The following is a 51,761-nucleotide window of genomic DNA, read 5'->3' as shown; positions in this document are numbered from 1 at the left end:
TGATGGTAGTGTGGCACTTGCCATGTGAGAGTAAGTCATCGCCAGCTTTTAAATTAGAAACACCCCTAACCTGACGGTTAGGGGTGTTTTTTTATTGGTGGGGAAATAAGTTAGTTCATTAAATTACATCTTTTCCGGCATATTTATCTCAGAACAACCTTTATCTCTTTTAATAAAAAATTTATTTGTTAAAAGTCCTAACATAATTCTCGATTCTTACAAATAGTTTGATTGGCTTCACTTTAATAATCTTTACTTGAAGATAAACTATATTTACACAAAATCTATATTATGGTTACATTAAGCATATTTTTATAATGAAAAATCTAATTCCATTTGGGAATTTGATTGGGGATAAAAAGGAATGATCATGAATAAAAAGCAACTTACTTTAAAGTTGTCAGCGATTGCTGTATCTGTTTTATTGGCGAGTTGTGGTGGGGGCGGTGGTGGCTATTATGGGTCCAATAATAGCTCTTCGGGTGGAAACAATAATAACTCTTCTGGGGGAAATGGTGAGACTCCCATTGCAGCAGTAAATATTACAAATATTCAGTTATATGATGCGAATAATACAGCTACAAATTCAATTACAGCAGCGGGTGTAACTGCTAAAGTGAAAGTGACTGATTCTTCAGGAAAAGGAATTAGTGGGGCAATTGTGACATTCCAAGGGGAAGGTGTTGCTTTTGGCACGACGAATGGTGCTGTGCTGACGAATGCGGAAGGCGAGGCAAGTATTTCGATAAAACCTCAGGACTTAAATGCAACTGGTGCTTATCAGTTGTCTGCGACGACTAGTTACAAAGGTACGACGGCAACAGCTCAACCTTATAATTTCGTACTTCAGGCTGCAAATATTGCTTTAGTTGGTATGACAGCAGCCACGACACAACTGGAATCAGGTGCATCTACCAATATTACTCTGAAGACACAAGATTCAAACACTAAGGTGAATCAGAATAATGTGACTGTTAGCTTTAATGCGACCTGTGGAACGTTTGAGCCAGCAAGCGTTGTATCTTCAAATCAAGGTGATGTAACAACGTCTTATAAAGCAATTGGAGCTGATGGAAAGCTATGCGAAGGACAGCAAACCATACGAGCATCTGGATCAAACATTCCTGAGTCAAAAGTTGAGGTAAATATTGCTGCGATTGAAGCCAATTTCTTAAAATATACAACATCAAGCCCAGTTACTTTAGGTATTAGAAGTAGTGGTACTGCTGCATCCGGTCAAATTGAATTTACTTTATATGCGAACGGTACTCCAGCTGCAAATAAAGATGTGAATATTGAACTAGTTCGCGCGCCAGAAGATCTAAGTTTTATTTCTTTAGGGAATCAAAATCCTAAAGCTGTAAAAACTGATCCAAATGGTAAAGTGATCGTAACATTATATCCAGGGGATAAACCGGGACCTGTCGAAATCAAAGCAACTCTAGTTTCTAATAGTGCTGTTTCAGCGTTATCTAAAAATGTTTCTGTATCAACAGGGCGCGCAACTCAAGATGGCTTTAGCTTATCTGTGAGCAAAAATGCCTTGCAGAACAAGGTTGATGGCGATAGTGCTACGATTAACGTCATGTTAAGAGACCGTACGGGTAATCCTGTGCCTAATGGAACGGTGGTGAGTTTTATTAGTGAAGGTGGCGTCGTTACTCCTAATTGTTCAACCAATGCTGGTCGTTGTGCAGTCACGTTATCGGTTCAGGATCCACGTCCTTTAGATAACCGAGTTACTGTTCTGGCTTATGTTGAAGGTGATAAGAGCTTTACTGATTTAGATGGTGATAATCTTTATACGAAAGGGGTAGATAAGCTGCTTAGTAATATTGGTAGCTTCTTCCGTGATGATAATGAAAATAACCAATACGATAATAACTATGGTATTGGGGAGTTTCTTTATAATCGGAAAATAGTAGGCAATAAAGCTGCATGTGCAGCCTCAACGATGAATCAGCCGAATATTGCTGATACATGTGACGATAATTTAGATGGTATTTTACGCCAGCAGCTTATCTTTGCATTTTCTGAAAATACGGCAACGTTTACCAATATTAATGCGAGTGAGGGATTATTATCTTTTAATCTGTATGGAAATAGTATGCAAGGGGTTCCTATGCCTACTGGCTCTACTGTAAGCGTTACAGCTGAAGATAATACCAAAGATAATAATTTGTCGTGTACTGCTGAATTGGTACAAGGCAGCACCCCTGTCGCAAATGTATTTAACCTTTTAACACCGACAACTTTTAAAAATAGCACACAAGCCTTTTATGGTTATCGTTTGAAAGAATGTGCTATAGGGGATATCTTTAAAATTTCTGTCGCAGCTCCTGATGGTAAGGTATCAACAGTTTTTGCTGCATATAAATAAAAGTAAATTTTTCCTATAAAAAAACAGCACTTCGGTGCTGTTTTTTTATAATGCTGTTCCTACACTCACTGAGGCAGTTGGACGAACTTGCATTGAGCTACAAGCGGAAACAGCGAAAAGGCATAACAGGATAACAGCAAGTTTTGACATGGTTCTTCATCTTATGAAAAAGAACCATATTCATATAAATCGAAAGATTTAACTATTTTGATCGGGTAATGAAATGTAATGAATTTAATCGTCCAGTAGATCCATCTGTTTTGCTAACTGATATAAATTATTCGAACGGTTCCCTGTGCGGCAGAACATCAAAATAGGTTTTGGTAGTTCATTATAATGATTTGCAAAAGTACGCACGTCCAGTTCCGTAATCTGCCCCGCCACAACAGGTTGATAGACATAATCCAGACCTGCACTGCGAGCAGCCTCTTCAATCTGTGCACTGGTCGGCTGATCAGGTCCACCTTCCATATCCGGACGGTTATTAATAATCGATTTGAAACCTTTTTCGACAACTTGAGCTACATGTTCTGGGCCGATTTGACCTGCAAAACCTATATTTTCTGACATCTTGTCACTCCAAAATCAAACAAAACATTTTATGCTCTATCATAGCATTAAGCTCGATCTTGGGTTTAAATGTCTATATTAAATAAACGATGATAACGAATAAGATACGCAATGGAGCGCGCATGCATACTTATACAGTTGAGCCGTTGTATGTTGCTAGTGGTGATGAAACCATCGCTGCCGACTTCTATCTTCCGAAAACCAATATTAAACCTGCTGTGATTGTGATGGCGCATGGATTTGCCGGATTGCGCCAATTTAAGTTGGTTCAGTATGCACAGCGTTTTGCCCATGCCGGCTATGCCGTGATTTTGTTCGACTATCGTTATTGGGGCGGCAGTACTGGTAAACCGCGTGAACTGGTATCGCTCAGTGCCCAGCTTGATGACTGGAAGAGCATGATTCAATATGCCTCTAACTGTAAGTCGATTGATAGCCGTCGGATTATTTTGTGGGGCACTTCACTCAGTGGTGGCTATGCTCTTAGTTTGGCGACGGATCTGAAAAATATTCAGGCAGTGATGGTACAAGTGCCTTATGTTGACGGGGCAGAGACAGCCAAGCTATATCCATTGCAACGTTATCCCGAAGCATTAAAACGTTCCAGTCAGGACTATATGGGCTCCAAGATGGGGTTAGCGCCAAAAACCTTACCCGTAGTCGATCAATATAAACTCTGTTTCTTACCGACCTCAGACAGTTATTATGGTTATCATTCGATTGTAAACCCTGATTATTACTGGAGTGGCGAAGTGCCTGCACGGGTGTTTTTTAATCTGATGCGTTACCGGCCGATCCAGTTTGTACGCAAGATTAATATTCCGGTGTTATTTATTGCGGCTAAATATGACAGCCTGATTCCGATTGCCTCAAGTCGTGAAGCCGCCACCAATATTGCGCCATTTGTGAGCTATCATGAATGGGAAATGAAGCATTTCGATATTTATCACGATTCTTGGTTTGAAAAAGCAGTCACAACCCAATTAGAATTTTTACATCAACATATCGGAGTGATGTAAATGATTATTGTCTGTGCATCATGTGGTGCAAAAAATCGTGTACCTGAAGAAAAACTGGCGGTTCATCCCAATTGCGGTCAATGTCATCAAGCATTGTTGCCTTTAGAACCGATTGAGTTGAATGAACAAAACTTTAGCAATTTCATTAGCAATAGTGATTTACCTGTGCTGATTGACCTATGGGCAGAATGGTGTGGTCCATGTAAAATGATGGCGCCACATTTTGCTCAGGTCGCCAAGCAAAATCCTTACGTTGTTTTTGCCAAAATCGATACGGAAGCAAACCCACGTTTGAGTGCAGCATTTAATGTCCGCAGTATCCCAACCTTGGTTCTCATGAACAAAACCACAGAAGTGGCGAGAATCAGTGGCGCATTACGTGCACCTGAACTGCAACAGTGGCTAGACCAGCAATTACAGCAAGGAAATTAACATGAGCGAACGCCCAAAGCATCCTGAAGGGATCTTATCTCTACAAAATATTGCCATGCCAGCGGATACCAACTGGAGTGGTGATGTTTTTGGAGGCTGGATTGTTTCCCAGATGGATCTGGCTGGAGCGATTCATGTTGAACGTTTTAGTAAAGGCCGTTGTGCGACGATTGCCATTAATCAGATGACTTTCCTCGTGCCTGTAAAAGTGGGTAATGTGATTAGCTGCTATACCAAGATTCTAAAAGTCGGTAACAGCTCGGTACAGGTTCAAATCGAAGTATGGAACAGTCACGATGATTCTCGTGAACCTGTACGGATTACCGAAGGCGTATTTACCTTTGTTGCGGTGGATGTAAATGGAAATAAACGTTTAATTACAGATGAAATTAAGCAGTCTTTTCTAGCTTCACAGTCAGCTTAAATGATCCGTTTTAATATCTGCACTTACTAGAACAGATGATTATGTTTTAACACTATTTTTTAATCGAGAATATACAGATGGCTGAAGAACTGGTTTTACAACAGGGCCACAAAGTTGAGCAATATCAAAGTATCCTGCCACAGATTCAGGCTATTGTTGAAGATGAAGCTGATGTGATCGCGAATCTGGCCAATATCTGTGCGGCACTCAGACAGCAATTTGGCTGGTTCTGGATTGGCTTTTATCTGGTGAAAGAAAATGAACTGGTATTAGGTCCATTTCAGGGGCCTATTGCCTGTACCCGTATTGCTAAAGGTCGTGGTGTGTGTGGTTCAGCATGGCAACAACAGCAAGTAATTGTGGTGCCTGATGTGGATCAGTTTCCCGGGCATATTGCCTGTAGCTCTGACTCTAAATCGGAAATTGTTTTACCTATCATGAAAAATGGTGAGTGTGTGGGGGTGCTGGATATTGACAGTGATGAACTGAATCAGTTCGATGAGGTTGATGCTGAACATCTCCAGCAATTGATGGCAATGATTGAAAAATTTATCTAAGCCCAAACTAAAAAAAGCCCACATAATGTTGGGCTTTTTGTATATGTACTCTGATTAGAACATGGTATTGGCATTTTTGCTGTTTTCTGGAATATTCTGTATCACATCCCAATGCTCTACAATTTTGCCATGTTCAACCCGGAATATATCTATAATGGCTCGGCCCCGGTCAGTGTCATTTTCAGTCGAATGCACATGTAGGACGACTAAATCTCCTTCAGCAATCACTTTCTTGATGACATTCTTTGCCTGAGGATGATGACTAAATTTTTGCGTAAAGAAGTTTACAAAAGGCGCCTTACCATCAGGTACATTCGGATTGTGCTGAATATACTGATTCCCAATATAACGATCCGCATATTGTTTGACCTGATGTTTCAGGAAAACACCTTCATAAAAATCAGTGACAATTTTCTTGTTTTGTTCGGCTACAGATTTTGTGTGCTTTGCGGGCACAGAAACATGAGAAGAGGCATCCGCAGCAAAGACTTGACCTGGGTAAAATGCTAGATTGAGCAGGACAAATACAGGGGGAAGAAGCAATGTTTTTTTCATTTTTAGCATCAGAACACAAACTGAGATGCTTGTATCCTGATGCCAAAGATGGTCATAGAATAGTCTAGACCCGTTATTATTTTTTACGTTTTGGTAACCAGGCCCAAAGCATCTGGCACTGGATCGGTTCGTTACCAGAATCATCAATCACGGTCACAGGAATCAATAACTCGCCTTTTTCATTCTCGGCAATAAACTTTTGCTGATCTGCCGATAAGCTCGCTGTTGCAGTTAAACCACCTTGTGCGACTTTTAAATAATCTACATGCAGTGATTTGATCAACAGAATACGATCATCAGGAACATGTAAACCTGTTAAAAAGCCAGTCGCAGTTTCTGCAAGTAATGCCATTGCTGCGGCATGAACCCCTTTAATATGGTTTTGCATATTGCGCTGGTTTTCAATACGAACAGTCACGTGGTCTTTATCCACTTCCAAATAGCGGATATTGGCAGTGCCGACCATGGGAACAACACGACCAAACGCTTTGCTCCAGAGCGTGCTACGAATGCCTTTTGGAAATTTAGAGGTGGTTTTAACCAGCTTATAAAGACGGTTATCTTTTGCCATGGTGAACCTATTACTTAATCTTTGAAGTTATTAAATTGCAGTGGCAGACCAAATTGTTGTTCACGTAAAAAGTTCATCACTTGTTGCAAAGTATCGCGCTTTTTATCTGTGACACGGATTTTGTCTCCTTGGATAGAAGATTGCGCCTTGATGCCACTTTCTTTAATGGCTTTATTAATTTTTTTTGCGGTATCTGAGTCAAGTCCATCTTTAAGCTTGATCACTTGCACCACATTTTTACCTGAAGCGGTCGCCTTTTGCGGGTCAAGTGCCTGTACGTCAACTTTACGTTTATAGAAATGGTTTTCCAGCATGGTATAAACTTGTTCACACTGGAAATCACTTTCAGTTGAAATTTTGATTTCTTTATTTTTTTCATTTAGCTCAATTGAAACATCCTGCCCACGGAAGTCAAAACGTGTAGCAATTTCTTTTTGCGTGTTTTGCACCGCATGATTGACTTCAAATAACTCTAATTCAGAAACAATATCAAAAGAAGGCATAGTTAGACCTTTACAAAGGGAAAGAATATTTGAGATGCTAAGGGGGTTTTCTTCATTTGCCAAGTGTTGTTTACATCAAAGGAGTGCACAATGATCCGTAAACAAGAAATTACAACATTTGAGTTCCCAGAAGGCGCAGTCATTTGGGATGTCCGAGATACCAAAGCGTATACAGAGGCTCATGTCAAAGGGGCGGTGAATCGTCCAATTGCTGAATTAACTGCGGATAGTTTGACTCAAGTGGCAGCGGATCAACCGATTTACATTCTGTGTGGTGGCGGTAGTAAAGCACCGCGTGCAGCAGAGCTTTTAGACGGTATTGATAGTTCTCGTGAGTATGTTGTATTGATGGGTGGCACACGCGCAGCGCGTGATGCAGGCTTAGCTTTGGAACAAGGCGCTTAAAACACTCAAAAAATTTGCCAAAATACTTGGGTATTTTGGCAAATTCAAAAAATAATAAAGATTCAAACCTCTAAACACTTAACCTGAATAATATGGTTTTTTAGCTTTCACTTTCTTCTGGAAGCGTTGCGGATCCAATTTATCCAGTAACGGTTGTGGAACCGGACACAGTTCACCCAAGATCAATGCCGCCAGAATCTCACTACATAGTGGCGCAAACAAGAATCCTTTCGACCCTAAACCTGCAAAGCTATAGTTTTGCTCATGATTGTGGACTTTGCCGACCAGAGGAAAGTAATCCAGACTTTGGGCACGGACAGCGGCCCGACCTTGCCAGTGCTCTATAGGAGGTAACTGTTGTGCATATTCAGGGAACACATTGTGGATAAGTTCGTGGTTATGCACATGGTCTTCAGCCAAGACTTCGGCATCATCCCGATTGGGATAAAAAGATGCACCGAGAATCAAGTGTGAGGCATCCAGTTGCATGCAATAGCCGCCATAACTATAGGCCTGATCCAATGCTAAAGGTTGCTGGCTATTCTCAACCCAGCTGACTTGTCCCCGAATAGGTTTTAAAACCGGGTAGTTTTCAAATAGTTCAGCACTTTGTTTGGCGCAACAGACGATAACATGATCTGCCGTGGCGATCTGTTGTTGCTCCTGCCAAAGTTCAGTATGTGTTTCGAGCGAATTTAGGCGGGAAATTCTGACCGTTTTTATGCTGATATTTGGATGCTGTAAGATTTCGTCGCGTAACTGGTGTGGAGAAACTGCACCTGCATGATGTAGTGTCAAACTCGGCAAGTCTGTATGCGGGAGTTGTTGCTGTTCTGATGGTGCTGATAAAACACCTTCAGGATACTGTTCTGCCAAAGCCAGTAATTCGTCCGCATTTTTCAATGCCAATTGTTGTACCTGAATTGGCCTAAAAGCCTTAAAACGCGCATAAAAGTTGAGCGCATGCTGCCAGCTTAAGGTCATCAGGTGTTCAGGTGCCTGATCAATCGGGCATAGCTTGGGATTAAGCAGCGCCAGTGGATTGCCAGAAGCGCCTGCAAGCGGCTCATTTTGCTCGTATACGGTGACTTGATGACCACGTTGAGCAAATGCCCAGGCTGAGCTTAAACCTGCGATTCCAGCGCCAATAATCGCGATCTGGCGTGGTCCGGTGTTTAATCGGCTTGTATTTGCTTCGGTTTCGGTGGCAGGGTTCTGTTCCGAATTTATTGAGCCTGTTTCAGATGCTACAGTATCCAGCCAGATCGCTTTGAGCATTTCCCGTTTATGACCAAAACCACGCGGACGGCTAATCTGGATGCCATGTTGTTTCAGCCCACGTTTCAGTATGCCCGCAACGCTAAAGGATGCGAAGGTGGTTCCAAACTCGGACAAACGCACGATGTGATTCAGCACATTTTCTTGCCACATATCCGGGTTGCAGGAGGGTGCGAAGCCATCCAGAAACCAGGCATTGACCGCTTGTGTTTTGGGGATGACGGGGAAGATATCCTGTGCATCACCCAGCCATAAATCAATGCTGAAACGTTGTTCTGGAAAACTGAGACGGTGACAGCCTGCAATCGGCAGGGGATATTGCTGAATCAGCTGTTCGGCCAGTGGCTTTAGCTCAGGCCAGACATTCAGTGCGCGAATCAGGTCTGCTTTGCTGAGAGGAAACTTTTCTACACTGATAGCATGCAGATGGCTATGGTTATCTGGACGCACCTGTTGCCAGAGCTGCCACAGGGTCAAAATATTCAAGCCTGTGCCAAAACCGGTTTCTCCCACACAGAAGTATTGATAATCACTCAGTTGGGAAAGACGTTCAGTTAAATCATTACCGTTTAAAAACACATGGCGTGTTTCAAGTAAACCGTTAGCTTTGGAAAAGTAGACATCGCCAAATTGCTTGGAAATGGGAATCTCGATACCATCGACCCATTCCCAGTCCAGATCAGCGGTTTGTAGTTTTGATGAGAGAGACATAAATAAAGATGCTGGTTTTACCACTGACGACGGCGTTTGGTATAAACATAACTGGCAATAAAGAAACCGAGGATCACACCGACCGCAATGGTCATGGCGCCGTATAAAAACATTTGTGCACTACGTTCGCTTTGCAACACCTGAACCTGAACCGTTAAATTGTCATTTTTTAACTGTAGTTCCTGATTCTGTGCCAGTGCTTCAAGATTGGCATGCTCAAGTTGCTTTAAACGGCTGGCCTGATCCTGAATCATGGCTTTGACTTTAGCATCTTGCTGCTGTTTGGCTTTAACAATCTGTTCAGCCGTTAGCGGTTTAGCTGCTGTGGCAGTTGGGTTGGGGGTTGTGGTAGTTTTTGCTGGTGTGGCAGGGGCAACTGCTGTTGGGGCAGCAGTTGGTGTTGCAGGTTCTACCGCCCATGCACTAGAACTGAGTAAACTGAAAGCGAACAAGCTTTTGACTGCAATGTGCATGATTTACCCTTTTGGAAAAGCTTTGTTGAACGGTCTAACCTCAATATCTGAGTAGATCCCTTCTTTTAAAAATGGCTCTTCCTGAATCCACGCATCCAGTGCTTCACGACTCTCAAATTCAACAATCATGGTACTGCCCAAAAAGCCTGCCTGTGGATCATTGGGATCTTTAGGGTGTGCACCCGCAGCAATTAAACGACCTTCATCATCTAACTTTTGTAGACGTTCAATATGTTGCGGACGGGTGGCTAAACGTTTTTCCAGAGTACCTTCGCGATCAGTACAGGTCAGCACAAAATATGGCATGGCAGTAGCTCGATGATTTAAAATCTATTCAGTGGTTTTGAAATGTTTTCGTAAGAAAAACAGTATAGCAGCAAGGTAACTCAGAGAAACGATAATATCGCCAAAAGCTGTGAATTCGCCCCAATATTTTCCTTGCATATAGACAAAACCGAAGAAGAAATGCAAAGCAGCAAGCAAAAAGAATTGACCGCACCAGGCCCAGTTCAATTTGATCCAGCCTCTAGGGCTCAGCTCTAACATTGAACCTAACAGTTTCTGGATAATTGGCATGCGTTCTTTATTAAATAAAGGTGTCACTAAAAAGCCCAGACCAATCCCGATATTGATAATAATCGCCTTCATTTTGATGTAGGTGACATCGCTAAAAATCAGCGTGATGCCACCAAAAATGACCGACATGAGCACAATAAACCACTGCATTTTTTCCAGCTTGAATTTCTGGAAAAAGAACAGGCAGCCATAGACCACAAGTGTCGAGATCAGCAGGGCACAGGTCGCCACCAGAATATGGTTCTGGTCGGTATTTCCTGCGCTGCCCACCAACTGCAACAAGGGATGATGACTATCTTTAGGATCGGTGGTTTTATAAAAATAAAAGAAGATAATAATCGGAAGATAGTCGAGCAACGCTTTCATGTTACAGTACGATGATGAAATAGGTCAGATAGCATAATACAAACCATGTTCGGTGTCGATTTACATACCCATACGCTCATTTCCGACGGTACCTTCTCTCCTGAGCAACTGGTACAGGCTGCTGTTGACTTAAAAATACAGATACTGGCCGTGACTGACCATGACACCATGGATGGGCTGGAACGGGCGCAAAATTATGCACAAGATCATGATATTCAAATTATTTCTGGCGTAGAAGTTTCCAGTCAGTGGTCGAGACCCAATACCAAAAAGAGCTACGGTGTGCATATCGTGGCTTTAAATATGCAAGATGAAGCACCGATCAGGGCCATGCTGGAAAATCAAAAAAAAATCCGTGCGGAACGGGCCAAAGTGATTTGTCAGCTCTTAGAAAAATGTATCGATTTTGATATTTATCCTGATGTGATTGCCCAAGTGGACGGGGAGGCAGATCGGGTGACTCGCACCCATATTGCCAAAGCCTTAGTCGAAAAGAATATTGTGAGTCGTCCGCAGCAGGCCTTTGACCGTTTCCTGAAAGAAGGCAAGAAAGCCTTTGTCAAATTCGAAGGGGTGGGGCTGAAAGAAACCATCGAGATTATTCATGCCAGTGGCGGGTTGGCTGTTCTGGCTCACCCAACCCGTTATGATTTGTCGGCAACCAATATCCGTTACCTGATTGAACTGTTCGCTGAATCTGGGGGTGACGCAGTTGAGTTACCGCCGAGTATCGAGCCCGCTTCAACCCGACAGATGGTCGACCGGATGATTCAGCAATTTAATCTGGCGGTTTCAATTGGCAGTGATTTTCATGGCGATAATATGCCGTGGATCAAACTGGGACAAACGCCGCGAGTCAATCAAGGGCAGAGCGGAATTTGGGAACGTTTTCGATAAGTGGAACAATGAAAAAATTACAACTCTGCTTCATCGTTGTTTTATGGAGCATTCAATGGTTGTTTCATGGTTTTGCAGGACTTTAAATCCACTTAGATTTTAATTTGCCAATCAGCGTGATGCTGGAAGTAATTGCTTAAATAATCTAAAAAGCATTGCACCTTTGGCGGTACCAAGTCCCGATGCGGAAACACGGCATAGATTGCTGTGGCTTGTACGGGAAAATCAGGCAGCACCTGGACCAGTGTGCCGGTATTTAAATCTTCCACAACATGCCAGAGTGAATGATTGGAAATGCCTAAGCCCTGTAAGGCAGCCTGTCGAATGGCTTCACCCGAATTACTACTAAAGTAACCTTCGACACGGATCTGTTCAGTTTCACCCGCTTTATTCAGAAAGTGCCACTGGTCGGTTAAGCCATTGGCATGCTGTTGCAAAATACAGCGATGAGCCTTGAGATCAGATAAGCTTTCTGGAATCCCATAGTGTTGCAGGTAAGCGGGTGACGCACATAGCAACCTTGGATTTGAGCTTAATTGTCTGGCGATCAGACTGGAGCTTTGTAACTGTCCGATCCGAATCGCCAGATCCATGCCCTGGTGAATTAAATCAATGTTTTGATCATTCAGGTCCAGATGAATGTTTAGTTCAGGATGTAACAGCGCGAATTTGGCAATTACAGGCATTAAGATCTTGGTCCCGAAGATTGCGGAAGCGGTCATGCGCAATGTCCCGGAAAGGATATGATCTTTGACTTTTAATGACTCATGTAAATTGACAAAATTAGCCAGCCAGCTACGCCCATGCGTCAGTAGGGTGCGGCCCTCTTCTGTCAAGGTGAGCTTACGGGTGGTACGATGAAATAAACGCAATTGTAGCTGTTGTTCCAGGCGCTGCAATTTCTGGCTGGCGACTGATACGGAAATATTGGCATCTTGCGCGGCTTTGCTGATCGAGCCCAAGTCTGCAACCCGAATAAAAAACTGGAAATCTTCTGTATTCATTATCAATAAAACCAGAAAAGTATTTCCTGATTATTGTGGTTTTTTTAATAAACCCCTAGCGCTATTTTAGATCTTAAGCAAATACAAGTTTAAGAGAAGCATCATGAAATATCATTTTCTAGGAAACTCAGGTTTAAAAGTCTCGGAATTAGGATTTGGCGCGGGCACTTTAGGCGGGCAGGGACAAATTTTTTCTGCCTGGGGGCAGGCCAGCCAAACCGAGGCCAATCAAATGATTCAGGCGGCTCTGGATGCCGGGATCAATTACTTTGATACCGCAGATGTCTATTCGGATGGCGAGTCGGAGCGAATGCTTGGCAAGGCTTTGGCTTCAAAAAGACGGCAGGCAATTATTTCGACGAAGGTGGGTATTCGTAGCTCAGAGCATTTAAATGCTGCAGGATTTAGCCGGGACTATTTACTTTCCGCCGTAGAGCAATCGCTGACCCGACTCGGAACCGATTATATTGATGTATTGCAATTACATCAGTTTGATAGTTTTACCGCATTACCTCAATTGATGAAAACGTTGGATGAACTGGTACGCAGTGGTAAAGTCCGTTATATCGGCGTGTCTAATTTTGCTGGCTGGCAACTGATGAAAGCTCAGGCCATTGCAGAACAATATGGTTATGAGAAGTTTGTGGTCAATCAGGTCTATTATTCTTTAATTGGCCGTGATTATGAATGGGAGCTGATGCCTTTGAATGATGATCAACAGATCGGTGCAGTGGTGTGGAGCCCTTTGGGCTGGGGACGCTTAACCGGTAAATTTGATCGGGAAAATCCGGTTCCGGCCCAGAGCCGTTTGCATGATACGGCACAGTTTGCACCGCCTGTGAACGAGGCACATCTTTATCAGGTCATTGATGCACTCAAACAGATTGCAATCGAAACGGGTTATTCCATTCCCCAAATTGCCTTGAACTGGCTGTTACAACGTCCAACCGTTTCCAGTGTCTTGATTGGTGCCCGTAATCAGACGCAACTGCAAGAAAACCTCAAAGCAAAAGATCTTCAGTTATCGACTGAGCATCGGGTGCAGTTAGATCAGGCCAGTGCGATTTATCCACCCTATCCTTATTATCCGTACTGGAATGGACAGTTCACGGAGCGCTTCAAGTCTCTGGTACCCTCACAGTTTGTTTAAGCGATTGATTTATCATCCGAATAAAAATGCCCTCATTGGAGGGCATTGAAATTAAAGCAGGTTGTGATCTTGAGCCTGAATTGGCGGTGGCGTCGGGCGGCCCAACGTGCCGAGTAATTCGATCTCAATCGAGCGAACCATGGCATCAAGCGGTAGATCGTTACTTTGTGTGCCAAAAGGTTCTTCAATTTCAGTACTTAAGGCATCCAGACCAAGAAAGGTATAAGCTAGAATCCCCACCAGTAATGGGGTGGCCAAACCTAATAAGGAACCTAAGCTGAAAGGTAACATAAAGCAGAAGAAATACACGGTTCGATTCAGCAACACCGAATAGGCGAAGGGAATTGGTGTGTTTGCAATACGGTCACAACCGGTTTGCATTTCGCTTAAAGCCGCTACATGACGGTTCATCTGGGTATAGATAATATCCGAGATTTCACCCTCTTTCATGGCCTGTAACAGTTCCCACTGGATCAGGCTCAGCGTATATTGCGGAGCATTGTGCTGTTGGTAAAGCTGGGTCAGCGCCTGTTGGCTCAAGCCGCTGGTTTCCGTCAATTCGGTCGGATTTGCGGTTTGATGGCGCAAACGGTCTCGCAAAACATTGGCAAAGACAATTACATTTTGAATGATACGTTCCCGGCGGGCTTGGGTTAGAACACGACAGTCCCGGTCAAAATGACGGGCCGTGGCAATCAGAACACCCCAGAGTTTACGGGCTTCCCACCAACGGTCATAACAGGCGGTATTTTTGAAGCCCAAGAAAATCGACAGGACCACACCGATCAGGGTAAAGCCGACCAATGGAATTTCTGGAAAACGGTAAAGGCCGACATATTCAACACCACCAATAATGGCAGAGATCAGCATCACGAAGCCGAGTGAAGGTAAAATTTTGGGTAGAATCGTCCCACGCCATGAGAATAAAACTTTAAAAATATTCGGCTGGTCACGGACAATCATGTTATATGAATCATTAATTTTATGTGTTGATGTTCATGCCAGATTCATGCTTTGTCAAGACCAGATTGCCTGATTGGGGCAGGGTTGAGTAGTTGTTGTTCAGAAAAGGAAAAATGTCCTTCAGGCGAAATAATAAAGTGATCGATCAGGTGGATTTCCAGTAATTTACAGGCCTGTTTTAACTGCTGGGTCAGATAAATATCTTCGGGTGAAGGCTGGGCAATCCCATAGGGATGATTATGGGCCACCACAATCTGGCAAGCTTGCTGTTGTAATGCATAGCGTAAGGTCTGGTTGAGAGAAACAGTGCAGGAATGATGCGAGCCAAAAAACAGTTTTTTGAAATGCAATTTTCTCAGCTCTGCATCAAGGCAGAGTACCGCAAAGACTTCCTGCTTTTCTCCCAACAGTTCATAACGTAAATAGTCGAGCACCAGCGTAGAGGTATCCAGACAAAGTCGTTGCTGATGGAAATGATTATTCAGATAACGTCGCCCCAGTTCTTTGACTGCCATGAGCTGGGCATACTTGGTCGCAGCAATCCCATTAAATTGTGATAAGTCCTCAAGATTGGCATCAAATATCAAGTTAAGTCCGCCAAAGTGTTGAATCAAAATACGCGCCAACTCCACCGCAGAGTGCTGTTTCGAGCCCGAACGAAGAAAAATCGCCAACAGTTCGGCATCAGATAAGCTTTGTGCACCTTGAGATAAAAGTCGTTCTCTAGGACGTTCTTGCTCGGGCCAGGTTTTTATCGATTGATTCAATGCTTATTTTTCCCTTTGATTTTATTGTGATTATTATTTTTTTAGGCAAAAAGAAGTGCCAGGCGTTGCCTTTTGATTTTTGCCAGACCAATAATATTCTCTACCGCCAGTTCCACTGAAATGTTGAGGGAGCTACTTGGGTATCCACTTATTTAATGCTATTGTGAGCGCCACTGCAACAGTAAGGTATCCTGTTTGTGAGCTTCGATCTAAGTGTTATTCCCCATAAAAACATTATATTAGCGGTTACGGGTGGTATTGCTGCCTATAAAAGTGCCATCTTGGTCCGCCGTTTAAAAGATTTCGGTTTTGATGTCCGTGTGGTCATGACACATGGCGCGCAAGCATTTATTACCCCTCTTACTTTTCAGGCGCTGTCTGGAAATCCGGTGCATACCGAACTGCTTGATCCTGAAGCCGAAGCCGGTATGGGACATATTGAATTGGCACGTTGGGCCGATCTGGTTCTGGTTGCACCTGCCAGCTGTGACAGTATTGCAAAATTTGCCAATGGTTTGGCGGATGACTTGCTCAGTACGCTCTATCTGGCAACCAAAGCACCGGTCTGGGTGGCACCAGCCATGAACCAGCAGATGTGGGCGGCGAAAGCGACACAACGCAATCTGCAAACGCTGGTGGAAGATGGCGTGCATGTGATCATGCCAGATGCCGGTGAACAGGCCTGTGGTGATGTGGGGTTGGGCCGTATGCCTGAGCCTGAAGATTTGGCCCGTCAGGTCGCGGCCTATTTCCATAAGGCACAACGTGCGCTCGCTGAAAAATTTGGCCTGTTGGCTGGAAAGCGCGTCACAATTACTGCAGGACCGACCCGTGAAGCGATTGATCCGGTGCGTTATATTTCAAATCATAGTACCGGTAAAATGGGCTTTGCACTGGCAGCTGCTTGCTATGCCGCAGGGGCAAAAGTGACGTTAGTCGCTGGACCTGTCAGTTTGGATACGCCGAATGGTGTACAACGCATTAATGTCAGTTCAGCCATGCAGATGCTGGATGTCAGCATGAATCAGTTGAAAGAAGGGTGTGACATCTTCATTGCAACGGCAGCTGTAGCGGACTATCGTGTGGCACAGGTTGCAGAACATAAGATTAAAAAAGCAGGTGATGAACTTGCGGTCGCATTAGTGAAAAACCCGGATATTGTGGCAACGATTGCCCAGCAGGAGGAGCGCCCATTTATGGTCGGCTTTGCCGCTGAAACACAAAATGTAGAAGAATATGCTGCAGGTAAACTGGTAGCGAAAAAACTGGATATGATTGCCTGCAATGATGTATCACGTCCTGACATCGGTTTTGCTTCAGATCAAAATGCCATGACCGTGTTCTTTGCCCAGTCTTATCATATGAAAAAGCGTGAGCTGGAAAAAGCATCGAAACAGGAGATTTCACAGCAACTGGTTGAATCTATTGCTGATGCTTTACGCCGTCGTTTATAAACGAGGGAAGCAATCTTTTTTATTAAAATGCAACGATTTCGTTGCATTTTTTATGTATGCTAAATCTGCAATGTGCTTTGTACTCTGGATGTCAGCGACAAAGTTCTTGTAGATGACAAATAAAGCATAGCCACAGTTTTTGATAGGATATCCTGATGATTAAAAAAACTTTAGCCACCGTTGTGATGTTGTCCGCTTTTGCATTCAGCCATACGGCAATGGCTGCGGGTTTAGAAGATGACATGAAGGCGCTGGGCAAAAATTATAAAGCGTTTAACCAAGCTGCAACGCCACAGGCCGCAACAGCAGCTTTAGATAATATGCGTACTGCTGCGACTCATTCAAAACAGTATAAATTGGCGCCGAATACCACTGAAAAAGTGCCAGCCTCTACCGCTTTATTTGACCAAATTATTGTAGAAATTGATAAAGCCAAATTGTTGGTTCAAGCCGGTAAGCTGGATGATGCCAAAAAGCAAGGTAAGAAGATTGCTGAATTACGTGATCAGGGGCATAAGTATTACACCCACTGATCCATCAGTGACGGGTAATAACTGAGAGGGCTGTGCTTAAACAAGTGCAGCTTTTTTATTGGGACTTAGGTTGGCAGCATAAAGCTGAGACTGAGCATGATTCAGATTTTCACTGGGTGGCAAAGTTGCTACAGTGAAAACAAGAATGATGAGAGGTGATGATATGTCCTCACAACAACGTAATTATGAGCGTATTGCCCAAGCGATTCAGTACATCCAGCAGAACTTTCAGCAACAACCACAACTGGATGAAGTGGCTGCGCACATTCATTTAAGTCCTGCCCATTTTCAGCGTTTATTTACCGATTGGGTCGGCACCAGTCCTAAAAAGTTTTTACAGTATATTAGTCTTGAACATGCCAAACGGATTTTGAAACAGGAACAGGGCAGTATTTTTGATGCCACCTTTGCCACAGGCCTGTCCAGTACCAGTCGCTTGCATGATCTGTTTATCCAGATTGAAGGCATGACGCCGGCCGAATATAAACATGGTGGCCAGAGTCTGGCCATCCACTATCAATTTGCAGAGACCTTATTTGGTGAGGTCCTGATTGCATCTACACACAAAGGTATTTGTGCACTCAGTTTTGTCGATGATCGGGTAAAAGCGTTAGCCCAGTTAAAGATGCAATTTCCTCAGGCCGCTTTTATTGAACAGGTTGATGCCTTTCAGCAAAGTGCTTTGGCCTTGTTTCAAAAAGACCAGCAGCAATTGGCTGAAATTAAACTGCATTTGAAGGGCACCGAGTTTCAGCTCAAGGTGTGGCAAAGTCTGCTCAAGATTCCGATGGGACAGCTGGCCACTTATGGTGAGCTTGCCAGAGCCATTGAACATCCCAAAGCAGCACGGGCAGTAGGCACTGCAATAGGCAGTAATCCTGTGGCATTTCTGATTCCCTGTCATCGGGTGATTCAGTCGAGTGGCCTGTTTGGCGGCTATGAGTGGGGGAGCGTGCGGAAAACAGCGATGATTGGCTGGGAAGGTGTGCAAAGCCATGCCACAATCTGAACAACAGCAGATCCAGACGGTGATCGATAAGATTCAGGCTGCAGATTGGGAGTTGATCACAGAGCAAATCCACCATCAGGGATTTGCCTTGATTGAGCAGGTATTATCGACCGAACAGTGCAAGCTGCTGCAACAGTTGTATCCACAAGCGGAGCTGTATCGTAAAACGGTGGACATGCAGCGTTATCGTTTTGGTCGAGGTGAATATAAATATTTTACTTATCCGTTGCCCAATCTGATTGAACAGCTACGCCATGAGGTCTACTCCCATCTGGTGCCGATCGCCAATGCATGGTTTCGGGTTCTGAAGATAGCGCAAACATTCCCGGCTTCACATGCTGAGTTTTTACAGCGGTGTCATCAACAGGGGCAAACGCTGGCAACGCCACTGATTTTGAAATATGAGCAGGGTGGCTTTAATACACTTCATCAGGATTTATATGGTGAGGTGTATTTTCCTCTACAACTGGTGATTGTATTGAGTCAGCCGAATGTGGATTTTAGTGGCGGGGAACTGGTCTTTACCCAACAAAGCCCGAGAGCTCAATCCAAAGCCATGGTGATGCAGCCACAGCAAGGAGATCTGTTGATTTTCACCACGCAATTTAAGCCAGAAAAAGGCAGTCAGGGCTATTATCGGGTCAATATCAAGCACGGGGTCAGTCCGGTACTGCACGGTCATCGTTATAGCCTCGGGATTATTTTCCATGATGCGGTGAGTTAGTTTGATGTGGCGACATCTTGAATTAACACAGACCGAGTTACATCAGAAACTGAAACAGCAACAGATTGTATTTGCAGGCAATGCACAGCTTAAAATTTATGGCCAGTTGACCTGTGCCTCGGGGAAGCGCATGCTGAAAAACAATCGGGTATTTTTCTTGAATGAAGATGAAGCGATAGCACAAGGCTATCGTCCTTGTGGACATTGTATGCGGCAAGCCTATAAGAAGTGGAAAGATGCAACTATTTGATATTGAAGCTGATCCTGAACTGAATTATTTACCCTATGATGGCACGGTACAGTACTATGGCAAAGTGCTGCAGACCGCGGCGGCAGATTATTATTTTGATCAACTAATGCAGACCATTGCATGGGAAAATGATCAGGCACTGATCTTTGGAAAATTATTGACGACTAAACGCAAAGTGGCGTGGTATGGAGATCGGCGCTTTGAATATACCTATTCCAATATGAATAAATATGCCTTGCCGTGGACACAGGAATTAGTTGAACTAAAACAACTAGTCGAAGAGTTAACTGGTGAGACCTTTAATTCCTGTTTGCTGAATCTTTATCATTGTGGTGAAGAAGGAATGGCATGGCATAGTGATGCGGAAACGGATCTCAAAAAAGATGGGGCAATTGCGTCTTTGAGCTTTGGCGCAGAGCGGAAATTTGCTTTTAAACATAAACAGAGCAAAGAAAAAGTCGAGCTTTATTTGGAGCATGGCAGTTTATTGGTGATGAAAGATACCACCCAGAGTTATTGGTTGCACCGCTTACCACCGACCAAAAAAGTCAGTACCGCACGGATTAATCTGACCTTTAGAACCATTGTGGCTTAAGCATAAAAAAAGGACTGAAAAATCAGTCCTTTTTTATTACCGTAACAGTAATTATGCTTGACCTTGCGCGTCTGCATCCGCTTGGAGGCGTTGCATGTTTGCTTCAAATTCAGCATCAAAGTTGATTGGTGTAAGAAGCAATTGCGGGAAGCTACCCTTTGTCACCAAATCATTGACCGCTTCGCGTAAGAACGGGAACAGGATATTCGGGCAGTATGCACCCAAGATGTATGGAAGACGGTCTTCTTCAACACCATCGACCAGGAAGATACCTGATTGAGTTACATCAACGATGAACGCAGTTTCATTTTCGTTGTTCGCTTGAACCACAACTTTTAAAGACACTTCATAGTGTGTTGGATCAATTTTTTCTGCAGCAGAAGATAAATTGATGTTGAGTTCTGGTTGCCATTGCTTGGTAAATACTTGTGCACCAGGAACTTCAAAAGAAATGTCTTTGGTATAAATACGTTCTAACGCGAGTTGTGGTTGAACTTGTTCTTCGCTCATTGTTTTTCCTTAAATCTCGGATGTGTTGTTAAGCTAATAGATATGCTGTTAAGCCAATAATTGGTCGAGTTTACCTTCACGCTCTAAAGCATAAAGTTGATCAAAACCACCGATAAACTGATCTTTAATAAAAATTTGTGGCACTGTACGATGATTGGTACGTTGCATCAATTCAATACGAACTTCTGGTGCTTCATTGGAAAGATTAATTTCTTTAAAAGCAACACCTTTACGCTCAAGTAATTGTTTTGCACGGACACAGTACGGGCAAGAAAGGGTTGAATAGATGGTGACGTTTGGTGTTGTCATGTTATCTCTCCTTAAGCTTTGGTTTTGCTTTTAACTAAAGGTAAGCCTTGCGCTTTCCAGTTGCTAATCCCACCGTCTAGACGGTAGCTGTCAGCGTGACCTACTTTTTGTAGTGCTGAACCAGCAACTTGCCCTAAGTTACAAATGAAGACCAATGGACGATCACTTGCTTTTAATTCATCAACATGACTGGTGATCTGGCTATATGGAATGTTACGGCTACCGCTGATGTGACCATCGCGGAAATCTTTACCATCACGTAAGTCGATCAAGATGGCATTTTTTGCCTTGACCAAGATACCGAGTGATTGTGGTGAAATTTTACGACCATTGCGTTGTCCTTCCAAAATAAAGAACAACACGATTAACACGCCGAGCGTACCAAACAAGAAGGGGTGATTCCCCATAAACTCTAACCAGCGTTCCACAAGTCACCTAAAATTAAAATACAAAATTGATCCTGAGTATAACTTATCTCTATGGTGATCAAAAATGTTAGTTCAAGGGGAAAAGCCCAACAAAATTAACTTTTTTGCTGCGCTTCCTGAATTTCATCCATTAAACGCAGATAACTGTCCAGGCGTCTTGGTAAAATTTCACCTGCTTCAACCGCTTGTTTCAGTGCGCAATTTTTCTCATGAGTATGGGTGCAATTCCGGAACTGGCAAAGTCCCAGATGTGTTTCAATCTCGGGAAAACCGGTACGTACCTTTTCCAGACTGAGGTGCCATAGCCCAAATTCACGGATTCCGGGAGAATCAATGAGTGCGCCGTTTGTTCCAAATTTGATCAAACGAGTCGAAGTGGTGGTGTGTTGACCGAGAGCCGAGTTTTCTGAAATCACATTGGTTTTCTGTTCCGCATCAGGAACGATGGTATTGATCAATGAGCTTTTACCGACGCCAGACTGTCCAACGAACGCAACAGTTTCATTGTCCAAACGTGCAGATAATGCCGACAGGTCACCACGTGACTGACAAATCAGGGTTTCATAGCCTAGGGCTTCATATTCACTAAGCAAGGTGAGAATCGGATCATGTTCAGTCAGCAAGTCCGATTTATTCAGCACCAGCAGCGCTGGAATATTGGCATCGGCACAGGCCACCAGATAGCGGTCGATCAAGGTCGGTGCGGGCTCGGGTAAAGGCGCAAAGACAATCACGATCAGGCTGATATTGGCAGCAACCGGTTTGACCTTGTGATAACGGTCGGGGCGGGTCAGTAAAGATTGTCTTGGATAAATCGCAGTGATAATACCCAAACCTGTAATCGGATCAGCTTGCCATTTCACCCGGTCACCTGTGACCAACAGTTCTAGGTTGGTACGGGTGTGACAACGCCAGATGCTGTCCAGTTCAATCGGTTTCCAGAACGGTTCCGGCTCACCCTCGGCCACTTGTGGTTTTTCAGGATGCTGTTCAGGCACAGACAAGGCTTGTACTTCGAGTTGACGACCATAATGCTGAACAACCAGTCCATCTAAATCTTGTGACGTGTCAATGTCGTCCTGACGCGATTTATGCTGTTTCTCAATACGACGCTGCTGTTGTTCGGTTAAACGACGCTTACGAATTAAAGCCATTCATATCCCAAAAAATCCACACTTTGAAGATCGCAAAAATAGCATGAAGCCGCTATAGAATTACAGCCAAGATGTAATTAATTTGCTACTATTGATGTTTTTAAGCACTTTAGAATTGCCATCCATGAGCAGCACCCCTGATACACGATTAATTTGGATCGATCTGGAAATGACCGGTCTTGATACCGATAATGACAAGATCATTGAAATTGCAACAATTATTACAGATGATCATTTAAATATCTTGGCTGAAGGGCCTGTTTTAGCGGTACATCAATCTGATCTGATTCTAAATGCAATGGATGAGTGGAATACCAAGCAACATGGTCAGTCTGGCCTGATTGAACGTGTGCGCCGTAGTAAACTGACTGCGCAGGATGCGGAACAGCAAACCCTCGAATTTTTAAAAAAATGGGTCAATCCAAAATCTTCACCGATGTGCGGTAACTCCATTTGCCAAGACCGCCGTTTCCTGCATCGTTTGATGCCTGAACTGGAACAATTCTTCCATTATCGTAATCTGGACGTATCTTCGGTAAAAGAACTGGCGAAACGCTGGAGACCCGAGATTATGAGCGGTTTAAAGAAAAATGCGTCGCATTTGGCAATGGATGACATCCGTGATTCGATCGCAGAATTAAAATACTACCGCGAATACTTTTTTATCATGAATCACGAAAAGTAATCGATGATTGAGTGATACATACAAGGAGCTTAGGCTCCTTTTTTAATGCGCTAAAAATATTTGGGCTTGATCAAAAAATCGCTTAAACTCGGGTTTTAATAGCAAACTATAAAAAAGAGAGCGTACATGCAAAGTACTAACCCCATTTTAACGCGGGTAGAAACCTATCAAGATTTGGCTACGCCAATGACTATTCAGGGTGCGATTCAAAAATCTGTACTGTTAACAGCGATTGCTGCTGTTTTAGGGATGGGTTTATTTTTCTACTGTGCGATGACCGCGAATTTGTCGGTTGCCTACGCTGCAACGATTATTGGTGCAATTGGTGGTTTCATTCTGGCACTGGTGACCACATTTAAAAGCAATACCGCACCAGCTTTAGCGATTCCTTATGCCTTGTTTGAAGGGGCTTTTCTAGGTGGTGTATCGTTTATTTTCCAGTTGAAATATCCAGGTGTTCCGTTACAGGCTTTATTGGCAACCTTCGTCACCACTTTGGTGCTGTTTGCCTTATATAAATTTCAGATCATTCGTGCCACTGAAAAGTTTAAGGCGGTTGTGATTTCGGCATCGATTGCGATTGCCTTGGTATTTGTGGTGCAGATCATTTTGCGTTTGGCCTTTGGTTCGAGCATTCCTTATATCTTTGAAAGTAACTGGTTGGGAATCGGTTTTGCTGCTTTTGTTGCAGTAATTGCCTCATTAAACCTGATTCTGGACTTTGACCTGATTGAAACGGCGGCTGCACAACGTGCACCCAAAGCATTTGAATGGATCTGTGCCATTGCCTTATTGGCGACACTGGTGTGGATGTATTACTCATTCCTGCGTTTATTGAGTCTGCTTCGCGGTGATGATTAAGTTCTGATTTTAGTGAAAATACAAATCGTCTTCAAAATGAAGGCGATTTTTTTATGCAAGATTGTAAAAAAGATGGATTATGCAATTCCGCAAGCGCTGGAATCTTGGCATCATGTGGTGAAAATTTTTCGAGTGAGAATAAGATGTCACAAGGACTTTTAGCTGGTAAACGTTTTTTAATTGCCGGTATTGCAAGTAAATTATCGATTGCTTACGGTATTGCTGCAGCCTTACACCGTGAAGGTGCGGAGCTTGCGTTTACTTATCCAAATGAAAAGCTGAAAAAACGTGTCGATGACTTCGCTGCACAGTTTGGTTCAACTTTGGTTTTCCCTTGTGATGTTGCTGTTGACGCAGAAATTGACAATGCCTTTGTCGAGTTGGCAAAACACTGGGATGGTCTGGATGGTGTGGTGCATTCAATTGGTTTTGCGCCAGCGCATACGCTTGATGGTGACTTTACTGACGTAACCGACCGTGACGGTTTTAAAATTGCACATGACATTAGTGCCTATAGCTTTATCGCGATGGCGCGTGCGGCTAAACCATTATTGCAAGCGCGCCAAGGTTGTTTATTGACTTTGACTTATCAGGGTTCTGAGCGTGTGATGCCGAACTATAACGTGATGGGGATGGCGAAAGCATCACTTGAGGCAGGTGTTCGTTATTTAGCATCAAGCTTGGGTGTAGATGGTATTCGTGTGAATGCAATTTCTGCAGGCCCAATCCGTACTTTGGCCGCTTCAGGCATCAAGTCTTTCCGTAAAATGTTAGATGCCAATGAAAAAATTGCGCCACTCAAGCGTAATGTGACCATTGAAGAAGTGGGCAATGCAGCATTATTCCTTTGTTCGCCGTGGGCTTCGGGTATTACGGGTGAAATCATGTATGTTGATGGCGGCTTTAATACTGTTGGTATGAGCCAGTCAATGATGGATGATGAATAATTAGATTGCTCTAAATTATTTGATAAAGCCGCTTTTATAGCGGCTTTGTTTTTTAAGGATATAAGGCAATTCAAAATTATAACTCTTCGCTCACTGATTAATTCCGAACGCAGAGATTAATTTATCTGTGAGCAGCAACTTGTTAGAAACCGTTAACTTAGTTTTCTTCTCAATAAAAATAATTTAAAAACCAACACAAACATGTAACCGGCAAGTGCAATAGATAATATAGTTACGAAGCAGTACGCCGTTTGGACAGCATCGTATCTATAGAGAGCATTCTCACGCGAAGAATAAATTAAGAATGATTCTTTGATGATTTTAATAGCGTCCGGCAGAAAAATAAGCGCTACTGAAAGTGTCATTATCGCTACTGGTAAGGCTTTAGTTAAAATAGTGGTGGTCACTAATTGTTTGGCTGCCACGTTATCTTCGCTATGGCTCTTAGGTGATATTTCGATGGACTTCGAAATATCTCCATACCAAAGACTAAATAGAATTGCCGAAATTGCCATGAGCAAGCTTGATGCTGAAAGTAAATCGCTCATAGGAATCACGGATTTGGCGTCACGTTAAACTTAGTACAAAGATGATTATAGGAAGAAGGTGATATTTCATAAGTAGATACACTTCCTCTTTTCTTTCCAACAGGGGCAAGACTACCATCAATATCAGCAAGAGTCTTATTCAATTCATCGACTACGTTTTGGCTATTAATAACTACAGTATAATCTTGAGTATTATTCTCCCGAGTAGCCGCCAATAGTGATGAACTAAGAGTTCTTTCGATGTGCGGCTTTAATTGATACTGATACTTTGAAATCACTGATCGGATAAGCGATCTACTCTCTGTCAATGTTGTTTGAAATAAGCTACTGACTGTACGTTCATCGGGGATTGCACCATTGAATGCCGTTTCGATGAGCAGTAGCAACCGATATTCAAGCAAATCGCTCCCACGTTTAAATACCTTCTGCCCACGAAACATGGCTAAATATTCTTGGATAGAGGCAGCAAGGCACGAATTAAGACGAGTATTTAGATCGGCAACGTCGCAACCTAATATTGCAGATATTTCGTCTTTCTCTGTTGTTGTAAGAGTCAGAGTAGTGGTTATTTGCATATTTATCTCCCTGTGATTTCTAACTACAGTTACACGGTAAATTTGCCGCATAACCAAAATAAAAGCATTATAAGTAATTGGATTTTTTATCTTAATTTCGGTGTCTTTTTATGAGCATATAAAATATGCAATATCTACGTCAATACAAAAACGATGGAAAACATTATTTAATAATTTTTTGATTTTATGGTCAATTTAGGAATTAGCAATATATAAAAAATAGTAAATTATTTGTCATCCCATCCTTTATATGCTAATTAATGCGGGTTTTTGTTTAATCGAAAATTCTAAATAGAATGTCGATAAACATATTATTTTTTAGCTTTAGGGGTAGGTCAAAAAGCGTGAAGAAAATAGCTGTTGTTTTAGGATTAGTCACTCTTCTTTCACTTCAAGGTTGTGCTGCAGTGATGGCAAGTAACCAGCCACATAAAAAGAATATGGCGGTTTTGGAGGTAGGGAAACATCGAAATTATGTGATTTCTGAATTTGGTGCACCAGTTACATCAGAAACCGTAAATGGTGAACGTAAAGAGATTTATACCTTCCAGCAAGGCTACTCAAAAGCAGCCAGAATCAGCCGTACGCTCTGGCACACGACTGCAGATATTGCCACCATTGGTCTATGGGAAGTGATTGGCTCTCCAACCGAGATGTATTTCAATGGTCAGAAACTTTCTTATGAAGTTGTTTTTGATGATCAGGACAAGATTAAACGTATTCACCAGATCCAGAATAATCCAGAGCTGGTGAAAGAATAATAAAAGAACAAAACAATAGCGCTAGGACTATTGTTTTGGTAGTTCTTTTACAGGGCTGCCACCCAATGCTTGCATCAAGGTCACATAGGCATTGTATTGATTCTGCTTGGTTTCAACCAAGCTGAGCCGTGCATTGCGTGTGGTTTCCTGCGCATCCAGCAAGTTCTTTAGGGCAATTGCACCATTGCGATAACGCACTTCGGTCAAGCGCTCAGTTTTATCAGCCAGCTCGACATTGCGTTGTTGCAGTTGAACTTGCTGATTCAGTTGAGTCCGATTGGATAAGGCATTTTCCACATCGGCAAAGGCCTGATACAGCGTTTGGCGATATTGAGTGATGGCCTTTTCATACTCAAGATCACTGATCGCAATATCTTTCTTCATATCGTTATATTGCAGGAAAGGCAGACTTAAGCTCGCACCCAAAGTTAAAGCAGGGTTCTTTAATAATTGGGTCAATGAGGTACTGGTAGAGCCGAGACTTCCGGTCAGGTTAATCGACGGATAGTAGCTGGCTTTAGTGGCATCTTTGGTGGCTAAGGTTTTACGCAAACGTAATTCAGAGGCCTGCAAATCTGGACGGCGCGATAAAATATCGGCTGGTAAGCCTACCGCGATACTTGGCAAAGCATTGCGCGGTAATTGTGCAGGTTCCTTGATATTCAATTGTTGTACAGGCTCATGCAGTAAAACCGCAAGGGCAGTAAGGGTTTCAACACGTTGTTGTTCAATCTGGCTTAGGCTGGCTTTCTGGCTTTGTACCGATTGCTCTGCCTGAGTCAGATCCAGACCAGACACGGCACCCGCCTTATATTGCGACTGCACTAATGAATAGGTTTTTTGGGTTGAGGCCAAATTTTGCTGAATAGTTTGATAGCGCTCATTCAGATAGCCCAATTGCCAATATAGTTTGGCTGTTGTTCCAACCAAGCTTTGAGCAGTGGCTTGCAAGTCTTGTTCAGTGGCTAAAGCTTCCCAGCGGCTGGCTTCGGTTTGGCTGGCCAGCTTGCCAAATAAATCAAGTTCATAGCTGACCCCCGCACTGGTGGATAAACCACGATCAGAACCATCGCCTGAATTTAGGTTATAACTATGACCGGTGGAAACGGTAGAGCTGGTACGAAGGCCTTGTTTATTTGCAGTCAAATCTGCCTGTAAGCGAGCCTGTTTCAAGGTGATGCCTGCCACGCTTAAATCACTGTTTCTCGCCAGAACCTGATCGACCAGTTGATTTAACTGGGCGTCATTAAATAGGGTCCACCATTGATCGGTCAGATTCACCTGTTTATTTTTTTGTGCATCGTACTGGAACTGTTGTGGTACTTGGACCGTTGGTGCGTTATAGGGTGTTTTGACGACTGCAGAACAGCCTGCTAGGGAACCGGTAAGAACCAGTGCAAGTCCTAATTTTGTGAATTGAAAAGACATACTCAAATTCCTTACTCTCTCGCTAAAGCCGCAACCGGGTCGAGTTGTGCCGCATTTCGTGCTGGCAAGAAGCCAAATACAATACCAATCAGACTTGAGCAGACAAACGCTGCCACAATCGAGGTGGTTGAATAACTCATTTCAATCACGCCTTTGGCAAAGTGACCAATAATCTGTCCAATCCCTAAAGAGAGCAGTACACCCAGGATACCACCCAATAAACACACCAGAATTGCCTCGATCAGGAATTGCTGCAAAATATCGCTTTGTCGCGCACCGACCGCCATACGTACCCCGATTTCTTGAGTCCGTTCGGTCACAGAAACCAGCATAATATTCATCACGCCAATACCACCCACTACCAAAGAAATGACCGCAATCGCTGAAATCAGTAAGGTCATGGTGGCTGTGGTTTGCTGGATGGTTTCACGAATACTGTCCGAGTTCTGGGTAAATACATCCTGTGCGCCGTGACGCTGTTCCAGCAAGGTCAGGATTGCATTTTCGGCAGCACTACTTGGATATTCGTCTTTAATGCGCACAATGATGCTACGCACATTGGATTGACCCAGCATACGGCTCATCACCGTCGAGTAGGGCAGATACACGTTCAGGCTGTCTGAATTTCCCATAAAGCCTTGTTGTGCATCAATCACCCCAATAATACGGCTGGGTACACTGCCCAATAACAGCACCTGACCGACAGGGTTGGTGCCATCGGCAAAGAAGGTTTTTTCCGTGTTGGTATCAATCACCACATCTTGCGCACGTTGGGTTACGCTGGCCTTATCAAAAGGCTGGCCTGATTTAAAGGTCATACCGCGGACATAGAAGAAATCCGAGCTGACGCCATTTACAGTCGCCGCAGCTTCAGTATCTTTATAACGCAGTGTCAGACTGGTATTGGCTGATGGGCTGACCCCATCGACATAGGGCTGTTCAGCCAAGGCTTCGGCATCGGCAGGTACCAGCGTTTTGGCTTGTGAGGTCCGCGAGTTATCACCAAAACCACGTCCTTGATAGACGGTGATGGTATTGGTCCCGAGACTGCTGATATTTTCCAGAATTTGCTTTTGTGAGCCGTTACCCAGTGCCACGACCGAGACCACGGAGGCAATCCCGATAATGATCCCGAGCATGGTCAGGAAGGTTCGCATCCGGTGCGCATTCATGGCAAGTAAAGCCATACGGAATGCCTCACCGAGACGGTCAAAGAAAGAACGCCAGGCTGAAGTTTTCTTCTGTGGGGTCCGTTGCAGGGTCTGATGTTCTAAATCTTGATCGGCATGTTCCGGCACATTGGCACGGTCTGAAATAATATTACCGTCACTAATCTCGATGATACGGGTCGCATTTTTCGCCACATTCAGATCGTGTGTAACCAGAATAATGGTATGACCTTTGGCATTTAGCTCACGCAAAATGCGCATTACCTCAATACCACTGTTTTTATCCAGTGCGCCTGTCGGTTCATCGGCCAGAATCACATCACCGCCGTTCATTAAGGCACGGGCGATAGAGACACGTTGCTGTTGACCGCCTGAAAGCTGGCTTGGTCGATGGTGTAAACGCTCTTCCAGTCCCAGTTCTGATAATAACTGGGCAGAACGTTGCTGCCGCAGATGACTGTCGACGCCTGCATAAATGGCAGGAACTTCAACGTTACCTGAGGCACTTAAATCGCCCAGTAAATGATAGCGCTGGAAAATAAAACCAAAATATTCACGGCGTAATTGGGCCAGTTCATCTGGCTCTAGCTGGCGTGTTTCACGACCGTTGACCTGATAGCTGCCTGCGGTAGGTTTATCGAGACAGCCCAGAATATTCATGAGGGTCGACTTACCTGAACCGGACTGCCCGACAATTGCAACCAGTTCACCTGCATAAATCTTGAGGTTGATGCCTTTCAGGATCTGCACAGTACCTTCACCCGCAGGAAACTCACGGGTGAGGTTGCTGACCTCAAGCAATGGCTGTGATGAATGTGTTTGATGTTGAGTCATATTACATTCTCATTGCACGTTGGTTGCTACGTTTTGCGCCTTCATTGGAGTTATCAGAGGCATCGGCAATCACCACCTGATCGCCTTGTTTCAAGCCTTTCAGTACTTGTGCAGTGACACGGTTGTTTAAACCGATCAACACAGGTTGTGGTTGAGCTGTACCATCGGCCTGTAACACACGAACCATACCGGTAGAGGCTTTACCTTGTGCAACGAGTGCTTTTTCTTCTTCACTCAGCTCTAAGCGTTTTGGACGTTGCGTTTTGTCAGCATCGGTTTTTTTCGACTGTTCTGCTGATCGATTACCTTGACCCCCCTTGGCACTACGATTACCGCGTTGAGTCTGGATCGCTGCGGCTGGAATGGTTAAGGCATTTTTGGCATCAGCAAGCACGATGTAAACCTGAGCCGTCATATCAATACGAAGTTTGCCATCTTCATTCGGTACATCAAATAATGCGTTGTAGTACACCGCTGCATTCGAAGTCGATGAGCTGTTACTGCTGGTGGTTTCGGTATTGATCGAGTTTGGTGCTGGTTCAACCTGACGTAATTTTGCGTAATGTTTCTTGTCGCTGTTACCTAGAGTCGTGAAATAAACGGTTTGGCCTTTTTCAACCTTCATGACATCGGCCTCGGAAATCTGTGCCTTAATGGTCATGGTATCGAGCTTTGCCAGTTTCACAATGGTTGGTGCGGTTTGATTGGCGTTTACGGTCTGGCCTTCTTCAGTCACGATCGCCACAATGGTCCCGTCCATCGGCGCCACAATACGGGTATAGCCTAAATCTTCTTTGGCGGTTGCGAGGGTTAAGCGAGACTGTTCAATCTGTGCATTGATCGATGCAATTTGAGCTTGCGCCGTTTTAAAGTTTGCCAAAGCCGCTTCCAGTTCAGCACGAGAGGTTGCATCTTGACTGTACATAGCCTGTTGACGCTTATATTCGGCTTCGACTTTGGCCAGATTGGCCTGTTGTACGGCCAGTTGTGCCTGTTGGTTTTTGATGTTGGCTTCGGCAGTTTTCTTTTCATTTTCCTGGCGAATCGAATCAATTTGTGCAATCAGCTGACCTTGTTTAACCTGATCACCCAACTGGACATACATCTTTTTTACCTGACCTGATACCTGTGCACCCACGCTCACCATCTTGGTGGCTTCGAGTACACCCGTTGCCAATACCGAGTCTTCAATATCTCCGCGAGAAACTTCGGCACTGATATATTGTGGTGCTTGAGCTTTAGGCTTAAAGAACATCCATCCGAGTGCAGCGATGATCAGCACAGCGAGCGCAATCAGGATGAGTTTACGAGGCTGGATTTTTTTAGTGGTTGTTTTTGGCATGGCAACAGGTCAAAAGTAAGAAACTGCAGCTAGTATAAAAGTGAAATAAGGATAAAGCGTGAATATTTTTAATCTGGAATGAGAATTATTTTCTTTTTTTCTGCTGAGTTATTCTATAAAAATCTGATAAATACTGCGCGCGCCTTGTTCAGCACAGGTGGGAAGGGCAACACCACCTGTTGAAGGTAATGCAAATTCTCTGGGATTAATTCGAATCAGGTGAGGAGCAAAACACTCGCTAAAATAACGCACGGTTGGTATCGCCGTACCTGCGCCCAGTTCGATGACAACAGGTTGATGATGGTCTTCTAAAAAAGTCGTGAGACGATGCATCTGTTGTTTTTGACGCTGGCTGAGCCACGTATCATCATTAAACATCAGGATATTTGGACGTGCCAGATGGTCACAGTGCGGGCAGCGTGGCAGTTGTCCTTGCCATTGGCAATGCTGATGATCAATTTCTGGTGTTAATTCATCTGCCGACCAGATATCGGATTCACAGGCTGCAAGGCATTGCAGATGGTGAATAGAGCCATGACATTCATAAATGTATTGTGGATCAAAGCCTGCTTTTTGAAATTGTCCGTCTACATTGGACGTAAATACAAAATAGGGCAGTTGCAACTGTTCAGCCAAACTTCTGAGGAGATGAAAGCCTTGATGGGGGCGGGTGTGCCGATAAAGAGCCAGGCGATGTCCATAAAATCCCCAAGCCAGACGGGGCTGCCATTGAAACGCGGCTGGATTGGCAATTTCAGTAAAATCGAGACGCTGCTTACCGAGTTCAGGATAAGCTTGCCACATGCCCTGATTGCCGCGAAAGTCGGGTAGACCAGAATCGACACCCATGCCTGCACCTGCACTAATGATCAGGCTATCCGCCCGTTGAAACAGGTTTTTTATATGCTCAGCTTGCTCAGGATCGAGTTGAAAAGACATGTGAATGCCTGTTGTTATGACGATGAGATGGATTATCTGGTTTTAAGCGGGCTGGGCAAATAGCGTTGTTCCACACAGTTCACTCAAGGCCTGTAGCATCAGGTGTTCGGCATTTTCTTTTGACATGCCTTTAATCGATGCGTCAATCCGTAATAATAAATCAGGCCAGTTTAAAAAATGTCTCGGATTCAGGCGACGTAAAGCCTGTTGATATTGCGACACTTTGGTTTTCCAGATGCCGAGCTGAATCGCATTGTGTGGTTGCTCGAACAGCTGCATCAATAAGCGCATTTCCTTGCTTAGTGTCCACAAAATCAGGCTGTCAGGTTCGCCTGCAGCAATCAGGTACTGATAAATCTTCACAGATTGAGCCAGATTTCCTGCAAGTAGCGCATCACTTAAATCATAAGTGGTATAACGCGATTGATCCTGCAAGCAGGCATAGAGCTGTTCAATCTGGATCTGTTGAATGTCGGGGAACGTATCCGCAACCCGCATCAAGCTATTTTTGGCTGCCAGCAAGTTATGTTCATGATGCTGCATCAGCCATTGCCAGGCATCATTATTGAGTTGGATATTGAGCTTTTCTGCTTCAATGGCGAGGATACGCTGTCGATCTTGCGGATAGGTTGCCGTAAGCGGTACCACCACACCATTGGCTTCAACCACCTGAAAAAAGGCTGACTTTAAACTGCTACTGTCCTGTTTGGGTAGAACGATCAACAACAGGTTGTGTTCATTATGTTGAATATAGCTTTTAAGCTGTTTTAAGCCATTGGCATCCGGTTTGATATTGCCATGCACTTCAATCGCCAGTTGTTGAGAGAACAGGGACAGGCTATTCAGTGCATTAAAGACATTTTTCCAGTCATTGACACTACTGATGTCGTAGCGCTGGCGTTCAACTTCTTGTTGTTGCCAGCTTTTACGAAATGCATCCAGCAGGTTTTGTTCAAGCAGCGGTTCTTGTCCGTGCATGATCCATGCACCGCGAGCTTCATTGACACGTTTTAAGGCTTGAACATAATCCAGTTTCATAAGGCGTGATTATGGCTGGGCTTTAGGTAAACGGTTGGCCGCAATTTGACGTGTGATCTGCTGCGCCACATCATCAATCACAATACGGTTCAGATACGCTTCTTGCTGGTTATCGGTGTTTACCGTTGCCACATCGTACTGGTAAGTACGCGAAGCGGTAAGTGTACGCGGTTCGGTAATTTTACGACCTTGGCGATCTTCGATCTGGAAGGTTACGGTCAAACGCAGTAATACTTCGGTTAATTTACCGTTGAGGAGCTGACGGCGAGGAGTATAATCCAGAATGCGCAGCACATAGGCATCATTGGCATTGCTGAGTTGTACGCCTGTGGCACTGAGGTAAATACTGAGTCGGTTTTCAAGTTCACCGGTATTGGCAGGCAAGGCTAAAGACAGCTTGTTATAGACCAGCGGTGCTGCTGTTGGGTTACTTCCTTTTAAATGAAAGCCACAGCCGACTAAGCCTGCACTTAGGCCTAAAGTGAGAACGATAGCAGCTGCACGTTGCGCTAAGTGCATATTGATTCCTCTATTTATTCATCTTCCCTCAGCCCTCTTTTCAATTGAGGGAACCTCTCTTTTTACAAAGAGAGGTTAAAAGGGAGTTTAAACCACTAAATTAACGAGTTTATTTGGTACCACAATTTCTTTCTTGGTCGGACCGGTCAAGAATTGTTGCACTTCTGGTAAAGCTTTTGCCAGCGCCAATAAGTCATCTTTAGACATATCAACTGCGACGTCTAACTTACCACGAAGTTTACCATTCACTTGTACAACAATCGTTTGTGTATTACGGGTTAATGCCGACTCATCCACTTGCGGGAATTCAACCGTAGTCAGTTCCAGACCAAACTGAGTCAATAAGGTTTGACTTAAGTGTGGTGCAAACGGTGCAAGCAAGGTGAGGAGTGTGGTAATCGCTTCACGTGCGACAGCGGCATCATTATCATCTTTCGCTTCAAACTTGTTGCTGGCATTGAGTAATTCCATCAAGGCTGCAATTGCGGTATTGAAGGCATGACGACGTTCGATGTCATCACCCACTTTCTGGATGGTTTCATGGGTTTTACGACGTAAATCCTGCGCGTCTTTAGAAAGATTTGCAGTATCAATCGCAGTTGCCTGATTGCCTTTTTCAAGGAAACCCGCTGCTAAACGCCAGACACGTTTCAAGAAACGGTTTGCGCCTTCTACACCCGCATCTGACCATTCCAATGATTGATCTGGTGGTGCTGCGAACATCATGAACACACGTGCAGTATCTGCGCCGTATTGATCAATAATGGCTTGTGGATCAATACCATTGTTTTTCGACTTGGACATTTTTTCTTGTCCGCCGATGACAACTTCCTGACCGTCACCTGAATATTTTGCAGACAGGATACGACCTTTCTCATCGCGTTCTAATTCGATATCGGCAGGGTTAAACCAGGTTTTCTTGCCATTCTCCGCTTCACGGTAGAAGGTATCTGCCAGCACCATGCCTTGAGTAAGCAAGTTGGTAAATGGTTCGTTGCCTTGCACCACACCTTCATCACGCATCAATTTATGGAAGAAACGTGCATACAATAAGTGCAGGATGGCGTGCTCTACACCACCGATATATTGGTTCACAGGCAGCCAGTTTTGTGCAGCTTCAGGTTTCACCATACCGCCAGTAAAGTCTGGAGAGGCGTAGCGTGCATAGTACCAAGATGATTCTACGAAAGTATCCAATGTATCTGTTTCACGACGTGCATCGCCACCACAGCTTGGACATTTGGTTTCATAGAACTCAGGCATTTTATTCAATGGGTTACCAGAACCATCTGGAACGACATCAGTCGGTAATACCACTGGCAATTGATCTTCTGGAACCGGCACCTGACCACAACTGTTACAGTTGATCATCGGGATCGGACAACCCCAGTAACGTTGACGGGAAACACCCCAGTCACGTAGACGGAATTGAACCTTCGAATTTGCCAAAGCTTGTGGTTCTAATTTTGCAAGGAAGGCATCGTAAGCCGCCTGGAATGCTAAACCGTCAAACTCGCCAGAATTAACCAGTTTGCCTTCTTTCGAGCCATACCATTCTTGCCATTCAGTTGCAGAGTAATCTGCGTCGTCAGCACCTTTGGCATCAATCACTTGCTTGATTGGCAAGTTGAGTTTATTGGCAAATTCAAAGTCACGTTCGTCATGTGCAGGCACTGCCATGACTGCGCCAGAACCATAAGACATCAACACATAGTTGGCGATCCAGACTGGAAGCTGTTCACCTGTTACAGGGTGCTTTACGAACAAACCTGTTGCCATACCTTTCTTTTCAGCAGTGGCTAAATCCGCTTCTGCCACTGAACCCATGCGGCATTCTTCAATAAATGCAGCCAATTCAGGGTTGCCTGCTTCTGATTGGAGGGCAGCAGCTTTCAGCGCAAGCGGGTGTTCTGCTGCAACCGCAACATAGGTTACACCCATAAGCGTGTCAGCACGCGTGGTATAAACCGTTAAGCCATCTGCATAGATTTCAGTATTGGCAGACGGGAAGGTGATTTCCATCCCCGTCGAACGGCCAATCCAATTACGTTGCATGGTCAAGACCTGTTGCGGCCAGCCGTCTTGCAAGGTATCGAGATCGTCTAATAATTCTTGTGCATAGTCGGTAATGCGGAAGTAGTACATTGGAATATCGCGTTTTTCCACCAATGCACCTGAACGCCAGCCACGACCATTTTCAACTTGCTCATTGGCAAGAACAGTCTGGTCGACCGGATCCCAGTTCACAGTTGAAAGCTTACGATAGATCAGGCCTTTTTTATAAAGTTGTACGAATAACCATTGTTCCCAGTGATAATACTCTGGGGTACAGGTTGCAAATTCGCGATCCCAATCGACAGACAGGCCCAATTTTTTTAATTGGTCACGCATATAGGCGATGTTTTCAAAGGTCCATTTGGCCGGTGCAACCTGATGTGCAATCGCTGCATTTTCAGCAGGTAAACCGAACGCATCCCAACCCATCGGCTGAAGGACGGTCTCGCCTTTTAAACGATAAAAACGGCTGATCACGTCACCAATGGTGTAGTTACGCACATGCCCCATGTGCAGCTTGCCACTTGGGTAAGGGAACATCGACAGGATATAGCGATGCTTACCCTCTACAGTGTCTGCAACTTTAAAAACTTTGCGATTGTCCCAGTCTTGTTGAACTTGGGGCTCAATGGCACTTGCTTGATATTCGGAGTCAATGTGAGAAGTCGTCATAGGGATATGCGATACAACAAAAAAGTAAAGTTAAGATTGCTGCACAGCATAGCGCAAAATTGCAGGAAATGTCAGTTTTTAGATCGGGATTTTATCTGCAAGCTTACCGCTCTTAACGGAAGCTTGCAGATGAATACAGGGGTTAATGAGCAGATTGCGGTGTGTTTGCTGGTGGCGTTTGTGGTTTGGCGGTATTCGCTGGCACCTCGGGTTCAACTTGAGGGACCTGTGGTGCAGTGCCCGGGTTAGCCGCTGGACTTTCCTGTTGGGAAGGGTTCTGTTTCACCGCATGACTACTGCCATAAGTTGAAACTTTATCCAGTCTTTTGGCACCTTTCGGTGGGGGCGTAGTGGTGTAATGGGTCGAGCCATTGGCATCGATCCATTTATAATATTGTTGCGCCTGATTGTGGCTGGAGCACAGTAACAGGGCTGTGGTTGCTAGTGTGTATGAAATTGATTTTAAATAAGATGGTTTCATATTTGATCTCCCCAAGAGAATGCTGTTTATATTCGATCAAAATGCTGAATTGAGCTGTTTACAATGCCTATTTTTACTTAAAAAGAAAACAGTTTTTTGACAAAAGGCACTTTAAAAAGACCAAATTATTCCGTGAAATGTGTTTAAAAAAACAACAGCTAAAAAATATTCGTTAAAAACCTTTTCTTTGTTCTTGACTTTGCTTATGAAAGAAACAAGAATGCTTTCTTAAGTTTTATATGCGCTTATTTGATCACCCTTCGAATAAATGTCATGGCTTGTAATGGACATTCTTTCTAGCCGAGAGAATGATTTTTTGAAATGTGCTTATCCCAGCATATTTTGATTCGAGATGTCATCAAGTTTATACGGCTGATGAGTCTCAGAAAATTTTTCCTATTACAGCAAAAACGAGTAGAATACGCACACTTATAAGAAGTGCAAAAGTTAATGAATAACACACGATTTATGTCTCCCATAAATTGTGCTAACACTAGGGTGAATCACGTTGGAACTTTTATCTGGTGGTGAAATGCTCGTTCGTGCCCTCGCGGACGAAGGCGTAGAGCATGTTTTTGGGTATCCAGGCGGCGCTGTATTACATATTTACGATGCGCTATTTCAACAAGACAAAATTAACCATTACCTCGTTCGTCATGAGCAAGCTGCTGGTCATATGGCAGATGCCTACTCACGCGTCACGGGTAAAACTGGTGTAGTACTGGTCACTTCAGGACCAGGCGCGACCAATACCGTCACTCCAATTGCTACAGCCTACATGGACTCGATCCCGATGGTGATTCTGTCTGGTCAGGTTGCCAGCCATCTGATTGGAGAAGATGCGTTCCAGGAAACGGATATGGTCGGTATTTCTCGCCCAATCGTAAAACATAGTTTCCAGGTGCGTCACGCTAGCGAAATTCCTGCCATTATCAAGAAAGCATTCTATATTGCTGCCTCTGGCCGTCCGGGCCCGGTTGTGGTTGATATTCCAAAGGATGCCACCAATCCGGCAGAAAAATTTGCCTACGAATATCCTGAAAAAGTGAAGATGCGTTCATATCAACCGCCTTCACGTGGTCATTCAGGGCAAATCCGTAAAGCGATTGATGAACTGATTTCTGCAAAACGCCCGATCATTTATACCGGTGGTGGTGTGGTTCAGGGCAATGCGTCTGGCTTATTGACTGAGCTGGCACATTTGCTTGGCTATCCAGTGACCAATACCCTGATGGGCCTCGGTGCTTTCCCGGGCAATGATCCACAGTTCGTGGGCATGTTGGGGATGCATGGTACCTATGAAGCCAATATGGCGATGCACAATGCCGATGTGATTCTGGCCATTGGTGCGCGTTTTGATGACCGTGTGACCAATAACCCTGCAAAATTCTGTACCAATGCGAAAGTGATTCATATTGATGTAGACCCTGCAACCATTTCCAAGACCATTATGGCGCACATCCCGATTGTGGGTGCAGTAGAGCCGGTACTTCAGGAAATGCTCGCGCAGTTGAAACAGATGAATGTTTCAAAGCCAAACCCTGAAGCAATTGCAGCATGGTGGTCTCAGATTAATGAATGGCGCAAAGTTCATGGCTTGCGTTATGAAGCAGGCCAGAACGGTGTCATGAAGCCACAACAGGTGGTTGAAGCACTGGATCGTGTGACCAATGGTGAAGCGATTATTACTTCTGACGTTGGTCAGCATCAAATGTTCGGTGCCAACTACTACAAGTACAAACGTCCACGCCAATGGATCAACTCGGGTGGCTTGGGCACCATGGGTGTTGGCTTGCCGTATGCGATGGCTGCAAAGCTTGCATTCCCTGACCAGCAGGTGGTGTGTATTACTGGTGAAGCATCAATCCAGATGTGTATCCAGGAATTATCGACCTGTAAGCAATATGGCCTGAATGTAAAAATCCTGTGCTTGAATAACCAGGCACTGGGTATGGTGAAACAGTGGCAGGACATGAACTATGAAGGACGTCATTCAAGTTCTTATGTAGATTCATTACCTGACTTTGCCAAGTTGATGGAAGCTTATGGTCACGTTGGCATTCAGATTAACCACGCAGATGAGCTGGAATCTAAGTTAGCTGAAGCGATGGCGATTAATGATAAATGTGTATTCATTAATGTCATGGTTGACCGTACTGAACATGTCTACCCGATGCTGGTTGCTGGTCAGTCCATGAAGGATATGTGGTTAGGTAAAGGGGAGCGTACATAATGAGACATATTATTTCTGTACTCGTTGAAAACGAGGCGGGTGCGCTTTCTCGTCTGGTTGGTCTTTTCAGCCAACGTGGCTATAACATTGAAACCCTCAATGTTGCGCCAACGGAAGATGAAACTTTATCTCGCCTGACTTTAACGACTTATGGTGACGATCATAAAATCGAACAGATCACCAAACAGCTCAACAAACTGGTTGAAGTGGTTAAAGTGGTTGACCTGTCAGAAGGTTCACATATTGAACGTGAACTGATGCTGATTAAGGTCAAGGCATTAGGTGCTGCGCGTGCGGAAATCAAACGTACGGCTGACATCTTCCGTGCGCAAATCGTGGATGTTACACCAACGACCTATACCATTCAGATCGCCGGTACCACTGAAAAGATTGATGGTTTTATTGATGCACTGGCAGAAAACACCATCCTTGAAGTGGTTCGCTCTGGTGTCTCTGGTATCGCACGTGGCGAAAAAGTTTTAACAATTTAAAAATCTCCCCCAATCCCACCTTGAAAAGAAGGTGTAACACCTGAAAAGGTGATCTGGGGGAGCCAACAAAAGATCTGTCCTTGCAGAACAAGGGAAATGACAACAATTTTAGCGGAGTAAACAGATGCAAATTTTTTACGATAAAGACTGTGACTTATCTATCATCCAAGGCAAGAAAGTTGCAATCATTGGTTATGGTTCTCAAGGTCATGCACATGCACTTAACTTGAAAGACTCTGGCGTAGACGTAACTGTTGGTTTACGTGCCGGTTCAGCATCATGGAAAAAAGCTGAAAATTCTGGTCTTAAAGTATCTGAAGTTCCAGCTGCTGTAGCGCAAGCTGACTTGGTCATGATCCTGACTCCAGATGAGTTCCAATCTCAACTTTATCGTGACGTGATTGAACCAAACATCAAAGAAGGTGCAACCTTGGCATTTGCGCATGGTTTCTCTGTTCTTTATAACCAAGTTGTTCCACGTAAAGATCTAGACGTGATCATGGTTGCACCGAAAGCACCAGGTCATACTGTACGTTCAGAATTCCAACGTGGTTCAGGTGTTCCTGACTTGATCGCAATCCATCAAGATGCTTCTGGTAATGCACGTAACGTTGCGCTTTCGTATGCTTCAGGTGTAGGTGGTGGTCGTACGGGTATCATCGAAACGTCTTTCCGTGAAGAAACTGAAACTGACTTGTTCGGTGAGCAAGCTGTTCTTTGTGGTGGTGCGGTTGAACTGGTTAAAATGGGCTTCGAAACTTTGGTTGAAGCAGGTTATGCACCAGAAATGGCTTACTTCGAATGCTTGCATGAACTTAAGTTAATCGTTGACTTGATGTTTGAAGGCGGTATCGCAGACATGAACTATTCAGTATCGAACAATGCTGAATATGGCGAATACGTAACTGGCGTTGAAGTGATCAACGAACAGTCTCGTGAAGCAATGCGTAATGCATTGAAACGCATTCAGTCTGGTGAATATGCGAAAATGTTCATTCAGGAAGGTGCATTGAACTATCCATCAATGACTGCTCGTCGTCGTCAAAATGCAGCACATGGTATCGAAGTAACAGGTAACAAGTTACGTGCGATGATGCCTTGGATTCAAGCGAACAAGATTGTTGATAAAGAAAAGAACTAATTTCTCGAATCAATTGATTTGAACGCGAAGACCCACTCTATTTGAGTGGGTTTTTTATGTTTATCTTTACGTGCCTCAAAAAGATGAAAGCAGTGCTTTCATCTTTTTTCGTGCCGTGGATTCAAGCAAACAAAATCGTAGATAAAGAGAAAAACTAATTTTTAGTTTAATCTTTAAAAGTCCTTGTTTGTACAGGAGCTTTTTTGTTTGACTGGATACAGAGTTATAACACTTTAGGCAAAAAATCAGATTAATATTGTTTATGTTTTAGCCGTTTTGGTGGGGTGCGTACAGATTAAAAAACAACAAAAGTGATCAGGTTTTGAGGGATGCGTACGATTTAAAAATGAATAAAAAATCAAAAAAGTGATGATTAAAAAGTGCTGGTAAAAATAAATTAAATTTTCAATTAAAAAATAGAAATAAAAAATAAGGCTTTTCATCGGTTTGAAATGTTCACCTGCTTTTATTCTATTGATTTATAAAGTGAAAAGGACTTGACCTTATGCGAGATGATGCTATTGTTAAGGAAAGTTTATGAATATCAGGTTCATTGCTTTTTTGAGTGTAGAAGGTCGTTCGGATTTCGAGCATTTTTGCTCATCAAATAAAAAAAAGTACTGAATAATCATGGAAGTCCTTTATGGTTCACGTTGATTACGATAGCACATTGGTCATCGTTTCCATTTTGGTTGCTATAGCGACATGCTATGCGGCAGTTTCAATGGAAGAACTCGTTTTTAAAGTTGCTTATAAAAAATTTGAAAAAAGCATTTTAGTGGCGAGTGGCTTAATCCTGGGATTAGCGATATGGTCAATGCATTTTGTGGGAATGCTGGCTAGCCATTTGCCAGAAGGATATTATTTTGATGTGAGTTTAACTGTCCTGTCTTATCTGGTTGGGGCCGCGGCTTCTATCTTTGCAGTATGGCTCACCTCTAGGCCGACCTTACCTTTACCTCGTCTGGTGCTTGGCGCTGTTTTTATGGGCCTCGGGATATCGGGCATGCATTACACGGGCATGCTGGCATTGATGGTTGAGCATCATCGCATGCATTATGATCCGCTGCTGGTGATTTGCTCGGTGCTGATAGCGATTAGCGGTTCAGGGCTCAGTTTCTTCTTTATTTTTAAGTATAAAAATGCCATAAAATACCGAACCTTACTTAAAGCGACCGTTGCAGTCCTGATGGCATTCAGTATTGTCGGGATGCATTATACCGGTATGGCCGCCACCTACTTTGATGAAAGTCTGGCGCAAGTCCTGACCTCCGACCAGACCGAACAAAGTGTCTTACTCTTTACCATTATTTTTATTACCAGTCTGGTTTTTGTCGCGGGTTTTGCGGTGGCCGTACTTGAAGCCCGCCTGGAAGAGCGCAATGAACAGCTCACAAAGATGAATAAGGAGCTGGCCACCCAGTCCTTGCATGATGCACTGACAAAGTTACCGAATCGTTTATTTCTCACAGATTATGCCGAAGTGGTGTTTAGCCATCATCGTTTGCATGAACAGAAAGCGGCATTTTTATATATTGATTTAGATCGTTTCAAATCGGTGAATGATGCTTTTGGGCATCATATCGGGGATCAACTCCTGATCCAGATGGCCAACCGTTTACATAATCAATTAGACAATAGCCGCCATAAACTGTTCCGGATTGGGGGCGATGAGTTTGTTTTGATCGCGGAAAATACCGATATCAATGAAGCCATGCAGCTTGCAGAAAATATTCTGCATTACATTCAGGAAACATATTTAATCGCAGCCAAAGATATCAACATTTCAGCCAGTGTCGGAATTGCCATGTATCCCGAGCATGGTCACAATGTGCAGGACATCTTGATGAATGCCGATGTTGCGATGCTGGTTTCGAAGGAGCAGGGGCGCAATACCTATACCATGTTCCATTCGGTGTCGGATCAGCAAGATGTACGCAGTCAGTCCAAGCTGATTAATGATCTCTATAAAGCGGTCGATGAGCAGCAATTTGTTTTATTTTACCAGCCTAAATTTACCGCCAGTTATGAAGTATGTGGTGTTGAAGCCTTGATCCGCTGGAAGCATCCAACGCTGGGATTATTAACCCCGCAAATGTTTATCGATGGCGCAGAAAAAACAGGTTTGATTATTCCAATGGGCTATTGGGCGCTCGAACAAGCCTGTCAGCAGATCCAGAAATGGGAACGAAATAACAGTGCCTTTTACCCGATAGCCGTCAATCTGTCTGCACTCCAGTTTGAAAATAAAAAGTTATTTAGCGTACTGGAACAGTTGTTGGAGCAGTATCAGATCCAGCCCCATCATTTAATTCTTGAAATTACCGAATCAACCGCGATGCATCATATTGATTCCAGTATCCGTACGCTGGAACGCTTGCGCAAACTCGGAATTCGTATTGCCATTGATGATTTTGGGACGGGATATTCCAGTTTCTTGTATTTAAAAGATTTACCTGTAGATGAACTCAAGATTGATCGCGGTTTCCTGATTGATTTGCAACCCCATTCAAAAGAAGAGGCAATTCTGGAAAGTATTATCCATCTGGCTGCAAAACTGGGTTTGACCGTGACTGCGGAAGGCGTGGAAACGCAACAGCAAGCAGATATTCTGACCAGTTTGGGCTGTCATCAGTTACAAGGTTATTTGCTGGGAACACCGGTGAATGTTGAAAGTCTGGTGCTTCATCGCCAGCAGCATTTTGCCTGAATCATGGATATTGGCTGCTTGGTTGATTCAACCTTACAGCCTGACCTTGCTGAAAACAGCTTAGTCCGAACGTTGTGCTAACCATTGCGTCACTACAGGCCAAACCGAGTGTGGTGCCTGATTGCCTGACACAAGCCCCATATGCCCGCCAGGGACAATTTGAAACTGTTTATCGGTGCTGCTAATCAAGTCCATCAATGGGCGTACTGCCTCGGCAGTGACAATGATATCGGTACTGCCACCCACCGCCAGCACAGAACAATCAATCTCTTTTAGATTGGCCGTTTGTTCCCCGAATTTCACCGTTCCTGTGGAAAGTTCATTATCAATCCAGAAGCGTAAAATGATATCGCGCATGACGCCGCCAGGATAAGCCAGCATATTGTCCACAAAAGAACTGGATGTAGCATGGTTAATCACAAACTGGCGGTCATTGAGGTTTTTAAGCAATTCCCAGTAATTCTTAAAGTTACCAATCGGATCGGTAAGTTTAAATCCCAGTGTATTTTGCCAGCCGTGAATATGAAAAACGCGACTAGGCACCTGATAAATCCGGAATTTGGTGTTGCTGCGGATCCATTGGGCGGGTGCAGTCAGCTTCTGATAAAACTTGCCCATATAGCCTGATTTATGGGTATTGATCGGTGAAGCCAGAATCACCATATTCTGGATATTTTTATCTTTAAACAATGAGGTATAACACAGGGAAAGTGCACCACCCAGACTCCAGCCATACAGTGAAAGCTGTTGCTGGCCGCTATGCTGGCGGATCCTCTCAATAAAGTCTGGCATGAAGGTTTTGACATAGGTGCCTAGATTATATTTTGCCTGTCGCAGGCTGGGTGTGCCCCAGTCAATCAGATAAACATCAAAGCCTTGTGCCAGAAAATAACGGACTAAACTACGATTAGGGAATAAATCATAAATCAGCATATTGGCGGCAAGCGGAGGCACGATAACCAACGGAATACGGTGTTTTAGCTTTGTATGATCGGTGCTGTAATGACGCAAGCTGATAATTTCACGCTCATAGACAATCTCAAAAGGGGTCTTGCCTGACAGGGCGAGCTGTTGACCGCGGAAGACACGATCTACAGCATTTGCAAAGATATGCTGTGCCTGTTGGCGCGTGCGACGATTCAAAACTTTTTTCATCGCTTGAGTCGTGATGAGCGATCGTTTTGCTTTTGGCAGTTGAGTCATTGTGAACCTAAAACGTTAAGGTGTTGCAATATTCGGTAGCCGCATATTAGAAGAAAAATGTGGCTAGCTCAGTGACCCATTTGCTTAACCTGTATACCAAAATGATCAATTTTAATAGGAATCCAGCGGGGTCTGGCGATCACGTCGCCAGCTCCGGTATCAAAAATACAGATTAAAATGATGAGTGTAATAACTAAAGTTTTTAAATTAAAAAACCTCAGCTATGGTCTCGGAAAACACATAACTGAGGATAAAGCTGTTTTACTTTATTGTTCCTATAATGCTCTTTTAATAAATTGAGCAAGAAATAAAAAGCCTCAGTTACTACGGGGAGGTGCAACTGAGGAAAACCCACGTCGTTTTAATCAATATAGGAGGCTTTATTAACAATTGAAATACTTCTACTTAAAAATGCACCATATGTTTAGTATTTCTGATTAAAGTGTTTAATTGGTTGGTACTAAGCTTTAAATAACAACCAATTATATTTTACTTTGTTTGAGGTAATACTGTTTAATCGCCAGCCGTTGCTCCCGAATATAATCACTTGGATTTTTTCCGGTCCAACCGATAAATGCTCTTGAAAAGGCACTAATATGGCTATAGCCCAGTAAATCGGATATTTCCTGAATATTCCGATTGGAGTCGATCAGTTTACGGGTGACTTCAAACTTCTTAGATTGAAGTAAAGCGGAAAAGGTGGTGTTGGCACTGGCAAGATCTCTTTTTAGGGTCCGGTCAGAGATCTTTAGTTTTTTGGCAACCTCACTCAAGCTAGGAAAACCTAGACCTGGTACGAATTTAAGTTGCTGGTTAACCTTTAAAATAATTTTATTATCTTGGTCCTGATAAAATAAATATTCCTTATTCATTAGTTCTTTGGCGATATTGTAGGCCGCGGTTGAACTAAAAGTCAGCGGTAAATCCAGACACTTAATATCAAAGCTAATCTGGTTAAACTCCTTATTGAAGTTAAAAGCAGGCAACCGTCTTTCATAAAAATGATGATATTGGGGAACATCCCATGCGATATCAACTGTTAAGCCGGTCAGGTTGTAGTTGGTAATCAATTGCAGGTTGGTCACAATATCAATAATCGCACTTTCAATAAAAAATTTATTAACACTGTCCTTCTGGAATTCATTTAACTGATTAGGAAGTTGGTAGAGCGGATTAAAGCGGATAATAATCTTGTTGTTTTTATTGAAGATGGATAAGTCCATTTTATGGACCCGCATACTATAATAATTCTGTAAGTCATTGAGCACCTGACCAATGGTGCTGTTGGTTAGTAAAGCGAAACCTAAGGCCCCATGACTGGTAATTTTACAATTAAAACCAAATTGATAGCCCAAGCCACGATCAGGCAATAACTCTAGGATACGGCCAACAAACTCCGTCCATAACTCAAAGCTTAAACGTTCATTAGAGCTCATATCAGTAAGATAGGATAAGGGAATTTGACAGCTTCTAATGATTTCACTTTGTGGGATTCCAAATTTGGTCGCAGTCGCGACGAGTATTTTTAAATAATCGTTATGAACGTTAAATAGCTGTTTTTTCATGGCAAAAAGAAAATAATGATCTATATCCCTTATACCTGAGCTTGGCCAAGAGTGATTATTTTTTAGTTTAAAGTCCTATAGTGTTGAACAAAATGTTCTAAAGTGTTTTTTATTATGCTTTTGAGGAATGGTGCACATTTTTTACTAAAAATAAGTGTTAATTGTTAAAAAATATTTTCAATTGTTAAGTTGGTTTAGGGAGGTATGAGTTATTTATTGCGCGTTAAACCCTTTGTGTAGGCGCACATTCAATGAATAAAATCTATCGTTTAGTCTGGAACAAAAGTCTGAATTTATGGACTGTAGTTTCTGAAAATGCACGTGGTGTTACTAAAAAACGTAATGTATCAGCAAATACAGACGTGCAGGCTTCGACTTTAGTCCAAGCAGATTTAAAACAACAAAAGCAATATCAACCCATCAGCACGGTACTGGCACTGACCATCAGCTCGGTGCTATGGAGTGCCGGTGCGTTTGCTGCAACCAATACGGGGGGTGGCTCAGCCAATAACGGCACTAGTATGGCTCTATCTCCAACAGCTTCTCAGTGTGGTACAGGGTCTGGGGAAGCAAGTGTTAGTGGTCCTAACGGTGTTGCGATTGGTTGTGGCAGTACCATTACAGGTACAGATCCAACAATTCAACAAGGTCTTGTAAATAGACGGGGAACAGGCTCGAATAATTATCCAACAGGGATAGATCGTTTATCGGCAGCTTCTACCTCAATAGGTCGTAACAACAAAGTCAGCAATCCAGGTGGAGCCACTGTTGTCGGTAATTCAAACGTTTCAGATGGTAGTGGTACCTTTCAAAACGTCGCGATTGGTCAGGGTAACCGTACAGCAGGGCAAGGCTATAACACCGCTTTGGGGATTGGTAATGAGCTTACAGATGGTAACTCGAATGTCGCGATCGGGGTGAATAACCGTGCTGCAGGCAATACCTCAATTGCGATGGGACGTCTCAGTTGGGCGGATGCCAGTTACAGTTTTGCGGCAGGTAATACGGCTACCGTAGCAGCTGGGGCAGACGGCGGTCTTGCCATGGGCCATTCTGCTACCACCAAAGGCGTACGTGGTATTGCCATCGGGAGCAGTACCTCGACAGCAGTTAACTATGATCCTGCCACTGCAGCCAATGCCGATGGGACTGATTCGGTTGCAGTTGGTACAGGTGCCAAAGGCACGGGTAACCAGACCACAGCAGTCGGCCGTCAGGCTAAAGCAACCGGTGCAAATTCATCAGCTTATGGTAATGAAGCCAATGCCAATGGCACCTCTAGCGTCGCGGTAGGTGATAAAGCCAAAGCCCAAGGCAATAATGATATCGCTATGGGTCTCAATGCGGCGACCGCATCTGGTGGCAGCAATAATATTGCAGTGGGTAATGGCGTCACCACAGGAGCAACAGGACAAAACGTTGCCATGGGTTCGGGTACAACCACAGCTAACTCCGCTTCAAGCACAGGTGGAGCAGTTGCGATTGGTCGTGACCAGAAAGCCACAGGTGATGGTGCGGTGGCACTGGGTGATCCGAACACCGCTAATGGTAATGGTACTGTAGCCTTGGGCCGAAACAATACGGCGGCTGGCGATACGGCAGGTAACACTGCTGCGAATGGCGCAGTGGCGATTGGTAATGAAAACAAAGCGATTGGTCAAGGTTCAGTCGCACTGGGTAATGCTTCGACCGCTGCGGCAGCAGGCGCGGTTGCTTTAGGTGATACGGCCAATGCACAGGCAAGTAATGGCGTGGCGCTGGGCTCTAATGCGGTTGCAACCAATGCAAATGATGTCGCTTTAGGTTCAGGCAGTCAGACCTCAACGGCTACAGGTGCAGCTTACCGCACGGGTACGGCAGCACCAAGCTCAGTGGTTTCAGTTGGTACTGCGGGCAATGAACGTCGTATCCAGAATGTATCGGCGGGTGCCGCAGATACTGATGCGGTAAACGTTAGCCAGTTAAGAAGCGTACAGGATGGTGTAGACCAGCTTGGTCAAAGCACAGCTAATGCCTTGGGTGGAGGTTCAAGTTATGATCCAAGTACAGGCGCTGTTTCTAACCCGACCTATACCGTGAATGGTACCAATGTCAACAATGTTGGCGCTGCAATTACCGAGCTGGACAAAGGCTGGAACTTGCAATCTAACGGTGCTAACAGTGGCGCAGTGAAAGCAGGTGATACGGTTGATATCGGCACGGCAGATGGCGAAGAAAACTTACAGGTAGCGAAAGAAGGCAACAACATCAAGTACAGCCTGAACCGTGACCTGAAAGTGGACAGCGTGACTGCGGGCGATACCGTCATCAACAACGACGGCATGACCATTGCAGGTGGCCCAAGCGTAACCAAGTCTGGTATTGATGCGGCTGGAAATAAAATTAGCGGTGTTGCAGCTGGTACAGATGGCACTGATGCAGTCAATGTCGATCAACTCAACCAAGCGAGTCAGGACCTGACCGATAAAGGCTTTGGCCTGACTGCCCAAGACGGCACCACTGTTCAGAAGAAACTGGGCGAAGCAGTCGATGTGGTGGGTGCAGACAGCAATATCAGCACTAAAGTTCAAGACGGCAAAGTGGCGATTGAACTGGCAAAAGACCTGAATGTCGACAGCGTAACAGCAGGCGATACCGTGATGAACACCGATGGTGTGACCATTGCGGGTGGCCCAAGCATGACCAAGTCCGGTATTGATGCAGCAGGCAACAAGATCACCAACGTGGCAGATGGCGACATCAATCCAGATTCGAAAGATGCGATCAACGGTAGCCAGTTGGCGAACAATGCCCAAAGCGTATCTGATGCTTTAGGTGGTGGTTCAACCGTGAATCCGGACGGTACTGTTTCTGCACCGACTTATACGGTGAATGGTACCAATGTCAACAATGTTGGCGCTGCAATCACCGAGCTGGACAAAGGCTGGAACTTGCAATCTAACGGTGCTAACAGTGGCGCAGTGAAAGCAGGTGATACGGTTGATATCGGCACGGCAGACGGCGAAGAAAACTTACAGGTGGCGAAAGAAGGCAACAACATCAAGTACAGCCTGAACCGTGACCTGAAAGTGGATAGCGTGACTGCGGGCGATACCGTGATCAACAACGATGGTATGACCATTGCCGGCGGTCCAAGCGTAACCAAGTCAGGTATTGATGCGGCTGGAAATAAAATTAGCGGTGTTGCAGCTGGTACAGATGGCACTGATGCAGTCAATAAAGGCCAACTGGATCAGGCCAGTCAGGACCTGACCGATAAGGGTTTTGGTATTACTGCACAGGACGGCACAACGGTACAGAAAAAACTGGGTGAAGCGGTCGATGTAGTAGGTGCAGATCCAAACATCAGCACTAAAGTTCAAGATGGCAAAGTTGCAATTGAGCTTTCCCGTAATCTGGATGTCGACAGTGTCACCGCAGGTGATACGGTGATGAATACAGATGGTGTGACCATTGCGGGTGGCCCAAGCATGACCAAGTCCGGTATTGATGCAGCAGGCAACAAGATCACCAACGTGGCAGATGGCGACATCAATCCAGATTCGAAAGATGCGATCAACGGTAGCCAGTTGGCGAACAATGCCCAAAGCGTATCTGATGCTTTAGGTGGTGGTTCAACCGTGAATCCTGACGGTACTGTCTCTGCACCGACTTATACGGTGAATGGTACCAATGTCAACAACGTAGGCGCTGCAATTACCGAGCTGGACAAAGGCTGGAACTTGCAATCTAACGGTGCCAACAGTGGCGCAGTGAAAGCAGGCGACACCGTTGATATCGGTACTGCAGACGGCGAAGAAAACCTACAAGTTGCGAAAGAAGGCAACAACATCAAGTACAGCCTGAACCGTGACCTGAAAGTGGATAGCGTGACTGCGGGCGATACCGTCATCAACAACGACGGCATGACCATTGCAGGTGGCCCAAGCGTAACCAAGTCAGGTATTGATGCTGCTGGAAATAAAATTAGCGGTGTTGCAGCTGGTACAGATGGCACTGATGCAGTCAATGTCGATCAACTCAACCAAGCGAGTCAGGACCTGACCGATAAAGGCTTTGGCCTGACTGCCCAAGACGGCACCACTGTTCAGAAGAAACTGGGCGAAGCAGTCGATGTGGTGGGTGCAGACAGTAATATCAGCACTAAAGTTCAAGACGGCAAAGTGGCGATTGAACTGGCAAAAGACCTGAATGTCGACAGCGTCACTGCGGGTGATACCGTGATGAACACCGATGGTGTGACCATTGCGGGTGGCCCAAGCATGACCAAGTCCGGTATTGATGCAGCAGGCAACAAGATCACCAACGTGGCAGATGGCGACATCAATCCAGATTCGAAAGATGCGATCAACGGTAGCCAGTTGGCGAACAATGCCCAAAGCGTATCTGATGCTTTAGGTGGTGGTTCAACCGTGAATCCTGACGGTACTGTTTCTGCACCGACTTATACGGTGAATGGTACCAATGTCAACAATGTTGGCGCTGCAATTACCGAGCTGGACAAAGGCTGGAACTTGCAATCTAACGGTGCCAACAGTGGTGCAGTGAAAGCAGGCGACACCGTTGATATCGGTACTGCAGATGGCGAAGAAAACCTACAAGTAGCGAAAGAAGGCAACAACATCAAGTACAGCCTGAACCGTGACCTAAAAGTGGATAGCGTGACTGCGGGTGACACCGTCATCAACAACGACGGCATGACCATTGCAGGCGGCCCAAGCGTGACCAAGTCTGGTATTGATGCAGCGGGTAACAAGATCACCAACGTGGCAGATGGCGATATCAATCCAGATTCGAAAGATGCGATCAACGGTAGCCAGTTGGCGAACAATGCTCAAAGTGTTGCAGATGCCTTGGGTGGTGGTTCAACCGTGAATCCTGATGGTACTGTCTCAGCGCCGAATTACAGCGTAAATGGCACGAGCTTGAACAATGTTGGTGATGCAATTACCGAGCTGGACAAAGGCTGGAACTTGCAATCTAACGGTGCCAACAGT

49 protein-coding genes and 1 pseudogene are annotated in these 51,761 nt (G+C 44.4%); 23 read left to right on the top strand and 27 right to left on the bottom strand.

From position 1 onward, the window contains the following. Positions 1–364: 364 nt before the first annotated feature. A pseudogene (locus tag ACNQO6_RS18080) lies at positions 365–482 on the top strand (hypothetical protein); the annotation flags it as partial. 2,132 nt (positions 483–2,614) lie between these two features. Here the strand turns inward: ACNQO6_RS18080 and ACNQO6_RS18075 are convergent. Beyond that, positions 2,615–2,950 (bottom strand): TIGR01244 family sulfur transferase, encoded by a 336-nt coding sequence (locus tag ACNQO6_RS18075; protein ID WP_396514038.1) that lies wholly within the window; start codon positions 2,948–2,950, stop codon positions 2,615–2,617. Between the two features lie 122 nt (positions 2,951–3,072). Between ACNQO6_RS18075 and ACNQO6_RS18070 the strand changes: the two genes are divergently transcribed. From ACNQO6_RS18070 to ACNQO6_RS18055, 4 genes are all read left to right on the top strand, one after another. Next, the gene (locus ACNQO6_RS18070; protein WP_150956215.1) at positions 3,073–3,969 is read left to right on the top strand and encodes an alpha/beta fold hydrolase; all 897 of its coding nucleotides are present in this window, start codon (positions 3,073–3,075) and stop codon (positions 3,967–3,969) included. Then, the gene (gene trxC / locus ACNQO6_RS18065) at positions 3,970–4,401 is read left to right on the top strand and encodes a thioredoxin TrxC (protein ID WP_343579357.1); all 432 of its coding nucleotides are present in this window, start codon (positions 3,970–3,972) and stop codon (positions 4,399–4,401) included. A 1-nt stretch (position 4,402) separates the two neighbouring features. Beyond that, the gene (locus tag ACNQO6_RS18060; protein ID WP_440209855.1) at positions 4,403–4,825 is read left to right on the top strand and encodes an acyl-CoA thioesterase; all 423 of its coding nucleotides are present in this window, start codon (positions 4,403–4,405) and stop codon (positions 4,823–4,825) included. 77 nt (positions 4,826–4,902) lie between these two features. Then, the gene (locus tag ACNQO6_RS18055) at positions 4,903–5,382 is read left to right on the top strand and encodes a GAF domain-containing protein (RefSeq protein WP_440209854.1); all 480 of its coding nucleotides are present in this window, start codon (positions 4,903–4,905) and stop codon (positions 5,380–5,382) included. 54 nt (positions 5,383–5,436) lie between these two features. Here ACNQO6_RS18055 and ACNQO6_RS18050 read toward each other — a convergent pair whose 3' ends face one another. The 3 genes from ACNQO6_RS18050 to ACNQO6_RS18040 all read right to left on the bottom strand — a co-directional run bounded on the left by ACNQO6_RS18050 (position 5,437) and on the right by ACNQO6_RS18040 (position 7,011). Next, entirely contained in the window at positions 5,437–5,946 is a 510-nt protein-coding gene (locus tag ACNQO6_RS18050) for a nuclear transport factor 2 family protein (RefSeq protein WP_440209853.1), read from the bottom strand. Between the two features lie 67 nt (positions 5,947–6,013). Further along, on the bottom strand, positions 6,014–6,508 hold the full coding sequence (locus ACNQO6_RS18045) for a DUF4442 domain-containing protein (RefSeq protein ID WP_440209852.1): 495 nt from the start codon (positions 6,506–6,508) through the stop codon (positions 6,014–6,016). Between the two features lie 14 nt (positions 6,509–6,522). Beyond that, positions 6,523–7,011: a YajQ family cyclic di-GMP-binding protein gene (locus ACNQO6_RS18040; protein WP_004774427.1), complete on the bottom strand. Its 489-nt coding sequence runs from the start codon at positions 7,009–7,011 to the stop codon at positions 6,523–6,525. Between the two features lie 90 nt (positions 7,012–7,101). Between ACNQO6_RS18040 and ACNQO6_RS18035 the strand changes: the two genes are divergently transcribed. Continuing rightward, on the top strand, positions 7,102–7,416 hold the full coding sequence (locus ACNQO6_RS18035; protein WP_004774429.1) for a rhodanese-like domain-containing protein: 315 nt from the start codon (positions 7,102–7,104) through the stop codon (positions 7,414–7,416). Between the two features lie 78 nt (positions 7,417–7,494). On the opposite strand, the gene mnmC is transcribed toward ACNQO6_RS18035, so the two are convergent. Genes mnmC through ACNQO6_RS18015 form a run of 4 tightly spaced genes read right to left on the bottom strand, consistent with a single transcriptional unit; the run spans position 7,495 to position 10,820 of the window. Continuing rightward, on the bottom strand, positions 7,495–9,405 hold the full coding sequence (gene mnmC / locus ACNQO6_RS18030; protein WP_440209851.1) for an FAD-dependent 5-carboxymethylaminomethyl-2-thiouridine(34) oxidoreductase MnmC: 1,911 nt from the start codon (positions 9,403–9,405) through the stop codon (positions 7,495–7,497). A 17-nt stretch (positions 9,406–9,422) separates the two neighbouring features. Beyond that, positions 9,423–9,878, bottom strand: coding sequence for a hypothetical protein (locus ACNQO6_RS18025; RefSeq protein ID WP_440209850.1), 456 nt, complete (start codon positions 9,876–9,878; stop codon positions 9,423–9,425). 3 nt (positions 9,879–9,881) lie between these two features. Continuing rightward, a complete protein-coding gene (locus tag ACNQO6_RS18020) occupies positions 9,882–10,184 on the bottom strand; it encodes a YciI family protein (protein WP_202741462.1) in 303 nt (100 codons plus the stop codon). Between the two features lie 24 nt (positions 10,185–10,208). Continuing rightward, the gene (locus tag ACNQO6_RS18015; RefSeq protein WP_005228564.1) at positions 10,209–10,820 is read right to left on the bottom strand and encodes a septation protein IspZ; all 612 of its coding nucleotides are present in this window, start codon (positions 10,818–10,820) and stop codon (positions 10,209–10,211) included. 45 nt (positions 10,821–10,865) lie between these two features. Here ACNQO6_RS18015 and ACNQO6_RS18010 point away from each other — a divergent pair, with 45 nt between their 5' ends. Continuing rightward, positions 10,866–11,717, top strand: a complete 852-nt coding sequence (locus tag ACNQO6_RS18010; RefSeq protein WP_440209849.1) for a PHP domain-containing protein — start codon at positions 10,866–10,868, stop codon at positions 11,715–11,717. A gap of 92 nt (positions 11,718–11,809) precedes the next feature. Here the strand turns inward: ACNQO6_RS18010 and ACNQO6_RS18005 are convergent, their stop codons facing one another. Further along, positions 11,810–12,721 (bottom strand): LysR family transcriptional regulator, encoded by a 912-nt coding sequence (locus ACNQO6_RS18005; protein ID WP_440209848.1) that lies wholly within the window; start codon positions 12,719–12,721, stop codon positions 11,810–11,812. A gap of 103 nt (positions 12,722–12,824) precedes the next feature. Between ACNQO6_RS18005 and ACNQO6_RS18000 the strand changes: the two genes are divergently transcribed. Beyond that, positions 12,825–13,871 carry an aldo/keto reductase gene (locus tag ACNQO6_RS18000; RefSeq protein WP_440209847.1) on the top strand — a complete coding sequence of 349 codons (1,047 nt, stop codon included), beginning with the start codon at positions 12,825–12,827 and terminating at the stop codon, positions 13,869–13,871. Positions 13,872–13,922: 51 nt separating this feature from the next. Here ACNQO6_RS18000 and ACNQO6_RS17995 read toward each other — a convergent pair whose 3' ends face one another. Both ACNQO6_RS17995 and radC read right to left on the bottom strand, forming a co-directional pair. Further along, positions 13,923–14,834: a bestrophin family protein gene (locus ACNQO6_RS17995; RefSeq protein ID WP_343579370.1), complete on the bottom strand. Its 912-nt coding sequence runs from the start codon at positions 14,832–14,834 to the stop codon at positions 13,923–13,925. Positions 14,835–14,878: 44 nt separating this feature from the next. Beyond that, complete coding sequence (radC, locus tag ACNQO6_RS17990) at positions 14,879–15,601, bottom strand: RadC family protein (RefSeq protein WP_005283232.1); 723 nt, start codon at positions 15,599–15,601, stop codon at positions 14,879–14,881. 197 nt (positions 15,602–15,798) lie between these two features. Here radC and coaBC point away from each other — a divergent pair, with 197 nt between their 5' ends. The 6 genes from coaBC to ACNQO6_RS17960 all read left to right on the top strand — a co-directional run bounded on the left by coaBC (position 15,799) and on the right by ACNQO6_RS17960 (position 20,166). Further along, positions 15,799–17,055 carry a bifunctional phosphopantothenoylcysteine decarboxylase/phosphopantothenate--cysteine ligase CoaBC gene (coaBC, locus tag ACNQO6_RS17985; protein WP_009506095.1) on the top strand — a complete coding sequence of 419 codons (1,257 nt, stop codon included), beginning with the start codon at positions 15,799–15,801 and terminating at the stop codon, positions 17,053–17,055. 155 nt (positions 17,056–17,210) lie between these two features. Beyond that, the gene (locus ACNQO6_RS17980; RefSeq protein WP_199950500.1) at positions 17,211–17,588 is read left to right on the top strand and encodes a cytochrome b562; all 378 of its coding nucleotides are present in this window, start codon (positions 17,211–17,213) and stop codon (positions 17,586–17,588) included. 163 nt (positions 17,589–17,751) lie between these two features. After that, the gene (locus tag ACNQO6_RS17975) at positions 17,752–18,597 is read left to right on the top strand and encodes a methylated-DNA--[protein]-cysteine S-methyltransferase (RefSeq protein WP_440209846.1); all 846 of its coding nucleotides are present in this window, start codon (positions 17,752–17,754) and stop codon (positions 18,595–18,597) included. Beyond that, positions 18,584–19,321: a 2OG-Fe(II) oxygenase gene (locus ACNQO6_RS17970; RefSeq protein WP_440209845.1), complete on the top strand. Its 738-nt coding sequence runs from the start codon at positions 18,584–18,586 to the stop codon at positions 19,319–19,321. The genes ACNQO6_RS17975 and ACNQO6_RS17970 overlap by 14 nt, the downstream gene beginning before the upstream one ends. 4 nt (positions 19,322–19,325) lie before the next feature. Continuing rightward, positions 19,326–19,571, top strand: coding sequence for an Ada metal-binding domain-containing protein (locus ACNQO6_RS17965; RefSeq protein ID WP_309346311.1), 246 nt, complete (start codon positions 19,326–19,328; stop codon positions 19,569–19,571). Further along, entirely contained in the window at positions 19,558–20,166 is a 609-nt protein-coding gene (locus tag ACNQO6_RS17960) for an alpha-ketoglutarate-dependent dioxygenase AlkB family protein (protein WP_440209844.1), read from the top strand. Before ACNQO6_RS17965 ends, ACNQO6_RS17960 begins: the two co-directional genes overlap by 14 nt. 51 nt (positions 20,167–20,217) lie before the next feature. On the opposite strand, the gene secB is transcribed toward ACNQO6_RS17960, so the two are convergent. The 4 genes from secB to rsgA all read right to left on the bottom strand — a co-directional run bounded on the left by secB (position 20,218) and on the right by rsgA (position 22,567). Further along, entirely contained in the window at positions 20,218–20,676 is a 459-nt protein-coding gene (gene secB / locus ACNQO6_RS17955; protein ID WP_004655889.1) for a protein-export chaperone SecB, read from the bottom strand. 48 nt (positions 20,677–20,724) lie between these two features. After that, positions 20,725–20,985: a glutaredoxin 3 gene (grxC, locus tag ACNQO6_RS17950; RefSeq protein ID WP_004774456.1), complete on the bottom strand. Its 261-nt coding sequence runs from the start codon at positions 20,983–20,985 to the stop codon at positions 20,725–20,727. An 11-nt stretch (positions 20,986–20,996) separates the two neighbouring features. Then, entirely contained in the window at positions 20,997–21,413 is a 417-nt protein-coding gene (locus tag ACNQO6_RS17945; protein WP_004655885.1) for a rhodanese-like domain-containing protein, read from the bottom strand. Positions 21,414–21,508: 95 nt separating this feature from the next. Beyond that, positions 21,509–22,567 carry a ribosome small subunit-dependent GTPase A gene (rsgA, locus tag ACNQO6_RS17940; RefSeq protein ID WP_440209843.1) on the bottom strand — a complete coding sequence of 353 codons (1,059 nt, stop codon included), beginning with the start codon at positions 22,565–22,567 and terminating at the stop codon, positions 21,509–21,511. 124 nt (positions 22,568–22,691) lie between these two features. On the opposite strand from rsgA, the gene orn reads away from it, so the two are divergent. The 3 genes from orn (at position 22,692) to ACNQO6_RS17925 (ending at position 25,060) form a co-directional block, all read left to right on the top strand. Continuing rightward, positions 22,692–23,252, top strand: a complete 561-nt coding sequence (gene orn, locus ACNQO6_RS17935; RefSeq protein ID WP_440209842.1) for an oligoribonuclease — start codon at positions 22,692–22,694, stop codon at positions 23,250–23,252. A 126-nt stretch (positions 23,253–23,378) separates the two neighbouring features. Next, entirely contained in the window at positions 23,379–24,113 is a 735-nt protein-coding gene (locus tag ACNQO6_RS17930) for a Bax inhibitor-1/YccA family protein (RefSeq protein WP_262476632.1), read from the top strand. A 143-nt stretch (positions 24,114–24,256) separates the two neighbouring features. Continuing rightward, on the top strand, positions 24,257–25,060 hold the full coding sequence (locus ACNQO6_RS17925; protein ID WP_202741455.1) for an enoyl-ACP reductase FabI: 804 nt from the start codon (positions 24,257–24,259) through the stop codon (positions 25,058–25,060). Positions 25,061–25,212: 152 nt separating this feature from the next. Here ACNQO6_RS17925 and ACNQO6_RS17920 read toward each other — a convergent pair whose 3' ends face one another. After that, positions 25,213–25,608, bottom strand: coding sequence for a hypothetical protein (locus ACNQO6_RS17920; RefSeq protein ID WP_440209841.1), 396 nt, complete (start codon positions 25,606–25,608; stop codon positions 25,213–25,215). A 5-nt stretch (positions 25,609–25,613) separates the two neighbouring features. Continuing rightward, complete coding sequence (locus ACNQO6_RS17915; protein WP_440209840.1) at positions 25,614–26,183, bottom strand: hypothetical protein; 570 nt, start codon at positions 26,181–26,183, stop codon at positions 25,614–25,616. 344 nt (positions 26,184–26,527) lie between these two features. Between ACNQO6_RS17915 and ACNQO6_RS17910 the strand changes: the two genes are divergently transcribed. After that, a complete protein-coding gene (locus ACNQO6_RS17910) occupies positions 26,528–26,944 on the top strand; it encodes a hypothetical protein (RefSeq protein ID WP_440209839.1) in 417 nt (138 codons plus the stop codon). Between the two features lie 27 nt (positions 26,945–26,971). Here the strand turns inward: ACNQO6_RS17910 and ACNQO6_RS17905 are convergent, their stop codons facing one another. From ACNQO6_RS17905 to ACNQO6_RS17870, 8 genes are all read right to left on the bottom strand, one after another. Then, a complete protein-coding gene (locus tag ACNQO6_RS17905) occupies positions 26,972–28,372 on the bottom strand; it encodes an efflux transporter outer membrane subunit (protein ID WP_440209838.1) in 1,401 nt (466 codons plus the stop codon). Positions 28,373–28,383: 11 nt separating this feature from the next. Continuing rightward, entirely contained in the window at positions 28,384–30,375 is a 1,992-nt protein-coding gene (locus ACNQO6_RS17900) for a MacB family efflux pump subunit (protein WP_440209837.1), read from the bottom strand. Position 30,376: 1 nt separating this feature from the next. Continuing rightward, positions 30,377–31,717: a MacA family efflux pump subunit gene (locus ACNQO6_RS17895; RefSeq protein ID WP_440209836.1), complete on the bottom strand. Its 1,341-nt coding sequence runs from the start codon at positions 31,715–31,717 to the stop codon at positions 30,377–30,379. A gap of 108 nt (positions 31,718–31,825) precedes the next feature. After that, complete coding sequence (locus tag ACNQO6_RS17890; protein WP_440209835.1) at positions 31,826–32,656, bottom strand: SIR2 family NAD-dependent protein deacylase; 831 nt, start codon at positions 32,654–32,656, stop codon at positions 31,826–31,828. Positions 32,657–32,698: 42 nt separating this feature from the next. Then, positions 32,699–33,694 (bottom strand): DNA polymerase III subunit delta, encoded by a 996-nt coding sequence (gene holA, locus ACNQO6_RS17885; protein WP_440209834.1) that lies wholly within the window; start codon positions 33,692–33,694, stop codon positions 32,699–32,701. Between the two features lie 9 nt (positions 33,695–33,703). After that, the gene (locus tag ACNQO6_RS17880; RefSeq protein WP_005228615.1) at positions 33,704–34,213 is read right to left on the bottom strand and encodes an LPS-assembly lipoprotein LptE; all 510 of its coding nucleotides are present in this window, start codon (positions 34,211–34,213) and stop codon (positions 33,704–33,706) included. 87 nt (positions 34,214–34,300) lie between these two features. After that, positions 34,301–36,940, bottom strand: coding sequence for a leucine--tRNA ligase (gene leuS / locus ACNQO6_RS17875; protein WP_440209833.1), 2,640 nt, complete (start codon positions 36,938–36,940; stop codon positions 34,301–34,303). Positions 36,941–37,082: 142 nt separating this feature from the next. Next, a complete protein-coding gene (locus tag ACNQO6_RS17870; protein ID WP_440209832.1) occupies positions 37,083–37,421 on the bottom strand; it encodes a DUF4124 domain-containing protein in 339 nt (112 codons plus the stop codon). 508 nt (positions 37,422–37,929) lie between these two features. Here ACNQO6_RS17870 and ACNQO6_RS17865 point away from each other — a divergent pair. From ACNQO6_RS17865 to ACNQO6_RS17850, 4 genes are all read left to right on the top strand, one after another. Continuing rightward, positions 37,930–39,654 carry an acetolactate synthase 3 large subunit gene (locus ACNQO6_RS17865; RefSeq protein WP_262767221.1) on the top strand — a complete coding sequence of 575 codons (1,725 nt, stop codon included), beginning with the start codon at positions 37,930–37,932 and terminating at the stop codon, positions 39,652–39,654. Continuing rightward, positions 39,654–40,145, top strand: coding sequence for an acetolactate synthase small subunit (gene ilvN / locus ACNQO6_RS17860; protein WP_004655854.1), 492 nt, complete (start codon positions 39,654–39,656; stop codon positions 40,143–40,145). Before ACNQO6_RS17865 ends, ilvN begins: the two co-directional genes overlap by 1 nt. A 124-nt stretch (positions 40,146–40,269) precedes the next feature. Continuing rightward, positions 40,270–41,286, top strand: coding sequence for a ketol-acid reductoisomerase (ilvC, locus tag ACNQO6_RS17855; protein ID WP_343579416.1), 1,017 nt, complete (start codon positions 40,270–40,272; stop codon positions 41,284–41,286). Between the two features lie 643 nt (positions 41,287–41,929). Then, positions 41,930–43,996 carry a putative bifunctional diguanylate cyclase/phosphodiesterase gene (locus ACNQO6_RS17850; protein WP_440209831.1) on the top strand — a complete coding sequence of 689 codons (2,067 nt, stop codon included), beginning with the start codon at positions 41,930–41,932 and terminating at the stop codon, positions 43,994–43,996. Positions 43,997–44,056: 60 nt separating this feature from the next. On the opposite strand, the gene ACNQO6_RS17845 is transcribed toward ACNQO6_RS17850, so the two are convergent. Continuing rightward, a complete protein-coding gene (locus ACNQO6_RS17845; RefSeq protein WP_440209830.1) occupies positions 44,057–45,199 on the bottom strand; it encodes an alpha/beta fold hydrolase in 1,143 nt (380 codons plus the stop codon). A 482-nt stretch (positions 45,200–45,681) separates the two neighbouring features. Next, positions 45,682–46,764, bottom strand: a complete 1,083-nt coding sequence (locus ACNQO6_RS17840) for a helix-turn-helix domain-containing protein (RefSeq protein WP_440209829.1) — start codon at positions 46,762–46,764, stop codon at positions 45,682–45,684. 251 nt (positions 46,765–47,015) lie between these two features. On the opposite strand from ACNQO6_RS17840, the gene ACNQO6_RS17835 reads away from it, so the two are divergent. Beyond that, positions 47,016–51,761 (top strand): ESPR-type extended signal peptide-containing protein (locus tag ACNQO6_RS17835; protein ID WP_440209828.1); only part of this gene is annotated, 4,746 nt, incomplete at its 3' end.

Source organism: Acinetobacter calcoaceticus, assembly GCF_051947995.1.
Lineage (GTDB): Bacteria > Pseudomonadota > Gammaproteobacteria > Pseudomonadales > Moraxellaceae > Acinetobacter.
This window is presented reverse-complemented; position numbering and strand designations above follow the sequence as displayed.

Coding starts and splice junctions, on each gene's coding strand:
- ACNQO6_RS18050 (WP_440209853.1), bottom strand. CDS start 5,946: ATGCTAAAAATGAAAAAAACATTGCTTCTTCCCCCTGTATTTGTCCTG.
- ilvC (WP_343579416.1), top strand. CDS start 40,270: ATGCAAATTTTTTACGATAAAGACTGTGACTTATCTATCATCCAAGGC.
- rsgA (WP_440209843.1), bottom strand. CDS start 22,567: ATGGCTTTAATTCGTAAGCGTCGTTTAACCGAACAACAGCAGCGTCGT.
- ACNQO6_RS18055 (WP_440209854.1), top strand. CDS start 4,903: ATGGCTGAAGAACTGGTTTTACAACAGGGCCACAAAGTTGAGCAATAT.
- ACNQO6_RS17980 (WP_199950500.1), top strand. CDS start 17,211: ATGATTAAAAAAACTTTAGCCACCGTTGTGATGTTGTCCGCTTTTGCA.
- ACNQO6_RS17970 (WP_440209845.1), top strand. CDS start 18,584: ATGCCACAATCTGAACAACAGCAGATCCAGACGGTGATCGATAAGATT.
- ACNQO6_RS17850 (WP_440209831.1), top strand. CDS start 41,930: ATGGTTCACGTTGATTACGATAGCACATTGGTCATCGTTTCCATTTTG.
- grxC (WP_004774456.1), bottom strand. CDS start 20,985: ATGACAACACCAAACGTCACCATCTATTCAACCCTTTCTTGCCCGTAC.
- ACNQO6_RS17845 (WP_440209830.1), bottom strand. CDS start 45,199: ATGACTCAACTGCCAAAAGCAAAACGATCGCTCATCACGACTCAAGCG.
- ACNQO6_RS17880 (WP_005228615.1), bottom strand. CDS start 34,213: ATGCACTTAGCGCAACGTGCAGCTGCTATCGTTCTCACTTTAGGCCTA.
- ACNQO6_RS17975 (WP_440209846.1), top strand. CDS start 17,752: ATGTCCTCACAACAACGTAATTATGAGCGTATTGCCCAAGCGATTCAG.
- ACNQO6_RS17870 (WP_440209832.1), bottom strand. CDS start 37,421: ATGAAACCATCTTATTTAAAATCAATTTCATACACACTAGCAACCACA.
- ACNQO6_RS18000 (WP_440209847.1), top strand. CDS start 12,825: ATGAAATATCATTTTCTAGGAAACTCAGGTTTAAAAGTCTCGGAATTA.
- ACNQO6_RS18015 (WP_005228564.1), bottom strand. CDS start 10,820: ATGAAAGCGTTGCTCGACTATCTTCCGATTATTATCTTCTTTTATTTT.
- ilvN (WP_004655854.1), top strand. CDS start 39,654: ATGAGACATATTATTTCTGTACTCGTTGAAAACGAGGCGGGTGCGCTT.
- mnmC (WP_440209851.1), bottom strand. CDS start 9,405: ATGTCTCTCTCATCAAAACTACAAACCGCTGATCTGGACTGGGAATGG.
- ACNQO6_RS17900 (WP_440209837.1), bottom strand. CDS start 30,375: ATGACTCAACATCAAACACATTCATCACAGCCATTGCTTGAGGTCAGC.
- ACNQO6_RS18025 (WP_440209850.1), bottom strand. CDS start 9,878: ATGCACATTGCAGTCAAAAGCTTGTTCGCTTTCAGTTTACTCAGTTCT.
- ACNQO6_RS17960 (WP_440209844.1), top strand. CDS start 19,558: ATGCAACTATTTGATATTGAAGCTGATCCTGAACTGAATTATTTACCC.
- ACNQO6_RS18010 (WP_440209849.1), top strand. CDS start 10,866: ATGTTCGGTGTCGATTTACATACCCATACGCTCATTTCCGACGGTACC.
- secB (WP_004655889.1), bottom strand. CDS start 20,676: ATGAGCGAAGAACAAGTTCAACCACAACTCGCGTTAGAACGTATTTAT.
- ACNQO6_RS18075 (WP_396514038.1), bottom strand. CDS start 2,950: ATGTCAGAAAATATAGGTTTTGCAGGTCAAATCGGCCCAGAACATGTA.
- ACNQO6_RS17890 (WP_440209835.1), bottom strand. CDS start 32,656: ATGTCTTTTCAACTCGATCCTGAGCAAGCTGAGCATATAAAAAACCTG.
- ACNQO6_RS18005 (WP_440209848.1), bottom strand. CDS start 12,721: ATGAATACAGAAGATTTCCAGTTTTTTATTCGGGTTGCAGACTTGGGC.
- ACNQO6_RS18045 (WP_440209852.1), bottom strand. CDS start 6,508: ATGGCAAAAGATAACCGTCTTTATAAGCTGGTTAAAACCACCTCTAAA.
- ACNQO6_RS18040 (WP_004774427.1), bottom strand. CDS start 7,011: ATGCCTTCTTTTGATATTGTTTCTGAATTAGAGTTATTTGAAGTCAAT.
- ACNQO6_RS17905 (WP_440209838.1), bottom strand. CDS start 28,372: ATGTCTTTTCAATTCACAAAATTAGGACTTGCACTGGTTCTTACCGGT.
- orn (WP_440209842.1), top strand. CDS start 22,692: ATGAGCAGCACCCCTGATACACGATTAATTTGGATCGATCTGGAAATG.
- ACNQO6_RS17840 (WP_440209829.1), bottom strand. CDS start 46,764: ATGAAAAAACAGCTATTTAACGTTCATAACGATTATTTAAAAATACTC.
- ACNQO6_RS17895 (WP_440209836.1), bottom strand. CDS start 31,717: ATGCCAAAAACAACCACTAAAAAAATCCAGCCTCGTAAACTCATCCTG.
- ACNQO6_RS17920 (WP_440209841.1), bottom strand. CDS start 25,608: ATGAGCGATTTACTTTCAGCATCAAGCTTGCTCATGGCAATTTCGGCA.
- ACNQO6_RS17915 (WP_440209840.1), bottom strand. CDS start 26,183: ATGCAAATAACCACTACTCTGACTCTTACAACAACAGAGAAAGACGAA.
- ACNQO6_RS17930 (WP_262476632.1), top strand. CDS start 23,379: ATGCAAAGTACTAACCCCATTTTAACGCGGGTAGAAACCTATCAAGAT.
- ACNQO6_RS17965 (WP_309346311.1), top strand. CDS start 19,326: ATGTGGCGACATCTTGAATTAACACAGACCGAGTTACATCAGAAACTG.
- ACNQO6_RS18070 (WP_150956215.1), top strand. CDS start 3,073: ATGCATACTTATACAGTTGAGCCGTTGTATGTTGCTAGTGGTGATGAA.
- ACNQO6_RS18035 (WP_004774429.1), top strand. CDS start 7,102: ATGATCCGTAAACAAGAAATTACAACATTTGAGTTCCCAGAAGGCGCA.
- ACNQO6_RS17995 (WP_343579370.1), bottom strand. CDS start 14,834: ATGATTGTCCGTGACCAGCCGAATATTTTTAAAGTTTTATTCTCATGG.
- ACNQO6_RS18020 (WP_202741462.1), bottom strand. CDS start 10,184: ATGCCATATTTTGTGCTGACCTGTACTGATCGCGAAGGTACTCTGGAA.
- leuS (WP_440209833.1), bottom strand. CDS start 36,940: ATGACGACTTCTCACATTGACTCCGAATATCAAGCAAGTGCCATTGAG.
- holA (WP_440209834.1), bottom strand. CDS start 33,694: ATGAAACTGGATTATGTTCAAGCCTTAAAACGTGTCAATGAAGCTCGC.
- ACNQO6_RS17925 (WP_202741455.1), top strand. CDS start 24,257: ATGTCACAAGGACTTTTAGCTGGTAAACGTTTTTTAATTGCCGGTATT.
- trxC (WP_343579357.1), top strand. CDS start 3,970: ATGATTATTGTCTGTGCATCATGTGGTGCAAAAAATCGTGTACCTGAA.
- ACNQO6_RS18060 (WP_440209855.1), top strand. CDS start 4,403: ATGAGCGAACGCCCAAAGCATCCTGAAGGGATCTTATCTCTACAAAAT.